The sequence below is a fragment of the Paraconexibacter sp. genome (assembly GCF_059438195.1).
The window spans coordinates 1-56,527 of sequence record NZ_JBLKKY010000015.1 but is presented as its reverse complement, the minus strand read 5'-3'; the positions used below and the strand labels follow the sequence as shown (position 1 = coordinate 56,527).

Annotated in this window: 53 protein-coding genes and 1 pseudogene; 42 read left to right on the top strand and 12 right to left on the bottom strand. The window is 73.8% G+C overall.

What is annotated here, in order from left to right:
* The first annotated feature begins 87 nt into the window (after positions 1–87).
* From pyrR to ACME2J_RS07495, 15 genes are all read left to right on the top strand, one after another.
* A complete protein-coding gene (pyrR, locus tag ACME2J_RS07565) occupies positions 88–609 on the top strand; it encodes a bifunctional pyr operon transcriptional regulator/uracil phosphoribosyltransferase PyrR (RefSeq protein WP_495544296.1) in 522 nt (173 codons plus the stop codon).
* The gene (locus ACME2J_RS07560) at positions 606–1,583 is read left to right on the top strand and encodes an aspartate carbamoyltransferase catalytic subunit (RefSeq protein ID WP_495544280.1); all 978 of its coding nucleotides are present in this window, start codon (positions 606–608) and stop codon (positions 1,581–1,583) included. Before pyrR ends, ACME2J_RS07560 begins: the two co-directional genes overlap by 4 nt.
* On the top strand, positions 1,584–2,933 hold the full coding sequence (locus ACME2J_RS07555; protein WP_495544279.1) for a dihydroorotase: 1,350 nt from the start codon (positions 1,584–1,586) through the stop codon (positions 2,931–2,933).
* On the top strand, positions 2,930–4,072 hold the full coding sequence (carA, locus tag ACME2J_RS07550) for a glutamine-hydrolyzing carbamoyl-phosphate synthase small subunit (protein WP_495544278.1): 1,143 nt from the start codon (positions 2,930–2,932) through the stop codon (positions 4,070–4,072). Before ACME2J_RS07555 ends, carA begins: the two co-directional genes overlap by 4 nt.
* Positions 4,073–4,075: 3 nt before the next feature.
* Positions 4,076–7,252 (top strand): carbamoyl-phosphate synthase large subunit, encoded by a 3,177-nt coding sequence (gene carB, locus ACME2J_RS07545; RefSeq protein ID WP_495544277.1) that lies wholly within the window; start codon positions 4,076–4,078, stop codon positions 7,250–7,252.
* On the top strand, positions 7,249–8,034 hold the full coding sequence (locus ACME2J_RS07540) for an iron-sulfur cluster-binding protein (RefSeq protein ID WP_495544276.1): 786 nt from the start codon (positions 7,249–7,251) through the stop codon (positions 8,032–8,034). The genes carB and ACME2J_RS07540 overlap by 4 nt, the downstream gene beginning before the upstream one ends.
* A complete protein-coding gene (locus tag ACME2J_RS07535; protein WP_495544275.1) occupies positions 8,031–8,903 on the top strand; it encodes a dihydroorotate dehydrogenase in 873 nt (290 codons plus the stop codon). Before ACME2J_RS07540 ends, ACME2J_RS07535 begins: the two co-directional genes overlap by 4 nt.
* Before the next feature lie 239 nt (positions 8,904–9,142).
* Positions 9,143–9,481, top strand: a complete 339-nt coding sequence (gene mihF / locus ACME2J_RS07530; RefSeq protein ID WP_495544274.1) for an integration host factor, actinobacterial type — start codon at positions 9,143–9,145, stop codon at positions 9,479–9,481.
* Between the two features lie 62 nt (positions 9,482–9,543).
* Entirely contained in the window at positions 9,544–10,107 is a 564-nt protein-coding gene (gmk, locus tag ACME2J_RS07525) for a guanylate kinase (RefSeq protein ID WP_495544273.1), read from the top strand.
* A gap of 51 nt (positions 10,108–10,158) precedes the next feature.
* Positions 10,159–10,386 (top strand): DNA-directed RNA polymerase subunit omega, encoded by a 228-nt coding sequence (rpoZ, locus tag ACME2J_RS07520; RefSeq protein ID WP_495544272.1) that lies wholly within the window; start codon positions 10,159–10,161, stop codon positions 10,384–10,386.
* Between the two features lie 36 nt (positions 10,387–10,422).
* The gene (gene coaBC / locus ACME2J_RS07515; RefSeq protein WP_495544271.1) at positions 10,423–11,688 is read left to right on the top strand and encodes a bifunctional phosphopantothenoylcysteine decarboxylase/phosphopantothenate--cysteine ligase CoaBC; all 1,266 of its coding nucleotides are present in this window, start codon (positions 10,423–10,425) and stop codon (positions 11,686–11,688) included.
* Positions 11,689–11,725: 37 nt separating this feature from the next.
* On the top strand, positions 11,726–12,709 hold the full coding sequence (locus tag ACME2J_RS07510; RefSeq protein WP_495544270.1) for an AAA family ATPase: 984 nt from the start codon (positions 11,726–11,728) through the stop codon (positions 12,707–12,709).
* A 6-nt stretch (positions 12,710–12,715) separates the two neighbouring features.
* Positions 12,716–13,855, top strand: a complete 1,140-nt coding sequence (locus tag ACME2J_RS07505; RefSeq protein WP_495544269.1) for a DUF58 domain-containing protein — start codon at positions 12,716–12,718, stop codon at positions 13,853–13,855.
* Positions 13,852–16,095, top strand: a complete 2,244-nt coding sequence (locus tag ACME2J_RS07500) for a transglutaminase TgpA family protein (protein WP_495544268.1) — start codon at positions 13,852–13,854, stop codon at positions 16,093–16,095. The genes ACME2J_RS07505 and ACME2J_RS07500 overlap by 4 nt, the downstream gene beginning before the upstream one ends.
* Positions 16,096–16,106: 11 nt before the next feature.
* A complete protein-coding gene (locus ACME2J_RS07495) occupies positions 16,107–16,469 on the top strand; it encodes a tetratricopeptide repeat protein (protein WP_495544267.1) in 363 nt (120 codons plus the stop codon).
* On the opposite strand, the gene ACME2J_RS07490 is transcribed toward ACME2J_RS07495, so the two are convergent.
* Positions 16,466–16,861, bottom strand: a complete 396-nt coding sequence (locus ACME2J_RS07490; protein ID WP_495544266.1) for a hypothetical protein — start codon at positions 16,859–16,861, stop codon at positions 16,466–16,468. The genes ACME2J_RS07495 and ACME2J_RS07490 overlap by 4 nt on opposite strands.
* A gap of 104 nt (positions 16,862–16,965) precedes the next feature.
* Between ACME2J_RS07490 and rimP the strand changes: the two genes are divergently transcribed.
* The 11 genes and pseudogenes from rimP (at position 16,966) to ACME2J_RS07435 (ending at position 26,311) form a co-directional block, all read left to right on the top strand.
* Entirely contained in the window at positions 16,966–17,388 is a 423-nt protein-coding gene (gene rimP / locus ACME2J_RS07485) for a ribosome maturation factor RimP (RefSeq protein WP_495544265.1), read from the top strand.
* 2 nt (positions 17,389–17,390) lie between these two features.
* Positions 17,391–18,974, top strand: a complete 1,584-nt coding sequence (gene nusA, locus ACME2J_RS07480; RefSeq protein WP_495544264.1) for a transcription termination factor NusA — start codon at positions 17,391–17,393, stop codon at positions 18,972–18,974.
* A 29-nt stretch (positions 18,975–19,003) separates the two neighbouring features.
* A pseudogene (locus tag ACME2J_RS07475) lies at positions 19,004–19,216 on the top strand (YlxR family protein); the annotation flags it as partial.
* The gene (gene infB / locus ACME2J_RS07470) at positions 19,216–22,104 is read left to right on the top strand and encodes a translation initiation factor IF-2 (RefSeq protein ID WP_495544263.1); all 2,889 of its coding nucleotides are present in this window, start codon (positions 19,216–19,218) and stop codon (positions 22,102–22,104) included. The pseudogene ACME2J_RS07475 and the gene infB, both read left to right, overlap by 1 nt.
* Before the next feature lie 26 nt (positions 22,105–22,130).
* A complete protein-coding gene (locus tag ACME2J_RS07465) occupies positions 22,131–22,448 on the top strand; it encodes a DUF503 domain-containing protein (RefSeq protein ID WP_495544262.1) in 318 nt (105 codons plus the stop codon).
* 11 nt (positions 22,449–22,459) lie between these two features.
* The gene (gene rbfA, locus ACME2J_RS07460; protein WP_495544261.1) at positions 22,460–22,807 is read left to right on the top strand and encodes a 30S ribosome-binding factor RbfA; all 348 of its coding nucleotides are present in this window, start codon (positions 22,460–22,462) and stop codon (positions 22,805–22,807) included.
* Positions 22,804–23,805, top strand: coding sequence for a DHH family phosphoesterase (locus ACME2J_RS07455; protein ID WP_495544260.1), 1,002 nt, complete (start codon positions 22,804–22,806; stop codon positions 23,803–23,805). Before rbfA ends, ACME2J_RS07455 begins: the two co-directional genes overlap by 4 nt.
* Before the next feature lie 8 nt (positions 23,806–23,813).
* A complete protein-coding gene (truB, locus tag ACME2J_RS07450) occupies positions 23,814–24,635 on the top strand; it encodes a tRNA pseudouridine(55) synthase TruB (protein ID WP_495544259.1) in 822 nt (273 codons plus the stop codon).
* Positions 24,632–25,528, top strand: a complete 897-nt coding sequence (locus ACME2J_RS07445) for a bifunctional riboflavin kinase/FAD synthetase (RefSeq protein WP_495544258.1) — start codon at positions 24,632–24,634, stop codon at positions 25,526–25,528. Before truB ends, ACME2J_RS07445 begins: the two co-directional genes overlap by 4 nt.
* Positions 25,525–25,797 carry a 30S ribosomal protein S15 gene (gene rpsO, locus ACME2J_RS07440; RefSeq protein WP_495544257.1) on the top strand — a complete coding sequence of 91 codons (273 nt, stop codon included), beginning with the start codon at positions 25,525–25,527 and terminating at the stop codon, positions 25,795–25,797. The genes ACME2J_RS07445 and rpsO overlap by 4 nt, the downstream gene beginning before the upstream one ends.
* A gap of 43 nt (positions 25,798–25,840) precedes the next feature.
* Positions 25,841–26,311: a redoxin domain-containing protein gene (locus ACME2J_RS07435; RefSeq protein WP_495544256.1), complete on the top strand. Its 471-nt coding sequence runs from the start codon at positions 25,841–25,843 to the stop codon at positions 26,309–26,311.
* Between the two features lie 37 nt (positions 26,312–26,348).
* Here ACME2J_RS07435 and ACME2J_RS07430 read toward each other — a convergent pair whose 3' ends face one another.
* Complete coding sequence (locus ACME2J_RS07430) at positions 26,349–26,867, bottom strand: SRPBCC family protein (protein ID WP_495544255.1); 519 nt, start codon at positions 26,865–26,867, stop codon at positions 26,349–26,351.
* Positions 26,868–26,899: 32 nt separating this feature from the next.
* Between ACME2J_RS07430 and ACME2J_RS07425 the strand changes: the two genes are divergently transcribed.
* From ACME2J_RS07425 to ACME2J_RS07395, 7 genes are all read left to right on the top strand, one after another.
* Positions 26,900–27,406 (top strand): DsbA family protein, encoded by a 507-nt coding sequence (locus tag ACME2J_RS07425; protein ID WP_495544254.1) that lies wholly within the window; start codon positions 26,900–26,902, stop codon positions 27,404–27,406.
* A gap of 120 nt (positions 27,407–27,526) precedes the next feature.
* The gene (locus ACME2J_RS07420) at positions 27,527–29,857 is read left to right on the top strand and encodes a polyribonucleotide nucleotidyltransferase (protein WP_495544253.1); all 2,331 of its coding nucleotides are present in this window, start codon (positions 27,527–27,529) and stop codon (positions 29,855–29,857) included.
* 24 nt (positions 29,858–29,881) lie between these two features.
* Complete coding sequence (locus tag ACME2J_RS07415) at positions 29,882–31,174, top strand: M16 family metallopeptidase (protein WP_495544252.1); 1,293 nt, start codon at positions 29,882–29,884, stop codon at positions 31,172–31,174.
* Positions 31,171–31,872, top strand: a complete 702-nt coding sequence (locus ACME2J_RS07410) for a 4-hydroxy-tetrahydrodipicolinate reductase (protein WP_495544251.1) — start codon at positions 31,171–31,173, stop codon at positions 31,870–31,872. The genes ACME2J_RS07415 and ACME2J_RS07410 overlap by 4 nt, the downstream gene beginning before the upstream one ends.
* Positions 31,869–32,375, top strand: coding sequence for a GNAT family N-acetyltransferase (locus ACME2J_RS07405; RefSeq protein WP_495544250.1), 507 nt, complete (start codon positions 31,869–31,871; stop codon positions 32,373–32,375). The genes ACME2J_RS07410 and ACME2J_RS07405 overlap by 4 nt, the downstream gene beginning before the upstream one ends.
* Positions 32,372–32,749 carry a hypothetical protein gene (locus tag ACME2J_RS07400; RefSeq protein WP_495544249.1) on the top strand — a complete coding sequence of 126 codons (378 nt, stop codon included), beginning with the start codon at positions 32,372–32,374 and terminating at the stop codon, positions 32,747–32,749. Before ACME2J_RS07405 ends, ACME2J_RS07400 begins: the two co-directional genes overlap by 4 nt.
* Positions 32,750–32,805: 56 nt before the next feature.
* The gene (locus tag ACME2J_RS07395; protein WP_495544248.1) at positions 32,806–33,237 is read left to right on the top strand and encodes a hypothetical protein; all 432 of its coding nucleotides are present in this window, start codon (positions 32,806–32,808) and stop codon (positions 33,235–33,237) included.
* A 6-nt stretch (positions 33,238–33,243) separates the two neighbouring features.
* Here ACME2J_RS07395 and ACME2J_RS07390 read toward each other — a convergent pair whose 3' ends face one another.
* From ACME2J_RS07390 to ACME2J_RS07380, 3 genes are read right to left on the bottom strand one after another with little or no spacing between them, the layout of a single operon-like run.
* Complete coding sequence (locus tag ACME2J_RS07390; RefSeq protein ID WP_495544247.1) at positions 33,244–34,167, bottom strand: ferredoxin family protein; 924 nt, start codon at positions 34,165–34,167, stop codon at positions 33,244–33,246.
* 41 nt (positions 34,168–34,208) lie between these two features.
* Positions 34,209–36,332 carry an SF1B family DNA helicase RecD2 gene (recD2, locus tag ACME2J_RS07385; RefSeq protein WP_495544246.1) on the bottom strand — a complete coding sequence of 708 codons (2,124 nt, stop codon included), beginning with the start codon at positions 36,330–36,332 and terminating at the stop codon, positions 34,209–34,211.
* Positions 36,329–37,087 (bottom strand): NUDIX hydrolase, encoded by a 759-nt coding sequence (locus ACME2J_RS07380; protein WP_495544245.1) that lies wholly within the window; start codon positions 37,085–37,087, stop codon positions 36,329–36,331. The genes recD2 and ACME2J_RS07380 overlap by 4 nt, the downstream gene beginning before the upstream one ends.
* Positions 37,088–37,139: 52 nt before the next feature.
* Between ACME2J_RS07380 and dapA the strand changes: the two genes are divergently transcribed.
* Together dapA and ACME2J_RS07370 are read left to right on the top strand one after the other, a co-directional pair.
* On the top strand, positions 37,140–38,000 hold the full coding sequence (dapA, locus tag ACME2J_RS07375; RefSeq protein ID WP_495544244.1) for a 4-hydroxy-tetrahydrodipicolinate synthase: 861 nt from the start codon (positions 37,140–37,142) through the stop codon (positions 37,998–38,000).
* On the top strand, positions 37,997–39,664 hold the full coding sequence (locus tag ACME2J_RS07370; RefSeq protein ID WP_495544243.1) for a ribonuclease J: 1,668 nt from the start codon (positions 37,997–37,999) through the stop codon (positions 39,662–39,664). Before dapA ends, ACME2J_RS07370 begins: the two co-directional genes overlap by 4 nt.
* Positions 39,665–39,680: 16 nt before the next feature.
* On the opposite strand, the gene ACME2J_RS07365 is transcribed toward ACME2J_RS07370, so the two are convergent.
* The 7 genes from ACME2J_RS07365 to ACME2J_RS07335 form a co-directional block, all read right to left on the bottom strand.
* Complete coding sequence (locus tag ACME2J_RS07365) at positions 39,681–40,526, bottom strand: ABC transporter ATP-binding protein (protein WP_495544242.1); 846 nt, start codon at positions 40,524–40,526, stop codon at positions 39,681–39,683.
* Positions 40,523–41,263, bottom strand: coding sequence for a hypothetical protein (locus ACME2J_RS07360; protein WP_495544241.1), 741 nt, complete (start codon positions 41,261–41,263; stop codon positions 40,523–40,525). Before ACME2J_RS07360 ends, ACME2J_RS07365 begins: the two co-directional genes overlap by 4 nt.
* A 119-nt stretch (positions 41,264–41,382) precedes the next feature.
* Positions 41,383–42,375, bottom strand: a complete 993-nt coding sequence (locus ACME2J_RS07355) for a FecCD family ABC transporter permease (RefSeq protein ID WP_495544240.1) — start codon at positions 42,373–42,375, stop codon at positions 41,383–41,385.
* Entirely contained in the window at positions 42,372–43,400 is a 1,029-nt protein-coding gene (locus ACME2J_RS07350) for a FecCD family ABC transporter permease (protein WP_495544239.1), read from the bottom strand. The genes ACME2J_RS07355 and ACME2J_RS07350 overlap by 4 nt, the downstream gene beginning before the upstream one ends.
* Positions 43,397–44,380: an ABC transporter substrate-binding protein gene (locus ACME2J_RS07345; protein ID WP_495544238.1), complete on the bottom strand. Its 984-nt coding sequence runs from the start codon at positions 44,378–44,380 to the stop codon at positions 43,397–43,399. The genes ACME2J_RS07350 and ACME2J_RS07345 overlap by 4 nt, the downstream gene beginning before the upstream one ends.
* Positions 44,381–44,514: 134 nt before the next feature.
* Positions 44,515–45,915, bottom strand: a complete 1,401-nt coding sequence (locus tag ACME2J_RS07340; RefSeq protein WP_495544237.1) for a HAMP domain-containing sensor histidine kinase — start codon at positions 45,913–45,915, stop codon at positions 44,515–44,517.
* 27 nt (positions 45,916–45,942) lie between these two features.
* Positions 45,943–46,632, bottom strand: coding sequence for a response regulator transcription factor (locus ACME2J_RS07335; protein ID WP_495544236.1), 690 nt, complete (start codon positions 46,630–46,632; stop codon positions 45,943–45,945).
* 68 nt (positions 46,633–46,700) lie between these two features.
* Between ACME2J_RS07335 and ACME2J_RS07330 the strand changes: the two genes are divergently transcribed.
* The 7 genes from ACME2J_RS07330 to miaB all read left to right on the top strand — a co-directional run.
* Positions 46,701–49,352, top strand: a complete 2,652-nt coding sequence (locus ACME2J_RS07330) for an FtsK/SpoIIIE family DNA translocase (protein ID WP_495544235.1) — start codon at positions 46,701–46,703, stop codon at positions 49,350–49,352.
* A 28-nt stretch (positions 49,353–49,380) separates the two neighbouring features.
* The gene (locus ACME2J_RS07325; protein WP_495544234.1) at positions 49,381–50,244 is read left to right on the top strand and encodes a helix-turn-helix domain-containing protein; all 864 of its coding nucleotides are present in this window, start codon (positions 49,381–49,383) and stop codon (positions 50,242–50,244) included.
* Positions 50,241–51,527: a competence/damage-inducible protein A gene (locus ACME2J_RS07320; protein ID WP_495544233.1), complete on the top strand. Its 1,287-nt coding sequence runs from the start codon at positions 50,241–50,243 to the stop codon at positions 51,525–51,527. The genes ACME2J_RS07325 and ACME2J_RS07320 overlap by 4 nt, the downstream gene beginning before the upstream one ends.
* Positions 51,528–51,867: 340 nt before the next feature.
* Positions 51,868–52,977, top strand: coding sequence for a recombinase RecA (recA, locus tag ACME2J_RS07315; protein ID WP_495544232.1), 1,110 nt, complete (start codon positions 51,868–51,870; stop codon positions 52,975–52,977).
* Complete coding sequence (locus ACME2J_RS07310; RefSeq protein ID WP_495544231.1) at positions 52,974–53,498, top strand: regulatory protein RecX; 525 nt, start codon at positions 52,974–52,976, stop codon at positions 53,496–53,498. The genes recA and ACME2J_RS07310 overlap by 4 nt, the downstream gene beginning before the upstream one ends.
* 449 nt (positions 53,499–53,947) lie before the next feature.
* A complete protein-coding gene (rny, locus tag ACME2J_RS07305) occupies positions 53,948–55,480 on the top strand; it encodes a ribonuclease Y (RefSeq protein ID WP_495544230.1) in 1,533 nt (510 codons plus the stop codon).
* Positions 55,481–55,530: 50 nt separating this feature from the next.
* A partial coding sequence (gene miaB, locus ACME2J_RS07300; protein ID WP_495544229.1) for a tRNA (N6-isopentenyl adenosine(37)-C2)-methylthiotransferase MiaB occupies positions 55,531–56,527 on the top strand: 997 nt, incomplete at its 3' end.

Below are 56,527 nucleotides of genomic sequence, written 5' to 3'. Positions count from 1 at the left end.
CCGCCACACGTCCTTTAACCCGGTCCCGTGAGGCCAGGAAGGAGCAGAGTGAGCGCTGACGAGAAGGTCGTCCTCGACGAGGACGGGATGCGGCGGACCCTCGTGCGGATCGCGCACGAGATCGTCGAGAAGAACGGCGGTCCCGACGAGCTCGCCATCGTCGGCATCCACCGCCGCGGCGCGATCCTCGCGAACCGGCTCCACCGTCTCCTCACCGATCTCGTCGGCACCGACGTCCCGCTCGGGAGCCTCGACATCTCGTTCTACCGCGACGACGTCGCGACGCGGACCGACGCGCCCGTCGTCCACGCCTCGCAGGTCGACTTCGCCCTCGAGGGCCGCACGGTCGTCGTGGTGGACGACGTCCTCTTCACCGGCCGGACCGTCCGGGCCGCGATCGAGGCGCTGTTCGACTACGGCCGGCCCGGCCGCGTCCAGCTCGCGGTCCTCGCCGACCGCGGGCACCGCGAGCTGCCGATCCGGCCCGACTACGTCGGCAAGAACCTCCCGACCGCGCGCGCGGAGCGCGTGAACGTCCGCGTCCAGGAGCTCGACGGCGACGACCGGGTGACCATCTCGGAGAACGTCGCGGAGGCCCAGCGCTCGTGAACCACCTCCTCTCCATCGACGACCTCGACCGCGCCGCGATCGAGCGGATCTGCGACAGGGCGGCCTCGTTCACCGAGGTGAGCGACCGCGAGATCAAGAAGGTCCCCGCGCTCCGCGGCCGCACCGTCCTCACGCTCTTCTACGAGGCGTCGACGCGCACCCGCAGCTCGTTCGAGCTCGCCGCGAAGCGACTGAGCGCCGACGTCGTCACCTTCGCGTCGAGCGGGTCGAGCGTCGAGAAGGGCGAGTCGCTCAAGGACACCGTCCTCACCCTCTCGGCGCACAAGCCCGACGCGATCGTCATCCGCACTCCGTGGGCGGGGGCCGCCGAGCTCGTGAGCCGCTGGACGCCGGCGGCGATCGTCAACGCCGGCGACGGCAAGCACGAGCACCCGACGCAGGCGCTCCTCGACGTCTACACGCTGCGCCAGCGCCTCGGCGCGCTCGACGGCGCGAACGTCTGGATCATCGGCGACGTCCTCCACAGCCGCGTCGCGCGATCGAACATCGTCGCGTTCGCGAAGATGGGCGCGCGCGTCACCGTCTGCGGTCCGCCGACGCTCCTCCCGCGCGGGATCGAGGAGGCCTTCCCGTGCGAGGTGCGGCACTCGCTCGACGACCTCCCGCAGGCCGACGTCATCTACGCCCTCCGCATGCAGAACGAGCGCATGCGGGACAGCTACATCCCGTCGCTGCGCGAGTACGCCGCACGCTTCCAGATCGACGGGCGCCGCCTCGCCCCGCACCAGATCGTCATGCACCCCGGCCCCGTGAACCGCGGGGTCGAGCTGAGCGGCGAGGTCGTCGACTCGCCGCAGGCCGTCATCACGATGCAGGTCGAGGCCGGCGTCGTCGTCCGCATGGCCGTCCTCTACGAGGTCCTCGCCGGCGCCCGCGCCGGCGAGCCCACCGTCCCGCCCTCCGACTCCGACGCGGCCCGCCGCGCGGCGTCCTCGACCCACCCGACCGCCTAGATGCCCGCAGATCCGCTCGTCCGCGCCCCGGCGCCCGACGCGACGCTCCTCGTGCGCGCCGCGCACGTCCTCGACCCCCGCACCGGCCTCGACCGCCCGCACGACGTCCTCGTGCGCGGCGGGGAGATCGCCGAGCTCGGGGCGCCCGGCTCGCTCTCCCCGCCGGACGCAGCCGAGGTCGTCGACGCCGAGGGCCTCCACCTCTTCCCGGCCTTCGTCGACCCGCACGTGCACCTCCGCACGCCGGGGCAGGAGCACAAGGAGGACCTCGCGAGCGGCACCCACTCGGCCGCCGCGGGCGGCTACTGCGTCGTCGTCGCGATGCCGAACACCGACCCCGTCCTCGACTCGGCACCGCTGCTGCGCTCGGTCCGGGACGCCGCCGCGCGCGACGCGCGGATCCCGGTCGGGTTCATGCCCTCGATCACGCGCGGCCTCGCCGGGGAGGACCTCACCGAGATGGCCGAGCTGCGGGACCTCGGCGCGCTCGGCTTCACCGACGACGGCAAGCCGGTCGTCAGCGCCGGCATGCTCCGCAAGGCGCTGCGCTACCAGCGGCTCTGCGGCGGCGTCCTCGCGCTCCACGAGGAGGACCCGACGCTCTCGGCCGGCGGCGCGATGCACGAGGGGGCGGTGAGCGCGCTCCTCGGCGTCGGCGGGATCCCGTCGATCTCCGAGTCGACGATGGTCGCGCGCGACTGCCTCATCGCCGAGCACGAGGACGGCGCGATCCACCTCCAGCACCTCAGCTCGATCGCCTCCGTCGAGGCGATCGCGGCGGCGAAGGCGCGCGGCGCCCGCGTGACGTGCGAGGCCTCACCGCACCACCTCTGTCTCACCGACGAGGACGTCCGAGACCTCGACACGCGCAAGAAGATGAACCCGCCCGTGCGCACCGAGCGCGACCGTCAGTCGCTCATCGCCGGCCTGCGCGACGGGACCATCGACTGCATCGCGACCGACCACGCGCCCCATGCGCGCGACGAGAAGGAGGTCCCGTTCGAGGAGGCGCCGATGGGCACGACCGGCCTGGAGACCGCCTTCGCCGCGGTCCACACCGAGCTCGTCGTCCCGGGGACGCTCCCGCTCGCCCTCGTCGTCGAGAAGCTGACGAGCGGCGTGGAGCCGCTCGGCCTGCCGGCCCCGCGGATCGAGCCCGGCGCCCCGGCGAACGTCACGCTCGTCGATCTCTCCCGCGAGTGGGAGGTCGGCGAGGACGGCTACCGCTCGCGCTCGACGAACTGCTGCTTCGCGGGCCGCCGGCTCCGCGGCCGGGTCCTCCTCACCGTCGCGGCGGGCGCGCTCGTCCATCGCGAGCCCGTGCTCGAGACGACGGGAGGTGCGGCATGAGCGCGCCCACGGCCTACGTCCTCCTCGAGGACGGGACGCGATTCGACGGTCTCGCCGTCGGCGCCGCCGGCCATGCCGTCGGCGAGGTCGTCTTCACGACCGGCATGTCGGGCTACCAGGAGTCGGTCACCGACCCGTCCTTCGCGGGTCAGCTCATCACGTTCACGTACCCGCACATCGGGAACTACGGCGTGAGCCAGGCCGCGATGGAGTCGGACCGCATCCACGCGCGCGCGGTCATCATGCGCGCCGCGACGAACAGCGAGGACGCGCCGACCGCCGAGCGCGGCTGGCTCGACTGGCTCGAGGACTGCGGCGTCCCGGCCATCACGGACGTCGACACCCGCGCGCTCGTGCGGCACATCCGCGACGCCGGCTCGATGCGCGGGGGCGTCTTCCCGGCGTCGATGCCGGAGGGCGAGGCGCGGGAGCGCATCGCCGCCGAGCCCCCGATGGCCGGCCGCGACCTCGCGAAGGAGGTGACGCCGGCAGAGGCGACGGTCCACCGCGACCCGTCGGCGGCGCCCGGCTCGCTCGTCCGCGTCCACGCGATCGACTGCGGCATCAAGGGGTCGATCGTCCGCAACCTCGTCGCCCGCGGCGCCGAGGTGACCCTCCATCCGTGCAGCGTGAGCGCCGACGAGCTCCTCGCGACCGACGCCGACGCGTTCTTCCTCGCGAACGGCCCCGGCGATCCCGCCGCCCTCGACCACGTCGTCGACACCGTGCGGGAGCTCATCGGGAAGCGTCCGGTGTGGGGCATCTGCCTCGGCCACCAGCTCCTCTGTCGCGCGGTCGGCCTCGGCACGACGAAGCTGCCGTTCGGCCATCGCGGCGCGAACCATCCGGTGAAGGACCTCAGGACAGGGAGGATCGAGATCACCTCGCAGAACCACGGCTTCGCGGTCACGGCGCCTCAGGGCGGGCTGCGCATCGAGGCCGACGAGCCGGTCCGCTGGTCCACCGACTTCGGTGAGGCGGCGCTCACGCACGTCAACCTCTACGACCGCACCGTCGAGGGGCTCGAGCTCCTCGACGTCGAGAGCGCGACGGTCCAGTACCACCCGGAGGCGGGCCCCGGCCCCCACGACGCCCTCTACCAGTTCGACCGATTCCTCGCCGCCGTCCGGAACGCCTGACCCATGCCCAAGCGCACCGATCTCAACCGCATCCTCATCATCGGCTCCGGGCCGATCGTCATCGGCCAGGCCGCCGAGTTCGACTACTCCGGCGTGCAGGCCTGCAAGGTCCTCAAGGAGGAGGGCTACGAGGTCGTCCTCGTCAACTCGAACCCGGCGACGATCATGACCGACCCGGAGTTCGCGGACGCGACGTACGTCGAGCCGCTGCTCCCCGACGCCGTGACGCGCATCATCGAGAAGGAGCGGCCGGACGCGCTGCTGCCGACGCTCGGCGGGCAGACCGCCCTCAACCTCGCGAAGTCGCTCTACGAGGACGGGACGCTCAACCGGCTCGGCGTCGAGCTCATCGGCGCGAACTACGACGCGATCTGCTGCGCAGAGGACCGCGACCTCTTCCGCGCCGCGATGGAGAAGGCCGGGCTCACGATGCCGGTCTCGGCGATCGCGACGACCCTCGAGCAGGCGATGGCCGAGCTCGAGCGCATCGGGCTGCCGGCGATCGTGCGCCCGGCGTTCACGCTCGGGGGCAGGGGCGGCGGCATCGCCCGCACCGAGGCGCAGTACAAGGAGATCGTCGCGCGCGGCCTCGACGCCTCGCCGATCTCGCAGGTGCTGCTCGACCAGTCGGTGCTCGGCTGGGGCGAGTTCGAGCTCGAGCTGATGCGCGACCACAACGACAACGTCGTCATCGTCTGCTCGATCGAGAACATCGACCCGATGGGCGTCCACACCGGCGACTCCGTGACGGTCGCCCCGCAGCAGACGCTCACCGACGCGCTCTACCAGCAGCTCCGGGACCAGGCGATCACGGTCATCCGCGCCGTCGGCGTGGAGACGGGCGGCTCGAACGTGCAGTTCGCGGTCAACCCGGAGACCGAGGAGATCCACGTCATCGAGATGAACCCGCGCGTGTCGCGATCCTCGGCGCTCGCGTCGAAGGCGACCGGGTTCCCGATCGCCAAGATCGCGGCGCGGCTCGCGGTGGGCTACGCGCTGGAGGAGATCGACAACGACATCACGCGACTCACCCCGGCGAGCTTCGAGCCGACGATCGACTACGTCGTCGTGAAGTGGCCGCGCTTCGCGTTCGAGAAGTTCACCGGGGCGAACGCCGAGCTCTCGACGCACATGAAGAGCGTGGGGGAGGCCATGGCCATCGGCCGCACCTTCCGGCAGGCCTTCGGGAAGGCGATGCGGTCGCGCGAGCTCGACACGCGCCCGCAGCTCGACGGCGTGCCGACCGACGAGCTCGTCGAGTCGATGCGCACCCCGACGTCCGACCGCTTCGACGTGCTCGTCGAGGCGTTCCGTCGCGGCGCCACGATCGACGCCGTCCACGAGGCGACGTCGATCGACCCCTGGTACCTCGAGGAGCTCCAGGCGCTCGCGACGGACGAGGACGCGGCGTTCGCCGGCGCGCGGACGTTCAAGTCGGTCGACACGTGCGCGGCGGAGTTCGCCGCCACGACGCCGTACTTCTACTCGGGCTGGGAGCGCCCGGGTCCCGACGGCCCGCGGCACGAGATCGACCGCGGGACGAACCCGAGCGTCGTCATCCTCGGCTCCGGCCCGAACCGCATCGGGCAGGGGATCGAGTTCGACTACTGCTGCGTCCACGCGGCGATGACCGTGCGCGCCTCCGGCCGGGACGCGGTGATGGTCAACTGCAACCCCGAGACGGTGTCCACGGACTACGACACCTCCGACCGCCTCTACTTCGAGCCGCTCACGCTCGAGGACGTCCTCGGCGTCATCGAGGTCGAGAAGCCGGAGGGCGTCATCGTCCAGTTCGGCGGTCAGACGCCGCTCAAGCTCGCGGCCGGTCTCCTCGAGGCGGGCGTCCCCATCCTCGGGACGAGCGTCGACGCGATCGACCTCGCCGAGGACCGCGGCCGCTTCGGGTCCCTCCTCGAGCGCCTCGGCTACGAGGCGCCGCCGTACGCCACGGCCCACTCGGTCGACGAGGCGCTCGCCAAGGCCGAGCAGGTCGGCTTCCCGCTCCTGGTCCGCCCGAGCTACGTCCTCGGCGGGCGCGCGATGGAGATCGTCTACTCCCTCGACGGCCTCCGCGACTACCTCGAGCGTCACGCGCCCGATTACGGTGGTTTCGCCGACGGTCGTGGACAGGCCACGACCTCTGGCGACGAGTCCCGAGAGATCTTCCTCGACCGCTTCCTCGAGAACGCGATCGAGGTCGACGTCGACGCGCTCTGCGACGGCGAGGACGTGTGGATCGGCGGCATCATGCAGCACGTCGAGGAGGCCGGCATCCACTCCGGCGACTCCGCGTCGGTCCTGCCGCCGCACTCGCTCGGCCCGGACATGCTCGAGGAGATCCGCGAGCAGACCCGCGGCATCGCGCTCGGCCTCGGCGTCGTCGGGCTCCTCAACGTCCAGTACGCGGTGCACGCCGGCCGTCTCTACGTCATCGAGGCGAACCCGCGCGCCTCGCGCACGGTCCCGTTCGTGAGCAAGGCGGTCGGCGTCCCGCTCGCGAAGATGGCCTGCCGGCTCATGCTCGGCGAGAAGATCGGCGACCTCGGGCTTCCCGCCGGACCCCAGGGCATCGGCTCGGGTGAGCACATCAGCGTGAAGGAGGCGGTGCTCCCGTTCGACCGCTTCGAGGGCTCCGACGCGCTGCTCGGCCCCGAGATGCGATCGACGGGCGAGGTGATGGGCGTCGCGCGCGACTTCCCGACGGCGTTCGCGAAGGCGCAGGCCGCCGCCGGCGCCTCCCTGCCCACCGAGGGCACGGTCTTCATCACCGTCTGCGACGCCGACAAGGCCGCCGCCGTCGCGATCGCGCAGACGCTCCACGACCAGGGGTTCCGGATCATCGCGACGGGCGGGACCGCCGCCGCGATCGAGCGCATGGGGATCCCGGCGACGACGATCAACAAGATCGGCGAGGGGTCGCCGCACGTCGTCGACTGGATCGAGCGCGGCGACGTCCAGATGGTCGTCAACACGCCGACCGGGTCGGGCGCGCGGACCGACGGGTGGGAGATCCGCCGCGCCGCGATCGCGCGCGGCGTGCCGTGCCTCACGACGCTCTCGGGCGGGCTCGCCGCCGCGCGGGCGATCTCGGCCGCCCGCGCCCGAGGGCCCGAGCCGCTCTCCCTCCAGGAGATCCACGCCGCGGTCGGTGACGCCGCCGCGCCAGGAGCCGCGACGTGACGCCGGCGTACGGCCGGCGCGCCGTCCGCGTCGCGCGCCGCTCGGCGGTCGGCCCGTACCTGCGGCTTCTCGTCGAGGACCCGGACGGCGAGGAGCCGGCGCCGGGCCGCTTCTACATGCTCGCGGCCCGCGACCGGTGGGGCGGGGGAGAGGACGAGCGGCCGTTCCTCACGCGCGCGCTCGCTCCGCTCGGCTGGGTGGAGGGCACGGGACCGGAGTTCGTCCTCGACGTCGTCGGGCCGGGGACGGCGCGGCTCGCCGAGCTCGGCGAGGGCGACGGCGCATGGCTGCTCGGCCCGCTCGGCGAGGGCTTCCGTCCCGCCGAGGACCGGACGCGTCCGGTCCTCGTCGCCGGCGGCATCGGCGTGCCGCCTCTCGTGCATCTCGCGGAGTCTCTCGACGAGGCGCCGGTCGTCCTCGCCGGCTTCCGCGACGCGGCGCACGCCGAGTCGGCGGCGCTCTTCGGGGGCGCGGCGCGCGTCGCGACGGACGACGGGTCGGCGGGCCATCACGGCCGCGTCACCGATCTCCTCGTCGCCGAGCTCGACGCCGACCCGGCGGCGACCGTCTTCGCCTGTGGGCCGGGCCCGATGCTCGAGGCCGTGCGGGCGCTGTGCGCGTCGCGAGGCGTCGCGGCCCAGCTCGCCCTCGAGTCGCCGATGGCCTGCGGGTTCGGGGCCTGCTTCGGCTGCGTCGTCCCGCTCGTCGGGGGCGGGTACGCCCGCGTCTGCGTCGACGGGCCGGTCCTCGACGCGGACCGACTCGCGGAGGTGCCGGCATGACCGTGGAGCTCGCGGGCCTGCGGCTCGCGCACCCGGTCCTCAACGGCTCGGGGACGTTCGACGCGATCGCCGCTCGGCGGGCGTTCGGCGACGCGCTCCTCGCGGACTTCCCGTTCAGCGCCTACGTGTCGAAGACGATCACGCTCGCGCCGCGCGCCGGCAACCCGCCGCCGCGGCTGTGGGAGACCGCGGCGGGGATGATCAACTCGATCGGCCTGCCGAACAAGGGCCTCGAGGGCTACCTCGCCGAGGACCTCCCGCTCCTCGCGGAGCTGCCGGTCCCGCTCATCACGAACGTCATGGGCAGCTCGGCCGACGAGCTCGCCGAGCTGGTCGAAGCAGTCGACCCGCGGCCCGAGATCGCCGCGGTCGAGCTCAACGTCTCGTGCCCGAACGTGAAGACCGGCCTCGACATCGGGGCGGACCCGCGCTCGCTCGCCCAGGTCCTCGAGGCGGTGCGGCCGCGCACGCGCAAGCCCCTCATCGTCAAGCTCACGCCGAACACGGCGAGCGTCGCCGACGTCGCCGCCGCGGCCGAGTCGACGGGCGCCGATGCGGTGTCGCTCATCAACACGCTGCGGGCGATGGCGCTCCGCCCGGGCGGCGGGGCCGAGCCGTGGCTCGGCGGCCGGACGGGCGGTCTCAGCGGCCCTGCGATCCGGCACGTCGCGCTCGCGCAGGTCACCGCCGTCGCCGCGCGCGTCGGCATCCCGGTCATCGGGATGGGCGGGATCCAGACCGCGGCTCACGCACGCCAGTTCCTCGACGCCGGGGCGACCGCGGTCGCGATCGGGACCGAGAGCTTCCGGGACCCTGCGGCCGGGGCGCGGATCGCCGCCGACCTCGCGCCCGCGCCGGGCGTCCGCTGACACCCCCGAGAGGGGTCGCCCGGGCCGCCCGCGGGCGCGTTCGACCGAAAACCTTCGCGTCGTGCGGAACGTGCGCGTTCATCAAGCCTCGACCTCATGTGCGAGACGGCACGAAGCCCCTGCAAAAACCAGTAAAGCCGTCGGGAACCATCCAGAAACCTCAAGCTGAGGTCGAGGTCGAGCCGAATGTGGCCCGTGAGCCTGCCACGAGGCGACTCACGATGTATGCTCGCGAACCCGTGCCGCCCGCTCCCCACACCGCCACGAAGACCACGACGCCGGAGCGTTCGCTCAACCAGCGCATGGACGCGCTGCAGAGGGCGAACGAGATCCGCAGCCGGCGCGCGCAGCTCAAGAAGGACCTCAAGGGCGGGAGGGTGACGATCGACGCGCTCCTGGCCGACCCGCCGGACTACCTGCAGACGGCGAAGGTCTTCGACATGCTCCTCGCCGTCCCGAAGTACGGACGCGTGAAGGCGAACCGCGTCCTCACGCAGTGCCGCATCTCGCCGAGCAAGACGATCGGCGGCCTCTCCGAGCGGCAGCGGAACGAGCTCGTCCAGCTCCTCCGTCGCTGAGGTCGCCGGCACGCCTCTCGGCGGCCGCGTCGTCCGCGTCGGTCACTAGGGTCCGCCCGCCCATGTCGCTCGTCTTCGTCATCACCGGACCGTCGGGCGTCGGGAAGGGGACGCTGATCCGCCAGCTGCTCGCACGCGTGCCGAACCTCGAGCTGAGCGTCTCGGCGACGACGCGCTCGCCGCGGGCCGGCGAGAGCGAGGGCGTCGACTACCACTTCCTCGGTGACGACGAGTTCGCCCGGCGCGTGGAGGAAGGCGACTTCGTCGAGTGGGCGGAGTACTCGGGCCGGCGCTACGGCACCCTGCGCTCCGAGCTCGACAAGCGGACCGCCGCCGGGATCCCCGTCGTCCTCGAGATCGAGGTCCAGGGCGCGCGCCAGGTGCGCGACACGCTCCCCGATGCGGTGCGCATCTTCATCGCGCCGCCGTCCGCCGAGGTGCTGCGCAACCGGCTCGTCGGTCGCGGGACGGATCCCGACGAGGAGATCGAGCGCCGCCTCCGCGTCGCGGACGAAGAGCTCGCGGCGCAGTCGGAGTTCGCGCACGTCGTCGAGAACGACCGCCTCGAGGACGCGATCGCGCGCCTCGAGGAGATCATCCGCGCCGAGTTGTCGGCGACCACCTGACGCGGCGCGCGGGCCGCTGGGCGCGCGACCCCGCACCGCTACACTGACGGGATGATCAACCCCCGGATCGACGAGCTGCTCGACAACGTGGACTCGAACTACGCCTCGGTGATCGTCGCGGCGAAGCGCGCTCGTCAGATCAACTCGTACTACCACAACCTCGGTGAGGGGACCTTCGACGAGTTCCCGCCGCCGATGGTCGACAGCCAGTCGAAGAACTACCTCACGATCGCGCTCGAAGAGGTGGCCGGCGGCAAGGTCAAGTACCACTACCGCTAGCCGCCACCCGCGCGCCGAGGACGGAGCGCCGCGACGATGGCCCGCATCCTGCTCGGTGTCACCGGCTCCGTCGCCGCCTACAAGGCGCTCGAGGTCGTCCGGCTCGCGACGAAGGCGGGCCACGCGGTCCGGGTCATCCAGACGCCGAGCGCCCAGCGCTTCGTGGGCGCGGCGTCGTTCGCCGGGCTCACCGGCGCGCCCGTCCTCACCGACGAGTTCGAGCGCGACCCGGCGCGCGGCGCGTTCCCCGACCAGCCGGCGCCCGCGCACGATCCGCTGAGTCACCTCGAGCTCGTCCGCAACGCCGACGCCTTCCTCGTCGCACCGGCGGGCGCGAACACGATCGCGAAGCTCGCCCACGGGCTCGCCGACAACCTCCTCACCTCCGCAGCGCTCGCCGCGCGCTGCCCGCTGCTCGTCGCTCCGGCGATGAACGACGCGATGTACGAGCACCCGGCGACGCAGGCGAACCTCGCGACGATCCGCGATCGCGGCGTGCACGTCGTCGACCCCGGGACCGGGGCTCTCGGGAGCCGGCACGAGTGGGGCGTCGGCCGCCTCGCCGAGCCCGACGCCCTCCTCGCCGCCGTCGAGGCGGTCATCCCGGTGGCCTCCGGATCCGCCCGGCCGTGGGAGGGCGTGAAGGTCCTCGTCACCGCCGGCGGGACGCGAGAGCCGATCGACAGCGTCCGCTACGTGGGCAACCGCTCGTCGGGCCGGATGGGCTTCGCGCTCGCCGACGAGGCGGCGGCGCTCGGCGCCGACGTCACCGTCGTCGCCGCGAACGTCACCCTCCCTCGCAACCCGCGCGTCGACTACGTCGACGTGACGACCGCCGACGAGCTCCTCGTCGCCTCCGAGGCCGCGTTCGCGCGGGCGGACGTGCTCCTCATGTCGGCCGCGGTCGCCGACTTCCGGCCCGCCGCCGCGCGCGAGGGCAAGATCAAGAAGGACGGCCGCGACGACCTCACCGTGGAGATGGAGCCGACGACCGACGTGCTCGCCCGCCTCTCCGGCGCGCGGCGGCCCGGCCAGGTCCTCGTCGGCTTCGCCGCCGAGCACGGCGACGGCGCCGTCGAGTACGGCCGCGGCAAGCTCGAGCGGAAGGGTCTCGACGCCGTCGTCGTCAACGACGTCTCGCAGCCCGGCATCGGCTTCGACACCTCCGAGAACGAGGTGACGATCGTGACGGGCGCCGGCGACCGTCACGTCGAGCGCGCCTCGAAGGCCGAGGTCGCCCGCGCGATCCTCGAGGCGGTCGACGACCTGCGGGCACCCACGAGGCCGCTCGGCACGCGATGAGGACGGATCCCTCGCACGCGGCAGGAGGTCCCGCGTCGTGAGGGAGCCCGACCGGATGAGCGGTGCGGGGGCGGCGAGGGCGTCGCCCGCAGAGGTGGCGGCGACCGCCGACCTCGCGGCGCGCGTCCGCGCGGCGGTCCGCGCGGTCGCGGAGATCCGCGACGACGTCCTCGACGATCTCGTCGTGTGCCTCCTCGCCGAAGGTCACTGCCTCATCGAGGACCTGCCCGGCGTGGGCAAGACGACGGTCGCGCGCGCGCTCGCGCGCGCGGTCGACCTGCAGTTCGCGCGCATCCAGTGCACGGCCGACCTCCTCCCGGCCGACGTCATCGGGACGAACGTCTTCCTCCAGCGCGAGGACCGCTTCGAGTTCCGCCCCGGGCCGATCTTCGCGAACGTCGTCCTCGTCGACGAGATCAACCGGGCGAGCCCGAAGACCCAGTCCGGGCTCCTCGAGTGCATGCAGGAGCGGCGCGTCACGGTCGACGCGCAGAGCCACGAGCTCGCGCGGCCGTTCGTCGTCCTCGCGACGCAGAACCCCGTCGAGTTCGAGGGCACCTATCCGCTTCCCGAGGCGCAGGTCGACCGCTTCACGATGCGCCTCTCGCTCGGCTACCCCGAGGCGGACGCGGAGGCGGCGATGCTCCGCGCCCACGAGGGCGGCGACCGGCTCGACTCCGTGCGCCCCGCGGCGACGTCCGCCGACGTCCTCGCCGCCCAGGACGTCGTCCGCCGCGTCCACGTGTCCGAGGCGCTGCGCTCGTACGTCGTCGCGCTCCTCCATGCGACCCGTGACGATCCCCGCGTCGAGCTCGGCGCGAGCCCGCGGGCCGGCCTCCTCCTCCTGCGCGCCGCGAAGGCGCGGGCGGCCTCCTCATCGCGCGACCACGTCCTTCCCGACGACATCCAGGCCCTCGCGGACGTCGTCCTCGCGCACCGCGTCCTCGTGACGCCGGGCGCGAGCGGCGCGACCGGGAGCCACGTCGTCGCCGACGCCGTCGCCCGGACGGCGGCCCTCTGAGGGGCGATGGCGCGCGGCGCGACACCGGACGGGCTCCGCGGCGCGGCCGGCGCGGTCGCGACGGGTCTCGCGCTCGCTGCGACGGGTGTCGCGTTCGACATCGCCCCTCTCGTCGTCGCGGGTCTCGCCGTCGCCTCCGCAGCGCTCCTCTCGGTCGCGTGGAGCCGGCTCGCGGCCCGCGCGCTGCGGGTCGAGCGCCGCCTCTCCGCGCGCCGCGTCGTCGAGGGGGCGCCGCTCGGAGTCGAGATCGTCCTGCGGGCGGGGCGACTCCGCCTCCCTCCGGGCACGATCGACGATCCGCTGCTCCGCGCGCCGGTCGCCGTCCCCGCCGGCCGCCGGGTCGCGCGGGTGCGGACGGAGGCGCGCTTCTCGCGCCGCGGCCGGCGCACGCTCGCCGCGCCGCGGATCGTCGCGTGTGATCCGCTCGGGCTCGCCGCCCTCGCGATGACGCGCGGGGATCGCGCGGAGGTCCTCGTCCTCCCCTCGGTGCATCCGGTCGACGAGGCGGCGCCGACCGGTGATGCGCTGGGTCTCGGGCTCCCGCGTCATCGCGGCCTGAGCGGCGCCGAGACCGAGCTCGACGGGCTCCGAGCGCTGCGCGACGGGACATCGGCCTCGCGGATCCACTGGCCGTCGATCGCGCGCGGCGCCGATCCGCAGGAGCGCGTCCTCACGGCTGATGGGGACGGCGCCCCGCTCGTCGTCCTCGACCCCGGTCCCGCGGAGGGCGGCGAGGCGTCCGACCTCGACGCGGCGGTGCGGGCGACCGCCTCCCTCGTCGTCCACCTCGCGGGGCGGGGCGGGTGCGAGGTGCTGCTCCCCGGCGACCGCCGGCCGGTGCCCGTGGACGGAGGCTTCCTCGCCTGGCCCGAGCTCCATGCGCGGCTCGCGCTCGTCGCTCTCGGTGAGGAGGTCTCGACGACCGGGATCGGGTCGCGGCGCGGCCCGGTCGTGTACGTGAGCGGCCGTCCGATCTCCGACCTCCCGCGGGCGCTCCGGGGCAGCGGGGGGCTCCGCATCCTCGTCGCGCCGGGCGCCGGGCCGGCCGGTCCGACGCTCTTCTCCGTCGCGGGCTGCCACGGCGTCGCCGTCGGCGGCCGAGCGGCGCGTCGGGCTCTCCCGGCGGACCGGGAGGTCGCCTCGTGAGCCCGGCGGAGCGGACGACGGCCCTCGTGCGTCTCGTCGCGTGGACGGGTCTCGCCGCGCTCTGCGCGCTCGAGTGGTCCGCGCAGCTCGAGCCCGCCTCGCGGCTGCCGTCGCTCGCGGCGGTCGCAGCCGGCGTCGCGGCGGGCGCCGGGCTCGTCGCGCTTCGCGCCCGTCGGCCTGCGCGCAGCGGCGCGCGAGCGCTCATGTCGTCGGTGGGCCTCGCCGCGGGCGCGGTCCTCCTCGCGGTCGCCGCGAGCGGCGTGGAGCTCCGGCTCCTGCTCCCGTGGGAGTGGGGTGCGCTCGTGCGCGAGCTCCGCCCGGGAGTCGAGGCGCTGCCGAGCGTCGCCGTCCCCTACGACGGCTCGTCGGACCCGGTCCGGCTCGCGATGGTCCTCGCGGGCAGCCTCGCGACCGTGCTCTCGGCGCTCCTCGCGTTCGGCCCCCGCGGCGGCGGTCCGCGGCTCCTCGCGGCGGCCCCGCTCGTCGCGCTCTACGCCATCCACGCCGCCGAGCAGCCGTCCGGCTCGCCCGCGGTCTCCGGGGCCCTCCTCGGCGCGCTCCTCCTCGTCTTCCTGTGGGCGGACCGCGTCCGCGGCGCGCAGGTCCCGGTCGCGGGTGCGCTCGCGAGCGCCGCGGTGCTCGTCGCGGTCGTCGCGCTGCCGGCCGTCGATCGCGACCGGCCGCTCCTCGACTACCAGCAGCTCGTCGCCGGCGCGCCCGAGGAGGGCAGCAGCGCGTTCGACTGGTCGCATCGCTACGAGCCCCTCGACTGGCCGCGCACGGGACGCGTCGTGCTCCGCGTCGCCGCGCGGCGCGCCGCCTACTGGAAGGCGACGGTGCTCGAGGAGTTCGACGGGACGGCCTGGGTCGAGGACCCGGCCGCCGACCCGCGGATCCCCGACACGGAGTACGCAGGGGGCCGGCGCGTCACCGACGTCGTGAGCGTCGAGGTCGGTGACATGGTGTCCGACGAGTACGTCGCCGCCGGGACGGCGACGAGCATCGTCGGCTCCCCGCGCGTCTCGCTCCCATCCGGCGCCGGGACGTTCCGGACCGGGAGCCGGCCGCTCGAGCGGGGGGACGCGTACCGGGCCGCGGTCTACGTCCCGCGCCCGAGCGCGGCGACGCTCCGTGCGGCGGGCACCGCCTATCCCGAGTTCACGCTCCGCGACCTGACGATGCGGCTGCCCGGCGGGGACGAGGTCCTCTTCACGCCGTGGGGGGCGGGTCTCGACCCCGTCGTCGCGCTCAACATCGCCGGGCTCCCGGCCCCCGGGGGACTCGACCGCGTCGAGCGCTCGTCCTACGCGCGCATGTACCGGCTCGCGCGCTCCCTCCGCGCCAGCTCGGCGACGCCGCATCACTTCGTCCTCCGCGTGCGCGCGCGCGTGCAGGGCGGCGCCACGTACTCGGAGCAGCCCCCGCGGCGACGCAACCCGCTCGACGCGTTCCTCTTCGAGACACGCGAGGGGTACTGCCAGCAGTTCTCGGGGGCGATGGCGCTCCTCCTGCGGATGGGCGGGGTCCCGGCCCGCGTCGCGAGCGGCTTCTCGCCCGGACAGCGCGAGGCCGGCAGCGGCACGTGGGTCGTCCGCGACACCGACGCGCACTCGTGGGTCGAGGCGTACTTCCCCGGCGAGGGCTGGGTGACGTTCGACCCGACGCCCGAGGACGCGCCCGCGCTCACGCCCGACGAGGTCGAAGCGCCCGCGCTGCCCTCCCCGGCGGAGGAGGAGCGCACGACGGAGACCGAGGAGGACGAGCCCGAGGAGCCCGTCGAGGCGGAGGACGCGGCCGCCGTCGCCCCCGCCGACGAGGACGGCGGCGGGGGCCGCCCGCTCGCGGCGGCGGCGCTCCTCGTGCTCGCGCTCCTCCTCGTCGGCGGCGCCGCTCGTCGCGGACGCCGCGACGAGGCCGACGACGCGGCGATCGCCGAGCTGCGTCGCGCGCTCGCCCGGATGGGCGAGGACCCCGGCCCGGCGACGACGCTGGACGCGCTCGCGCGCCGGTTTGCGGACGACCCTCGCGCCGCCGCCTACCTCGCCGCGCTGCGTGACCGCCGCTACGCCGCGGATGCCGGCGACGACGACCCCCGCGGCCGGCCGGCGCTCCGCCGGGCGCTCGCGCGCGGCCGGGGCGTCCGGGGCCGCCTGCGGTCGTGGTGGGCGCTCCCGCCGCGTCTCGCCGGGAGGCGGCGAATCCGCCGGCAGCCGTCCGTAGACTGGGTGGAGGTCCGCTGACGGACCCCCGCATGAGCGACGTCTACGCCCTCTTCCGCAAAGGGACCCGCCTCCTCGAGAGGGGCGATCACCATGCCGCGGTCGTGCCACTCACCCGGGCACGGGACATCGCCCCGGAGCACGACTCGATCCGCGAGGCGCTCGGGCGCGCGCTCTTCGGCGCCCACCGCTTCCGCGAGGCGGCCGACGAGTTCGCCGCGGTCGCCCGTCACGCGCCGACGAACGACTACGCGCTCTTCTGCCTCGGCCGGTCCCTCCAGCTGTGCGGTCGTCACGCGGAGGCGCGACGGCCGCTCGCCCTCGCCGCGACGCTCCGGCCCGACCGCCAGGACTACCGTCGCTACCGCGAGCAGGCGCGTCGCCGCGCCGGCTAGACGCGGTCTTCGCCCGCGCGGGCCCGCTCGGCCGCCTCGACGAGTCGCCCGAGGAGCTCGTCGACGCGCGCGGGCGTGACCGCCTCGACGGGGAGATCGGCGTGGACCCACACCGCCCCGGCGCGTGTCGTCCCGTAGCGCACGACGGGGGAGAGGCGGTGGCGATGGAGGAGGACGAGAGGGTCGTACGCGCCGGGCCAGGTCGCCTCGGCCTGCGCCGTGAGGTAGCCGCCGTCGAGCCGCAGGCCGACGTCGAGGTCGCGTCCGGCGGCGTCGAGGCGGACGCCCCACTCGCCGTCGGCGACCGCTCGCCACGGCGCCCCGAGGTCGGCGAGGACGTGCTGCACGACCGCGTGCGGACCGTCGTCGGGCTGTGCGGGCTGGGGAGGCACGGTGGTATGGTGACCGCACAGCTTTCGTGCCGTCGGGCGACCGACGGCGGCCGTTCCGGAAGTGGGCGCTCGCCCACTTTCGTCGTTTCGGGAAGGAGATCGAGGTGAGCAGCACGGACATCCAGACCCAGGTGGAGGAGACGCTCGCGTCGGCAGAGCCCGACGTCGAGGTGCTGCTCGCCGAGGTTCTCGGCGGTCACACCGTGCGCCTCTTCATCGACCACCCCGACGGCGTGAGCCTCGACCTCTGCGAGCGCGTCACGCATGCGCTCGGCGAGGTGCGCGAGAGCTACGCGCTCGAGGTGAGCTCACCCGGCACCGAGCGGCCGCTCACGAAGCCCGATCACTTCCGTCGCTTCCTCGGCCGGCGGGCCCGCGTGCGGACCCGCGAGGCCCGCGAGGGCCACAAGAGCTTCACCGGCGAGCTCGTCGGCGCCGACGACCGCGAGGTCACCATCGCCGCCGAGACGGGGGTCCTCGCGATCCCCTACGCCGAGATCCAGCGTTCGAACCTCGTGGAGGACTAGGTATGTCGAAGGACATCATCGACGCGATGCGCGCCCTCGCCGCCGAGAAGGGCATCTCCGACGAGAAGCTCATGTCGGCGCTCGAGGACGCGCTCCTCTCGGCGTACAAGAAGCTCCCGGGCGCCGCACGGTACGCACGCGTCGACGTCGACCCCGACTCGGGCGACTTCATCGTCATGCGCTACCGGATCCCGCGCGACCTCGAGCAGGAGCTCCTCGTCCAGACCGTCGAGGAGGAGAGCTACATCGATCCGGAGACCGGCGAGAAGGTCGAGCCTGCCGACCCGGAGATCGACCCGGCGAAGCTCGACCAGTACCGGGACCGGATCGAGGAGATCGACGACACCCCGGAGGACTTCGGCCGCATCGCGGCCCAGACCGCGAAGCAGGTCATCCTCCAGCGCATCCGCGAGGCGGAGCGCGACATGATGTTCGAGGAGTACCGCGACCGGGTCGGCGAGCTCATCACCGGCGTCGTCCAGCAGAAGGACTCCCGGTACACGCTCATCCAGCTCCGCGAGCGCGTCGAGGCGCTGCTCCCGAAGTCCGAGCAGGTCGAGGGCGAGCGCTACGAGCACAACCAGCGGGTGAAGGCGGTCATCAAGGAGGTCTCGAACTCCACGAAGGGGCCGTCCATCATCGTCTCGCGCCGCGACCCGGACCTCATCAAGGCGCTGTTCGAGCTCGAGGTGCCGGAGATCGCCGACGGCCTCGTCGAGATCGCGGGCGTCGCTCGCGAGCCCGGGTACCGGTCGAAGATCGCCGTCGTCTCCTACGCCGACGGCGTCGACCCCGTCGGCGCCTGCGTCGGGCCTCGCGGCTCGCGCGTCCGCATGGTCGTCTCCGAGCTGCGCGGCGAGAAGATCGACATCATCCCCTACAACGACGAGCCCGCCCGCTTCGTCGCGAAGGCGCTCTCGCCCGCCCGCGTCCGCGAGGTGCTCGTCGACGACGAGGCCCGTCAGGCGACCGTCATCGTCCCGGACGATCAGCTCTCGCTCGCGATCGGCCGCGAGGGCCAGAACGCGCGGCTCGCCGCGCGCCTCACCGGCTGGCGGATCGACATCAAGTCCGAGACCGACTTCGCGCAGGCCTCGCAGGACGACACCTACGAGGAGCAGCAGGAGACCGGCGGCCGCTGCGCCGCTGTCCTCACCAACGGCCGTCGCTGCCCGAACGCCGCGCTCGCCGGCTCCCCGTACTGCGGTCTCTCGGTCCACCAGGCGCTCAGCCGCTTCACGACCTCGTCGGTCGGCGTGCTCGTCCCGCTCGGCGAGGACGAGATCGCGGCCCTCTCCGACCCCGACCGCACGCAGGAAGACGTCGCGGACATCGTCGCGCGCGCCGAGGCCGCCTTCGCGGAGGCCGCAGAGGCGGCCGTCGTCGAAGAGGCCGCCGCCGAGGACGAGGAGGTCCCGGCTCTCGACGGCGACATCGCCGACGAGGTCCAGGCGACGCCCGTGGAGGACGACGCGGCCGCCGGCGACGGCGACGCGGCTCCCGCGGCGAGCTCCGACGAGGGCGGCGACGACGCGCTCTCCGGCGAGAGCGCCGTCGGCGAGCGAGAGGGCGAGGCGTCGTCGTAGCGGCCCACGAGCCGCATCGCACCTGCGTCGGCTGCCGGGCGGTCCGCCCGCAGTCGGAGCTGATCCGTCTCGCAGCGTCCGGGACGGATCTCGTCGTCGGTCCAGGACGCACCCACCCCGGCCGGGGCGCATACGTCTGCGGTCCCGCCTGCTACCGCGAAGCGGTACGGCGGCGCGCCATCCCGCGCGCCCTGCGTCAGGCGGTGTCCCTCCCCCCGGACCTCGTAGAATCGGAAAGCTGATGGCAAAGCGACGCGTATTCGAGATCGCGAAAGAGCGCGGCATGACCTCCAAGGAGGTCATCGAGAAGCTCTCCGGCGGCGGCATTCCCGTGCGCGCGGCCCAATCGACCGTTGAGGATCGGCACGTCAACCGCATCCTCGGGCCGCCCCCTGAGAAGCCCGCCGAGACCGAGACGGAGGCCAACGGCGCCGCGGAGGCCGAGGCCGCCGAGCGCGCGAAGGCCGAGGCGGAGGCGGCGAAGCGCGCCGAGATCGCCGCGAAGGCGCGGGCCCGTCACGACGCCGAGGCGAAGGCGAAGGCCGAGGCCGACGCCGAGGAGACGCAGCGGCGGGAGCAGGCCGAGGCCGCCCGCCTCGCGCACGAGGAGCGCGAGGCCGCCGAGCGCGCCCGCGCCGAGAAGGAGGCCGCCGCCCGCGTGGAGGCCGAGGCCGCCGCTCGCGAGCAGGCCGCCGCCCGCGCCCGCGAGGTCGCCGAGAAGGAGGCGCAGCGCGCCGCCGAGGACGAGGAGGCGCGTGCCGCTCAGGAGCGCGCCGACGAGGCCGCGCGCGCGCAGCAGCAAGCCGCGGAGGATCGTGCCCGCGCCGAGGCCGAGGCCGCGGCGAAGGCGAAGGCCGAGCAGGAGGCGCTCGCGAAGGCCCAGGCCGATCTCGCCGAGCGTCGTCGCGCCGCCGCCGAGCGCGCGCTCGCCGAGCGCTCCGGCCAGGCCCCCACGCAGCCGGTCCGCGCGGCCGACGGCGAGGCGAAGGGCCAGGCCGACGGCAAGGAGAAGGACGAGGACAAGGAGAAGGAGGACGGCAAGCCGACCGTCGGCGAGAAGCCGAAGCCCGGCGCCGGTCCGAAGATCCTCGCTCTCCCCGAGCCCCCGAAGAAGCCCAAGCGCGACGAGTCGCAGAACCTCCCCGCGAACCGCGGCGGGCGGGGCGCCGCCGCTGGTCCCGGCGGCCCCGGCCGGCGGCGCGTCGTCATCGACTCGCAGGCCTCACGCCGCGGTCCCGGTGGACCCGGCGGTCCCGGTGGGCCCGGCGGCCCCGGTGGCGGTCCGCCGCGCCGTCAGCGCCGCGGTCGCCGTCGGCGGGGGACCTACGACGACACGGTGCGTCCGCTCGACGAGGCGGCGCAGAGCGCGACCGACCTCATCAAGGTCAACAGCGGCTCGACCGTGAAGGACGTCGCCGAGTACCTCGGCGTCCCCGTCCCCGAGGTCATCAAGAAGCTGATGACGCTCGGCGAGATGGCGACGCTCACGCAGACGCTCACCGACGACGCGATCCAGGTCATCGCCGACGAGTTCGACAAGAAGATCGAGATCGTCCACGTCGGCGACGAGGCCGACGACGAGCCGGCCTTCGACGACCTCGAGGAGGACCTCGTCGACCGCCCGCCGGTCGTCACGATCATGGGGCACGTCGACCACGGCAAGACGTCGCTGCTCGACGCGATCCGCGAGGCGGACGTCGTCGGCGGCGAGGCCGGAGGCATCACGCAGCACATCGGCGCCTACCAGGTCCACCACGGCGAGAAGATCGTCACGTTCCTCGACACGCCGGGCCACGAGGCCTTCACGGCGATGCGCGCCCGTGGCGCGAAGGTGACCGACATCGCGGTCATCGTCGTCGCCGCCGACGACGGCGTGAAGCCGCAGACGATCGAGGCGATCGACCACGCGAAGGCGGCCGACGTGCCGATCCTCGTCGCGGTGAACAAGATCGACCTCGAGGGCGCCGACCCGACCCGGGTCCGGACGGAGATGACCCAGCGTCAGCTCCAGCCGGCCGAGTGGGGCGGCGAGACCGAGTTCGTCGACGTCTCCGCGAAGACGCGGCAGGGCCTCGAGGACCTCCTCGACACGATCCTCGTCGTCGCCGAGCTCGAGGACCTCAAGGCGAACCCCGAGACCGAGGCCTCCGGCATCGTCATCGAGTCGAAGCTCGATCCGGGGCGCGGCCCCGTCGTGACCCTCCTGCTCCAGCGCGGGACGCTCGAGGTCGGGGACGCGATCGTCGCGGGCCCGAGCTGGGGCAAGGTCCGCGCGATGACCGACTACCACGGGGACCGCATGGAGGACGCGGGCCCCGGCGATCCGGTCGAGGTGCTCGGCTTCGACGGCGTCCCCGACGCCGGCGAGCTCTTCCGCGTCGTCGAGCACGAGCGCGAGGCGCGCCGGATGGCCAACGACCGCGCGGTCCGCCTCAAGACCGAGGCGCTCGCGCGGCGCTCCGGCCGCAAGGTGAGCCTCGAGGACGTCTTCAAGCGGGCGCAGTCCGACGAGCTCAAGGAGCTCAACCTCCTCCTCAAGGCGGACGTGTCGGGCTCGATCGAGGCCTTCGAGGACGAGATCGCGAAGCTGCCGCACGAGGACGTCCAGGTGAACGTCATCCGCTCGGGCGTCGGCGGCATCAACGAGTCCGACGTCATGCTCGCGGCGGCCTCCGACGCCGTCATCCTCGGCTTCAACGTCCGGCCGGTCGGCGACGCCCGGCAGGCCGCGGACCGCGAGGGCGTGGAGATCCGGACCTACTCGGTCATCTACAAGGCGCTCGACGACGTCCGCGACGCGATGTCCGGTCTCCTCGAGCCCGAGGAGGTCGAGGAGACCGTCGGCACGGTCGAGGTGCGTCAGACGTTCCGCGCGTCGCGGATCGGCACGATCGCGGGCTGCTACGTCACCGACGGCAAGGTGACCCGCGGCGCGCAGGTGCGCGTCGTGCGCGATGGCACGGTGGTCTACGACACGCGGATCGAGACGCTGCGGCGGTTCAACGACGACGTCCGCGAGGTCGCCTCCGGCTACGAGTGCGGCATCGTCCTGCAGAACTTCCAGGACGTGAAGGAGGGCGACGAGCTCGAGGTGTACGAGACGCGTCAGGTCGAGCGGGAGCTCGCCTGACGCGACCGGCCCTGGGGGGTCGGCTCGTGTCCACTTCGTCGTACGTCGCCCTCCTCGAGGTGCACCTCCACTTCCCGGACGCGGGAAGCCTCAAGGCGAAGCGCAAGGACCTGCAATCCGTGAAGGCCCAGCTCCACGGCCGTCACGGATGCACGGTCGCCGAGGTCGAGCACCACGACCTCTGGCAGCGCGCGACGCTCGCGGCGGCCCTCACCGGGTCGTCGCCGACGCGGCTCGACGAGGCGGTCGACCGCGTCGAGCGCTGGCTCCACGAGCGCTTTCCCGAGGGCGTCCGCGTCGAGCGGATGGTCGTCTCGTTCGACGACGTGAGGGGTGTAGGGTGAGCGGCGATCGCATGAGACGCGTCGACGAGGCGGTCCGCGAGGTCCTCTCCGATGCGCTCACGGGGGACATCAAGGACCCGCGCGTCGGCTTCGTGACCGTGACCGATGTGCACACCAGCCCCGACCTCCGCCACGCCCGTGTCTACGTGAGCGTCCTCGGCGACGAGCCGACGCGAGCCGCGTCGCTCGACGGGCTGCGGTCCGCGCACGGCTACCTCCAGCGGCGCGTCGCCTCGCAGCTCCGGCTGAAGCACACGCCGCAGCTCACCTTCCATCACGACGACACGCTCGACCGCGTCGCGAGGCTCGACGAGCTGCTCGCCGACGAGGCCCGCGCGCGGGAGGACGACCGCGAGTGAGGAGAGAGGCGGACATCAGCGCACTCGACGCCGCCCTCGACGTCATCCGCAGCTCGCACCGGTTCATCCTCGTCACGCACGAGAACCCCGACGGCGACGCCCTCGGGTCGCTCGTCGGCATGCACCGCGTGCTGCGTGCTCTCGGCAAGGACTCGGTGATGTTCATGAGCGCGGACGAGTTCCCGCTCCCGTACGAGTACCGCTTCGTCTCGCTCGAGGGGCTCGTCTCGACGGTCCCCGAGGACCTCGACGAGCGCGTCGTCATCTTCCTCGACTGCGGCAACATCGACCGCAACCCGGCCGAGGACGTCCGCCGCGAGGGCGCGGTCATCGTCAACATCGACCATCACCACGACAACACGCGGTTCGGCACGGTCGACTGCGTCGTCGAGAGCGCCTCGTGCACGGCCGAGATCGTGTGGGACATCATGCGGGCCCTCGGCGTCTCGCCGACGGCCGACATCGCCGACGCGCTCTACGTCGGGCTCGTCACCGACACGGGCCGCTTCATGTACGAGAACACCGGCGTGCGCGCCCACGAGATGGCCGCCGAGCTCATCGCCGCCGGCGTCGACGTCAACGGCATCTACCGCCGGCTCTACGAGGAGATGCCGCTCGCGAAGCTCATGCTCCTCGCCCGCGGCCTCGCCGACACGCGCCGCTACGACGACGGCGCGCTCACCTACGCGCGTCTGCGCAGGGCCGACTACGAGGCGGTCGGAGCCGAGGAGAGCTACTCGGAGGGGATCATCGACCACCTCCGCTCCGTCCAGGGGACGAGGGTCGCCGCCGTCGCGCGCGACGTGCTCGCGCCCGGGACCCCGGAGGGCACGAAGAAGGTCTCGCTGCGCTCGACCGACGGCCTCGTCGACGTGTCGGCGATCGCCCGCGCGGGTGGGGGCGGGGGGCACCGCCAGGCGGCCGGCTTCACCACGACCTCGACGGACGAGGAGCTCGTCGCGTTCCTCCGCGCCGAGGTCGCTCGGCAGCTCGGCTGACCCCGGCCATGGATGAGCCGGTGGACGGGGTCCTCCTCATCGACAAGCCCGCGGGGCGGACGAGCCACGACGTCGTCGCGGCGGTGCGCCGCGAGCACGGCCGCGTCCGGACCGGCCACGCGGGGACGCTCGATCCGTTCGCGACCGGGCTCCTCCTCGTCCTCCTGGGCCGGGCGACCCGGATCCAGCGCTGGCTCATGGGGCTCGACAAGTCCTACCTCGCGGTCGCGCGGCTCGGTGCGCTCTCGACGACCGGGGATCCCGAGGGGGAGGTCGTCGAGACGGGGCGGATCCCTCCGGACCCGCCGGATCTCCCCACCGGGCGCATCCGCCAGCGGCCGCCGGCCTACAGCGCGGTGAAGATCGCGGGAGAGCGGGCGTACGCGCGCGCCCGGCGCGGCGAGACGGTCGAGATGCCGGAGCGCGAGGTGACCGTCCACCGGTTCGAGCAGCTCGAGCGGTCGGGCGACCGGGCGACCTTCGCGATCGAGTGCTCGTCGGGGACCTACGTCCGCTCGCTCATCGCGGACCTCGGCGACGCGTACTGCCTCGAGCTGCGCCGGACGGCGATCGGGCCGTTCGACGTCCGCGACGCGGACCCCACGCGCGTCCTGCCGCTGGGAGACGTCCTCGCGCGGGTGATGCCCGCGATCGACCTCGCCGGCGAGGACGCGCGGCGGGCCGGCCACGGGGTCGCGGTCCCCGCGCCCGACGGCGCCGAGATCCCCACGGACGGGGTCGTCCTCCTCCGCGCGGACGACGGCCCGGTCGCCGTCGCGGAGCCCCGTGAGGGCGGCCGCCTCAAGCCCGTCGTAGGCTTCCGCGCATGAAGGTGACGTACCTCCCCGACGCCGAGCGCCGCCCGCGGCGCGTCGCCGTCGGCACGTTCGACGGCGTCCACCGCGGCCATCGCGAGGTGATCGCGGGTGCGGACACCGTCCTCACCTTCGATCCACACCCCTCGTCGGTCGTCGCGCCGCAGGCCGCTCCCCGCCTCCTCACGACGCTCGAGCGCAAGGCGGAGCTCGTCGCCTCTCTCGGCGTCGAAGAGCTCGTCGTCATCCCGTTCGACGGCGACTTCGCCGCCCAGACCGCGGAGGAGTTCGTCGACGACGTCCTCGTGCGCCGGCTCGCGGCGACGCACGTCTCCGTCGGCGAGAACTTCCGGTTCGGGCACCGCGCGAAGGGCGACACCGCGCTGCTCGAGGCCGACACGCGCTTCGAGACCCGGGTGGTCCGGCTCCTCGAGGTCGACGGGGAGGTCGTGAGCTCGAGCCACATCCGCGGCCTCATCCTCGGCGGCGCGGTCCGCTACGCCGACGAGCTCCTCGGCGAGCCGTTCGTCATCGACGGCGAGGTGGCGCACGGGGACAAGCGGGGGAGGACGCTCGGCTACCCGACGGCGAACCTCGTGCCCCAGGACGGCTTCGTCATCCCGGGGCACGGCGTGTACGCCTGCCGGGTCCGCACGCCGGACGGCTCGTGGTACGCGGCGGCGACGAACGTCGGCGTCCGGCCGCAGTTCGTCACCGGCCGCGGCGAGCTCATCGAGGCCTACCTCATCGACTTCGAGGGCGACCTCTACGGGCAGACGGTCCGGATCGAGTTCCTCGAGCGGCTCCGGGGCGAGAAGCGGTTCGACACGGTCGAGGATCTCGTCGCGCAGATGGACCGGGATGTCGAGGAGGCACAGCGGTCTGCTACGGTTCCGCGTCGCACATGAGCACTGTCACGCCAGAGCGCAAGCAGCAGATCGTCGAGCAGTTCGGCACGAACCCGCAGGACACCGGGAACACCCGTGTCCAGGTCGCTCTGCTGACCGAGCGCATCAACGGCCTCACGGAGCACCTCCGTGAGCACAAGCACGATCATCACTCCCGCCGGGGTCTGCTCATGCTCGTCGGCCAGCGCCGTCGCCTTCTCAACTACCTCGAGAAGACCGACCTCGAGGGCTACCGCGCCCTCATCAAGGAGCTCGGCCTCCGCAAGTAGGATGAGCGGGGTCCGTCCCCGCCCATCTCCGCAGGAGGTCCCCTTGAGCATCATCGCCCCCGGTACGCCCATGCCCGAGTTCTCGCTGAAGCGCGAGGACGGGAGCGACTTCACGCGCGAGGACCTCATGGGGAAGACGACCGTGCTCGTCTTCTACCCGTTCGCGTTCAGCCCGGTCTGCACCGACCAGTTCCAGGTCTACGAGGAGGTCCTCGGCGAGTTCGCCTCGCGCGGCGCGACCCTCTACGGCGTCTCGACCGACGCGACGTGGTCGCAGACCGCGTTCAAGGACAAGCTCGGGATCTCCATCGAGCAGCTCTCGGACTTCGAGCCGAAGGGCGAGACCGCGAAGAAGCTCGGCGCGTACTTCGAGCCGGCCGGGATGACGAACCGGGCGATCATCATCGTCGGTCCCGACGGCGTCGTCGCCTGGTCGCACCTCGCCGACTCGCCGGGGGACCTGCCGGGCGCGAACCTCATCTTCGACGGCCTCGACGCCGTCCCCGCCTCGTAGCGGCCGCTCACGCGACCGGCCGCGGGGGCGGGGGGCGTCAGCCGACGCGCGCGGCCTCGCGGCGGCGCGCGATGTCCTCGGCGACGAGGCGCGGCACGACCTCGGCGCGGTGGTCGAAGATCGCCTCGACGTCGCGCCGGACGAGGAGCCGGTGGGCGAGCTCGCCGAGCGGCCCGAAGCCGATCCCGTAGCGGACGGTGTCGGTCATGATCGTCCCGTCCTCGCCGTCGGGCTCGAACTCGTGCGTGTGGTGCCAGAGCCCGTAGGGCCCGCGGATCTGGACGTCGACGAAGCGCGGCGTCTCGGAGTCCGGCTCCCACGCCTGGATGAGCGTCTGCCACCGGATCGGGATGCCGTGGACCCGGAGGCGGTACTCGATGAGCGTCCCGACGCTCATCGAGATGAGCCCCTCGCGGCCGAGGCCCGGCGTGATGACCCGGAAGCGCAGAAGCGGCGGCGTGATCGCCTCGAGGTTGCGCGCGTCGGCGAAGAACGGGAAGACGTCGGCCGGCCGGCCGGGGAGGCGCTGCCGGCGCTCGAGGGTGTGGATGCGCATCAACCGTGGCTACGACGGATACCCTGGAGAGGATGACGGACCTCCGCAGCGCGCCTGCGCCCGGGCTGCGCGACGCCGACCACGTCCGCGGTCCGCAGGACGGCCCCCTCGTCGTCGTCTACGCCGACTTCACCTGCCCGCGCTGCGCCGTCGCCGCGCAGCGGCTGACGGACGCGGACGTACGCGTGGCGTTCCGCCATCTCGCGCTGGAGACGCGTCACCCGAGGGCGCTCGTGCTCGCGCGGGCGGCGGAGGCCGCGGGCGCCCAAGGCGCCTTCTGGCGCTTCCACGACTCGCTCTACGCCGACCAGGGGCGCACGGACGACCCGCACCTCTGGTCGCGCGTCGAGGAGCTCGGGCTCGACCTCGACCGGTTCGAGGAGGACCGGCGGGCGGACTGGACGCTCGAGCGCGTCAAGCGCGACGTCCACGATGCGGTCCGCGCGGGGGCGACGACGACGCCGACGGTCTTCGGCGGCGGCGAGATGGTCCAGGGCGCTCCGGAGCCCTCCTGGCTCGACGCGCTCGCCACCCGCTGAGCCGCCTGCCGGACTCACCCTCGCGGCCGGACCCCGCCCCGGCTAGAATCACTCCGTTCGCATCCAGTGAGATGAAAGACGCAGGCCGCCACCGAAGGGCGAGCCAGAAGGAGCAGACACATGAGCAGTGACGCCGTGACCACGGTCACCGTCGAGATCGCCGGCAGCGAGATCTCGTTCGAGACCGGGCGGATGGCCAAGCAGGCCTCCGGCGCCGTCGTCGTCCGCCAGGGCGACACCCAGGTCCTCGCGACCGCCACCGCGGGCGGAGAGCGGGACGTCGACTTCCTCCCGCTCACCGTCGAGGTCGAGGAGCGGATGTACGCCGCGGGGAAGATCCCGGGCTCGTTCTTCAAGCGCGAGGGCCGCGCGAGCGAGAAGGGCATCCTCACCTGCCGCATGATCGACCGGCCGATCCGCCCGCTCTTCCCCAAGGGCTGGCGCCGCGAGACGCAGCTCGTCGTCATGCCGCAGTCGATCGACTACGTCCACCCGTTCGACATCCTCGGCATGAACGGCACGTCGGCGGCCCTGATGATCTCCGACATCCCGATCCCGTTCCCCGTCGGCGCGGTGCGCATCGGGAAGATCGACGGCAACTTCGTCGTCAACCCCAGCGAGCAGGCCCTCGAGGACGGCGAGTCCGACCTCGATCTCATCGTCTCCGGCTCCGAGGAGGCGATCCTCATGGTCGAGGCGGGGGCGAACGAGATCCCCGAGGCGGAGATCCTCGACGCGCTCGACATCGCCCACGACGCGATCAAGAAGCTCTGCGCCGCGCAGCGCGAGCTCGCCGAGAAGGCGGGCAAGGCGAAGATCGCCGTCGAGTCCAAGGAGCTCCCGCAGGACCTCTACGAGGAGATCAAGGGCTCGCACGGCGCGAAGCTCGACGAGGCGACCCAGGTCTTCGACAAGATCGAGCGCCAGGACGCGACGAAGGCCGTCATCGACGAGATCGTCGCTCAGTACGCGCCGGAGTCCGACGCCGAGAACGAGGGCTACGCCGAGCGGCTCGCCGACGTGAAGGCCGCCGCCGCGAAGCTCGAGAAGGCGATCATCCGCGAGCGCATCGCGGTCCACAAGAAGCGCCCGGACGGTCGCGCGGAGGCCGAGATCCGGCCGATCGAGATCGAGGCGGGTCTCCTGCCGCGCACGCACGGCTCGGCGCTCTTCACCCGCGGTCAGACGCAGGCGCTCAGCGTCGTCGCGCTCGGGACGCTCAAGGAGGAGATGCGCATCGACACGCTCGGCCTCCAGAAGCAGAAGTTCTACTGGCACCACTACAACTTCCCGCCCTTCTCGGTCGGTGAGGCGGGCCGGATGGGCGGCCCGAAGCGGCGCGACATCGGCCACGGCGCGCTCGCCGAGCGCGCTCTCCTCGCGGTCGTCCCGTCGACCGAGGACTTCCCGTACACGGTCCGCGTCGTCTCGGACATCCTCGAGAGCAACGGCTCCTCGTCGATGGCGTCGGTGTGCGGCAGCTCGCTGTGCCTCATGGACGCTGGCGTGCCGATCAAGGCGCCGGTCGCCGGCATCGCGATGGGCCTGATCAAGGAGGGCGACGACTACACCGTCCTCACCGACATCGCCGGCGTCGAGGACCACCTCGGCGACATGGACTTCAAGGTCGCCGGGACCGAGAAGGGCATCACCGCCCTCCAGATGGACATCAAGATCACCGGCGTCACCTTCGAGATCCTGCGCGACGCCCTCGCCCAGGCGAAGACCGCCCGCGAGGACATCCTCGGGCAGATGGCGCAGGTCATCGAGGCGCCCCGCGACGAGCTCTCCCAGCACGCTCCCCGGATCGAGTCGATCAAGATCGACCCGAGCCAGATCGGCCTGCTCATCGGCAAGGGCGGCGAGACGATCCGCGGGCTCTCCGATGAGTTCGAGTCGCAGATCAACGTCGACGACGACGGCCAGGTCCTCATCTACTCCGCCAACGGCGAGCTCGCCGACGCGCTCGTCGACCGCATCCGGTCGATGACGAAGGAGGTCGAGGTCGGCGACGAGTTCCCGGCGGCGAAGGTCGTGAAGACGACGACGTTCGGCGCCTTCGTCGAGCTCGCGAAGGGCACGGACGGCCTCCTCCACATCTCGAACGTCTCGCCGGGCGAGCGCGTCGACACGGTGGAGGACGTCCTCAACCGCGGCGACGAGATCAGCGTCCGGGTCGTCGAGGTCGACCGTGAGCGCGGCCGCATCGGCCTGCGCCTGACGGCCGATCCGGAGATCGAGGGCAAGACCGTCGAGGAGCTCGCGGCGCTCGGGGCCGGCGGCAACGGCGGTGGTGGCGGCGGCGGTGGTCGCCGCGGCGGCGGCGGCGGGCGCGGCGGCGATCGCGAGCGCGGCGGCGGCGATCGCGGCGGCGACCGCGAGCGCGGCGGCCGCGGATCCGGCCGTCCGCGGCATCGCAGCCGCGCCGACCGCGATCCGGACCGCGACTAGGCGCGGTCCGGGCGGTCCCGCGGCGTGACGCTGCAGCACCGGCTCACCGAGCTCGACTCGGGCGTGCGGGTCGTGACCGAGGCGCTGTCCTCGGTCCGATCCGCCGCGCTCGGGTTCTGGATCGGGACGGGGTCGGCGGCCGAGTCCCACGACGAGGCCGGTCTCTCGCACCTCATCGAGCACATGCTCTTCCGCGGGACCGCTCGCTACGGGTCCCTCGAGATCGATCAGCTCTTCGACGGCTTCGGCGCCGAGCTCAACGCGTTCACGGGCAAGGAGACGACGTCGGTCTACAGCCGGGTCCTCGACGAGCACCTCGACGCCGCGTTCGACGTCATGGCCGACATGGTGTGGCGGCCGCGCTTCGACGCCGAGGAGCTCGACGCCGAGCGCGACATCGTCCTCGAGGAGATCGCGATGTACGAGGACGATCCGCAGGACAAGGTCTTCGACGTCCTCGGCGAGGCGATCTTCGGGGACCACCCGCTCGGCCGGCCCGTCATCGGGCGGGCGGAGGTCGTCTCCGGCACGCCGGCGACCGGGCTCGCCGACTTCCACCGCGTCCGCTACACGCCGGGGCGCCTCGTCGTCGCGGCGGCGGGCGCCGTCGACCACGACCATCTCGTCGACCTCGTCCGCTCGGTCGAGGGGGCGGCGCCCGAGGGCGGGGCGACCGAGCCGGTCGTCGCCCCCGCCGTCGATCCCGTCCCTCGGCTGCGCTTCCACCGCAAGGACACCGAGCAGTACCACCTCTGCCTCGGCGGCCCCGGGATCGCCCGGGACGACGAGCGCCGGTTCGCGCTGCGGATCCTCGACACGATCCTCGGTGGCAGCTCTTCGTCCCGGCTCTTCGTCGAGGTCCGCGAGAAGCGGGGTCTCGCCTACGCGGTCTCGACCTTCCAGGCCAACTACGCGACGACCGGGCAGTTCGGGCTGTACGTCGGCACCCGTCCCGACAACGTCGAGAAGGCGATGCGCGTCATCGGCGACGAGATCTCCCGCGCGGTCGAGGACCCCGCGAGCGCCGCCGAGCTCACTCGGGCGAAGGAGAACGTGAAGGGCCGGATCGGCCTCTCGCTCGAGTCGACGACCGCGCGCATGAACCGCCTCGGGTCGTCCGTGCTCGCGGACATGCCGCTGCTCGACCTCGACGAGGTCATCGAGCGGATCGACGCGGTCACCGTCGACGACGTCCGCGAGCTCGCCGTCGAGCTCCTCGATCCCGCGCGCCTCAGCGCCGCGGGCGTCGGCGCCGACGAGGCGACGTTCCGGGCCGGCCTCCAGCCGGTCGCCCCGACCCTCGCGGAGGCGGCATGAGCGCCGAGCTCCTCCGCGTCGGCGTCGCCGGGGCCGCGGGCCGGATGGGCGCGACCGTCTGCGGCGCCGTCGAGGGCGCGGACGACATGGTCCTCGCCGGCCGCGCCGACCCGGCGCTCGAGGTGCCTCTCGAGGCGATCCTCGGCGACGTCGACGTCGTCGTCGACTTCACGCGCCCGGACACCGCGACGGAGAACGCGCTCGCCTGTCTGCGCGCCGGGGTGCACGTCGTCATCGGGACGAGCGGCTTCGACCTCGACCCGCTGAGGGAGCACGGCCGTCGCCAGGCGCCCAACGGGGTGACGCCGAACGCCCTCTTCTGCCCGAACTTCGCCATCGGCGCCGTCCTCATGATGCGCTTCGCGCAGGAGGCGGTGCGGCACATGCCGCGCGCGGAGATCGTCGAGCTGCACCACGACAAGAAGCTCGACAAGCCCTCGGGGACCGCGGCGCGGACGGCCGCGATGATGGCGGAGGCGACCGGGGAGGAGGCGCCGCCCATCCACTCGGTGCGCCTGCCCGGCCTCGTCGCGCACCAGGAGGTCATCCTCGGCGGCGTCGGCGAGACCCTCACGATCCGCCACGACTCGCTCGACCGCTCGTCGTTCATGCCGGGCGTCCTCGCGGCCGTCCGTGCGGTCGGCGATCTCGAGGAGAGCCCGGTGGTCGGCCTCGAGCACGTCCTCTTCCCGGCGTGATCCGGGCGGCGTCCGCCGGCGACGCCGCCGCTGCCGGCGAGCTCGTCGTCCGCGCCTGGCGATGGGCGCTCACCGAGACGGCCGCGCCGGAGGCGCTCGCCGCGCTGAGCGCCGAGGCGCACGAGGCGGTGCTCGGCGCGGCGATCGCCGACCCCGGCGCGGACGTCCTCGTCGAGGAGGTGGGAGGTCGCGTCGCGGCGATCGCCGTCGTCGGGGACTGCCGGGAGCCGGACGTCCCGCCCGCGGTCGGCGCGCTCGGGCTCCTCGCGGTCGATCCGCCCGCGCAGGGAGCCGGCGTCGGGACCGCGCTGCACGCGGCGGCGCTCGAGACGGCCGGCCGCCGCGGCGCCCGGTCGGTCGCCGTGCGGGTCCCGGGCATCCACGCCCATGGGCGTGCGTTCCTCGAGCGCTCCGGGTGGCGTCTCGACGCCGCTGCGCCGGAGAGGCCGGAGCCGCTGCTCGGGGACCTCGTCACCGTGCGCTACCGGCGGGAGCTCCCGTGAGCCCGCTTCCGCAGCCCGGCGCGGGCGCTCCGCTCGTGGGGGTCACCGACCACGCGTGTGAGCGCTTCCGCCAGCGCGTCGGCGGCCGGCGCGGGGCGGTCGACGTGCGGCCCGAGGTCGTCGCGCGCGTCGCCCGCGCGTGGGAGGCCGGACGGGTGGAGAGGCGCGCGCCCGACGGCTCGACGGCGGTGCGCGGGACCGTCTACGTCCGCGATCTCGTCGATCGCGGCGTCGTCTTCGTGTGCCGGCCCGACCGGCACGAGATCGTCGTCGTCACGCTGTGGGAGGAGGAGCGCGCCGTCGGAGAGGTGCGGGTCCCGCGCGCCTTCACCGACGCGCTGCGTCATGACGACGAGCGCCGCGACGACAGCTGACCGCGGCTGTGCGGGCCCTCACAGACGCCCGGTCACCGGGCGGGAACCCTTCTGAGGTGCCTGCCACGGCCTCGTCGGCATCCGTCCGCGTCGTCGTCGGAGCTCTCGCCGACGACTCGCTCGCTCCCTCCGTCCTCGCCCTCGTGCGCGCAGGCGCGGTGCGCGACCCCGCTCTCGCGGCGGAGATCCGCGGGCGGGTCGCCTTGCGCTTCCCCGGCGGACACCCACCCGTCGTCATCGAGTTCCGTGGCGAGGAGATCGTCGTGAGCGACGACGACGACCCCGACCGCGCGTACGACCTGGAGGTGATCGGCCGCCTCGCCGACGTCCTCCTCGTCGTCTCCTCCCCCCTCGCGGGCGGGCTGCCGAAGCCGACGCACCCGCGGGGTCGCCAGGCGCTCGCGCGCCTCGCCGACGGGCGCGTCGAGCTCGACGGGCCCCTGCGCCTCGGCCGCAAGCTCGTGCGGCTCCTGCAGATCGAGCTGTAGGCGCCCTCAGCGCGGGGCGGCGACCGGCTCCTCGTCGAGCGAGACGAGCTCGGCGCGGCCGGGGTCGGACGTCTCGTCGTCGCCGCAGGAGAGCGCGCGCAGGGCGCCCGTCGGGCGGCGGCGGACGTGCGCGCGGAGCCTGCCGTGACCGTCGACGTCGAGCGTCACCCAGCCCTCGTCGTCGGTGTCCGCCTGGACCTCGAGGACGTCGAGGTCGTCGATCCCCCTCACGTCGAGGCGCGTCCGGGTGAAGACCTCGGCGCACTGCGCGTGCCAGCCGTCGCCGACGCGGCCGCGGAGGAGCTCGGGCACGACCTCGCCCCGGCAGTGGGCCGCGACGAGCTCGTCGGCGCGGCCGGGCGGCACGCGGCCGTAGCAGTAGCCGTGGGGGAGGACGAGGCACGTCGCCGCGAACCGGTGGCCGCCGAGATGCGTCGTCGCCCACGCCTCGCCGGGCAGGAGCTCCCGGACGGCACGCAGGAGCGGACGGCCGCGCAGCGCGCAGCAGGCGTCGCGGCGGCTGTGGGTGCAGACGGCGACGAGGGGGCCGTCGACGGGCGTCGCGTCCGCGGGGCGACGGCCCTCCCCGATCGCCGCGAGATCGAGGTCGAGGACCTGGCGCGGATCGTCGAGGTCGTAGCGCGCGAGCCAGCTGTCGCCGCGCTCGGTCGAGGCGACGAGGCAGGTCGCGGGGCCGCCGGCGCCGGCCGCGCGGCTCGAGGTCCTCTGGATGAGGCCGGGGCGGAGGCCGGCCGCCTCGGCGCGCTCCTCGAGGACCCTGCCGAGGTCGCCGGGGAGGTCGTTGACGGCGAACGGGTCGGAGCCCCAGGGGCCAGGTGCCTCGAGCAGCAGCCACCGGCGCGCCTTCGCGGCGGAGCCGGCGAGCGGCTCGTCGAGGGCCTCGGCGGTCGTCGCGCAGCGATCGTCCATGGCGTGAGGATCGTAGAGGTCGGTCGGCGCGGTCGCTCGGGTCAGCCGGTCCGGACGAGCTCGGCGAGGCGCGTGCCGCGGGCCGTCCCGTCACGGCGGCGTGAGGCGAGGTCGAACGCGGACTCCTCGCCGACGACGACGCAGACCCGCTCTGCACGCGTGATCGCCGTGTAGAGGAGGTTGCGCGAGAGCATCACGGCCTGGCTGCGGTGGAGCGGGAGCACGATCGCGGGCGCCTGGCTGCCCTGGCTCTTGTGGACGCTGATCGCGTAGGCGAGCCGCCACGTCTGGGTCGCGGCGACCGGGACCGAGAGGCGGCGGCCGTCGTCGGTCGCGAGGAGGACGCGGCCCGCCTCGGCGTCGTGGCCGACGACGACGCCGAGCTCGCCGTTCATGAGCTCGTGCTCGTGGTCGTTGCGCGTCTGGATGACGCGGTCCTGGTGGCGCAGCGGCGTGCCCGGCACGGCGGCGCCGTCCGGGTTGAGCCGCGCGCGCAGCGCGTCGTTGAACGCGTCGATCCCGACGGGGCCCCGGTGCATCGGGGCGAGGACCTGCACGCCGCCGACGGGGTCGAGGTCGTAGTGCGACGGGAGTCGCTGCGCGGCGAGGTCGCACACCTCGCGGAAGATCGCCGCGGGGTCGGACCGGCGGATGAGGAAGAAGTCGCGGACGTCGTCGTCGCCGGCGACCGTCGGCGGGCGCTCGCCCGCGTTGACGGCGTGGGCCGCGCGCACGATGAGCGACCGCGCCGCCTGCCGGAAGATCGCGGTGAGCCGGGTGGTCGGGACGACATCCGAGGCGATGAGGTCCTCGAGCACGCGGCCGGGGCCGACCGGGGCCAGCTGGTCGACGTCCCCGACGAGGAGGACGTGCGTCGACGGGCCGACCGCGCGCACGAGCGCGTCGGCGAGCCGCACGTCGAGCATCGACGCCTCGTCGACGATGAGGACGTCGGCGCCAGGGATGGGGTCCTCCTCGTCGCGGGCGAACCCCTCGCCGGGCACCCACTCGAGGAGCCGGTGGATCGTCGTCGCCTCCGCGCCGGCGACCTCCGCGAGCCGGCGGGCCGCCTTGCCGGTCGGCGCGCAGAGGCGCACGGTCGCGCGGCCGTGCCGCAGGACGTCGACGAGCGCCCGCATCGCCGACGACTTGCCGGTGCCGGGACCTCCGGTGAGGATCGAGAGCCGGTGGCCGAGCACCTTCTCGACCGCCGACCACTGCTCGTCGGTCGGCACGAGCGCTCCGCTCGTCGGCCGCTCGGGCGCGCGCCCCCGGAGGCGGAGCACGGGCTCGTCGCCGGCGAGCTCGGCGGCGCGTCGCGCGAGGCGCCGCTCGATCGCGGCGAGGCGGGCGTCCGCGATGCGGTCCTGCCCGTCGATCTCGATCGTCCCGCGGGCCGCCAGCGCGTCGATGCGCCCCGAGACGTCGTGGTCGAGGAGCTCGCGGGTCCGCGTGGCGAGGTCGGCGCGGGTGAGGAAGCAGTGCCCGTCGGACTCGGCGAGCGCGAGCGCGTGGACGATCCCGGCGTCGAGCCGGCCCGGGTCGTCGGCCGGCGTGCCGAGCGCCCGGGCGAGGTCGTCCGCGGTGCGGAACCCGATGCCCTCGACCTCCGTGAGCGCGTAGGGGTCGGCCTGCAGGGCGTCGATCGCGCCGGAGCCGTACGCACGCTGGATCCGCGACGCCGCCGCCGCGGGCACGCCGTGCGTCTCGAGGAAGAGCCGGATCGCCCGGACCGCGGTCTGCTCCTCCCACGACCGCACGGCGGCGGCGAGCCGGCGCTTCCCGATCCCGGGGACCTCGGAGAGGCGGGCCCGGGGGTCCTCGTCGACGACGCCGATCACCTCGTCGCCGTGCGTCTCGTGGAGCCAGCGGGCGCCCGCCGGGCCGACGTGCTTCACGGCGGCGAGGTAGCTGCGGATCGCGCGGTCGCTCACCGGCTCCTTCACGAGCACCTGGCCGGCGTGGAACTGCCGCCCGTGCCGCGGGTGCTCGCGCCACTCGCCCGTCACCTCGACGTGGTCGCCCTCGTTCACGTGGGCGAGAGGACCGGTGAGCGTCACCTCCTCGCCGCTCTCGTCGAGGGCGACGAGGACCGCGAAGTCGCCGTCGTCCGCGCGCCAGCGAGTGTCCATCACCTCGAGCGCGAGGCGCGACGGCTCGCTCATCCCGCCTCCGCGGCGAGGGCCAGCGAGGCGCGGAGGATCGGGGAGGCGCCCGCGGGCGGGGTCGTGAGCGGCAGCCACTCGAGGCGCTCGTGCTCGCCGCAGTGGTCCCCGACGTCGAGGTCGCCGGCGTCGATGAGCAGGACGGCCTCGGGGCGCAGCGTCGGCAGGTCCCACGCCCATCCGAGAGGCGCCATCTCGGAGGCGTCGACCTCGAGCCCGAGCTCCTCGCGCGCCTCGAGGACGGCGGTCGCGCGGATCGGCTCCTCGCCGCTGCGCGCCGTCCCCGCGTCGACCGTGCCGGCCGGGACCGTGTGCCAGACGCCGGGGTTGACGACCTCGGCGCTGCGCAGGCCCGCGAGGACGCGTCGCCGGGGCCCGCGGCCGCGGACGAGGAGGAGGGACACGCCGAGCGCCGCCGCGCGACCCGCCCCCGAGCGCAGCGGATCGCCGTCCGCGAGCGCGGTGACGACCTCGCGGGCGCTCGGGTCGAGCGCCGCGCCGTCGCTGCGCAGCACGTCGAAGAACGAGCCGACGGCGAGCGTCGCGCCCTCGGGCGCGAGCGAGGCGAGGCAGCCGACGGCACCGTCGTAGAACGCCGGCCAGCGCTCGAGCGACCGGACGAGATGATCCTCGCCCGCCGCGCGGACGCGCGGGTCGAGCGCCGCCTCCCCGGGGGCCCAGACGGCGGTGAGGCGGGACGTGGGGAGGATCGCGGTGTCGGAGTCGAGGGCGCGGGGCGCGGCGTCGTCGCTCATCTCCGATCAGTGTCGCCGTCGGGACGGACGCGTGCCTGGGATACTGGCTCGGATGCCGGGCCTCGGAGCGATCATCACCGCAATCGTCACGCCCTTCGACGCGGATCTGCGCGTCGACGAGGAGGCGTTCGTCGACCTCATGCGCCACCTCGCGACGCAGGGGTCGGACGGGATCGTCGTCGCAGGGACGACGGGCGAGTCGCCCACCCTCGAGGACGACGAGCACCTCGCGCTCATCGAGCTGGCGGTGCGGGAGCGCCCCGAGGGGCTCACGGTCATCGGCGGCGTCGGCTCCAACGACACGCGCCACGCCGTCAAGCTCACGGAGCGGGCGTGCGAGATCGGCGCCGACGCGCTGCTCTCCGTGAACCCGTACTACAACCGGCCGAACCGCCGTGGCATCGTCGCCCACTACCGCGAGGTGGCGGCGGCCGCCGACCGGCCGATCGTCCTCTACAACATCCCGCAGAGGACGGGCTCGGACATGCCCAACGACCTGCTCGCCGAGCTCGCGCAGCTCGACCACATCTCCGCCGTGAAGCAGGCGAACAACGCGAACCTCGCACCGGTCGACGGGCTCGAGCTCTACGCCGGCAACGACGACGTCCTCGCGCGCACCCTCGATCTCGGCGGCGCCGGCGGGATCCTCGTCGCGAGCCACGTCGTCGGCCCGCAGATGCGCCGCATGGTCGACGAGCCGGAGAGCCGCGCGGCGATCCACGAGGACCTCACACCGGTCTTCGAGGCGCTCAGCGTCGCTCCCGCCGCCGTCTGCACGAAGGCGGCCCTCGCCCTCCTCGGGCGGCCCGTCGGCGATCCGCGGCTCCCGTACGTCCCGGCCGACGAGGCGGAGACGGCGACGATCCGCGCGATGCTCGAGGCGCGGGGGCTGCTCGACCGCGCCGCCGGATGAGCGGCCTCCTGCGGGTCCTGCCGCTCGGCGGGCTCGGCGAGATCGGCAAGAACATGATGGTCGTCGAGTACGACGACCGCATCGTCGTCGTCGACACCGGACTGCGGTTCCCGACCGCCGAGATGGTCGGCATCGACCTCGTCCTCCCGGACTTCCACTACCTCCGCGATCGCGTGCAGGACATCGAGGCGATCCTCATCACCCACGGCCACGAGGACCACCTCGGCGCCCTCCCGTGGCTGCTGCGCGAGCTCGGCGTCGAGGACGCCCCGCCCGTGTTCGGCGGCCCGCTCACGATGGCGATGGCCCGCTCGAAGCTCGACGAGCACAAGATCGGCAAGGACGTCGAGTGCGTCGACCTCGCTGCGGGCGCCAAGGTCGAGGCCGGGCCGTTCGAGATCGAGACGATCCACATGACGCACTCGATCCCCGACGCGCGCGCCGTCGCCCTCACGACGCCGCTCGGCACGGTGCTCGTCACCGGGGACTACAAGTTCGACCAGACCCCGGTCGACGGGCGTCCGGCCGACCTCCAGCGGCTCGCCGAGCTCGGCCGCGAGGGCCTGCTCCTCCTCTGCGGCGACTCGACGAACGCCGATCGCCCCGGCTCGTCGCTCTCGGAGTCGGTCGCCGGGCCGCACCTCATCGAGACGTTCGCCCGCTGCGAGGGGCGCATCATCGTCACCTGCTTCGCCTCGAACATCCACCGCGTCCAGCAGGTCGTCGACGCCGCGGCGGCCACGGGCCGGAAGATCTCGCTCGTCGGCCGCTCGATGCGCAAGAACGTCAACATCGGCCGCTCGCTCGGCCACATCCGCATCCCCGAGGGCATGCAGGTCCAGCCGCGCGAGATCGGCGACTTCCCCGACGAGAAGATCGTCGTCATCTCGACCGGGTCGCAGGGGGAGCCGCTCAGCGCGGTGCGCCGGATGGCCTACCGGGACCACCACCAGATCGAGCTGCACGACGGCGACACGGTCGTCTTCTCCGCGACCCCGATCCCGGGGAACGAGCGCGCGGTGAACGACACGATCGACCGGCTGTACCACATCGGCTGCGACGTCATCACGACCGCCGACGCGCCGATCCACGCGTCCGGCCACGGCTACCGCGAGGAGCTCGCGCTCATGCTCAACCTCACGCGGCCGCGCTACGTCTTCCCGGTCCACGGCGACCACAAGCGGATCACCCTGCACGCCGAGATCGCCGAGCGCGTCGGCGTCGACCCCGAGCGCATCTTCAAGGGGGAGAACGGGCTGCCGCTCGAGATCGACGCGGACGGCGCGCGCTTCGCCGACCGCGAGCGCAGCGGGGTCATCTTCGTCGACGGCGTCGATCTGGGGGAGCCCGCCGACGCGGCGCTCCGCGATCGCCGCATGCTCAGCGCCGACGGGATCTTCGTCGTCGTCGCGACGATCAGCGAGCAGGACGGCTCCTCCGTGGCCGATCCGGAGGTCATCCTCCGCGGCGTCCCGTTCGCCGCCGACCAGGAGCTCCTCGACGAGCTGCGCGACGTCGTCGACGAGTCGCTCGACCGCGCGGCGAAGGAGGAGGTCCGCGAGATCGACCTCCTCCAGCAGTTCCTCCACGACGACCTCGCGGAGTTCCTCTACCGGCGCCTCAAGCGCCGGCCGATGGTCCTGCCGGTCGTCGTCGAGGTGTAGGCGCGAGGAGGGGCGCTCAGGTCGCCGTGCGCGCCCGCCGGTCGAGCGGCACGCACAGAGGCGTGCCGGTGACCGGGCACGGGTCGACGCGGCAGCGGACCCCGAAGACCTCCTCGACGAAGCGGGCGTCGACGACCTCGTCCGGCGCGCCGGCCGCGTGGACCCGTCCCTCTCGCAGGGCGACGACGTGGTGGGCGTAGCGGCACGCCTGGCCGAGGTCGTGGAGGACCATGACGACCGTCCGGCCCTCGCGGGCGTTGAGATCCTCGAGGAGGTCGAGCACCTCGAGCTGGTGGGCGAGGTCGAGGTAGGTCGTCGGCTCGTCGAGGAGGAGGAGCTCCGTGTCCTGGGCGAGCGTCATCGCGATCCAGGCCCGCTGGCGCTGGCCGCCGGAGAGCTCGTCCACCGGCCGCCGTCGCAGGTCGGCGAGCCCGGTGCGCTCGAGCGCCTCCGCGACGCACGCGCGGTCCTCGCCGCTCCAGCGGCCGAGGAGCCCGCGATGAGGGTGGCGCCCTCGGGCGACGAGCTCCTCGACCGTGAGGCCCTCGGGCGCCGTCGGCCCCTGCGGCAGCAGCCCGATGCGACGGGCGAGGTCACGCGTCGGCACCGATCTGATCTCGGTGCCGTCGAGGAGGACCGAGCCGCGGTCCGGGCGCATGAGCCGGCCGAGGGCACGCAGGACGGTCGACTTCCCGCACCCGTTCGCGCCGACGATCGCGGTGATGCGCCCGGCCGGCAGGTCGAGGTCGAGGTCCTCGACGACGATCCGCCCGTCGTAGGCGAGCGTGAGCCCGTCGGCGTGCAGCCGGCCGGCCGTCGCGCGGACGGACGCCGGTGCGGACGCGGTGGTCGTGGGTGTCATGTGGCCTCCGTGACGGTCTCTGCGAGGCGCGCGAGCCGATGCTCGTCGCCCGTGAGGGGACAGGAGAAGCAGTGCGCGGCCGCGTCGGTGCGGTAGTACAGGCAGCATTGCGCGCGGACCCGTCCGGGATGGCGGACGTCGCCGAAGAGCCGGTAGCCGGCGTGGGTGCGCAGCCGCGCGGGCGCGCGCCCGACGGCGAGGGCTCCCCGCTCCCAGGCCTCGTCGCGCCGGCCGAGCGCCTCGCCGGCGTGGAGGAACGACTCCGCGACGACGTCGCCGGCCTGTCGCCAGAGCGCCGCCCGCGGGCGGCGGCACCGGCCGTTCACCGCGGCGATGAGCGGCTCGAGCCAGCCGGCGTACGCCGCGAGGAGGGCGTCGAGGAGCGCCGTCGGGTCGGTGACGGCCGTCGCGGCGGGGTGCCCGGAGGCCGGGTCGTCCGCCACGCACGCGAACCGCGGGCCGAACGCGACTCCCGTGACCTCGTGGCCACCGCAGACGCGGACGGCGACCTCGGCGTCGAGGAGCGGTGCGCGCCGCGCGACGAGGATCGCCCCCGCCGCCCTCGTCATGACGGCCAGCGCCGTGTCCCGCAGCCAGAAGCCGCCGGCGATGTCCTTCCGGCGGGTGCCCCAGCCCGCGCCGAAGGCGTCGATCGCCGACGAGAAGCCCCCGGCGTCCTCGACGAGGGCCGACGGCGCGACCCATCCGCGGCCCGCCGGGGGCGACGGGGAGGACACGAGCGGCTCCGGGTCCCGCGCGCATCTGACCGCAGCGTCGAGCGCGTCGTGGAGCGGGCCGCGACGAAGGCCCCGAGCGGGGGTGCCCGAGCCGGCCGGGATCGGTGCGAGTCGCCGAGTCATCGTGCCGAGCGCGCGAGGAGCCAGAGGAGGGCGGGCGCCCCGACGACCGCCGTGACCACGCCCACGGGGATGTCGACCGGGGCGAACGCCGTCCGCGCGACGGCGTCGGCGACGAGGACGACCGTGCCCCCGAGGAGCGCCGAGGCCGGGATCACGCTGCGGTGGTCGACGCCGACGAGACGACGCGCGATGTGCGGCGCGGTGAGCCCGACGAAGCCGACCGGACCGGCGATCGCGACCGCCGCGCCCGCGAGGCCGGCCGCGACCGCGACGAGGACGAGGCGGCTGCGCTCGAGCCGGACCCCGAGGCCGGCGGCGACGTCGTCGCCGAGCGCGAGCGCGTCGATGCGCCGAGCGAGGAGGAGGGCGAGCGTCCCGAGGGCGAGGAGCCACGGCAGCAGCGCGGCGAGCTCCGACCAGCCCCGCCCGTACACCGTGCCGGCGAGGAAGACGACGAGCTGGCTCGCCTGGATGAGGTCGTCGACCGTCGCGAGCACGGCGATGACGACGGCGTAGCCGACCGTCGTCACGGCGACGCCGACGAGGAGGAGGCGCGTCGCGCCGAGGCCGTCGCGCCAGGCGAGCGCGTACACCGCGAGGCTCGCGAGGAGCGCGCCCGCGAAGGCGAGCGGCGGCAGCGCGCCGACCGGGAGGCCGGGCACCGCGACGATCACGGTCACCGCCGCCGCGTTCGCGCCGGCCGATGCGCCGATGAGCTCCGGGGCGGCGAGCGGGTTGCGCGTCACGCCCTGGAGGACCGCGCCGGACATCCCGAGCGCCGCGCCGACGGCGAGCGCGACGAGGGCACGCGGGAGGCGGAGGTCCGTGACGACGAACGAGGACGAGGCGTCCCCCGCACCCGTGAGCGCGCGGAGGACCTCCACGGGTCCGAGCGGGTACTCGCCGACGCCGATCGTGACGACGAGCGTCGCGGCCGCGAGCAGCGCGACCCCGCCGAGCGAGGCCCACGTCCTCACCGGGACGGTCATGCGCGCCGAGCGCCGCGACGCGCGACGCGGATGAGGACGGGCGCGCCGACGAGCGCCGTCACCGCCCCGACGGGGAGCTCCTCGGGGGCCACGACGACGCGCGCGGCGATGTCGCCGAGGACGACGAGCGTCGCGCCGAGCACGGCGCACGCCGCGAGACCGGCGCCGACGTCCTCGCCCACGAGCCGGCGCGCCGCGTGCGGCACGGCGAGCCCGACGAGCGCGACGGGGCCTGCGAGGGCGACGGAGGTGCCGGCGAGTGCGACGACCCCGAGCGCGGCGGCGACCTTGAGCCGGACGACCCGGACGCCGAGTCCCGCGGCGACGTCGTCGCCGAGCGAGAGCGTCGAGAGCGGGCGTGCGAGGACGGTCGCGAGCACGGCGCCGAGGAGGAGCACGGGCGAGGCCGCGACGAGGCCGTCGAACCCTGCGCCGGTGAGCGACCCCGCGAGCCAGCGGCGGGCGACCTCGAGGCTCTCGCGGTCGACGACGAGGAGGCCCTGGACGATCGCGGCGAGGAGCCCGCTCACCGCGGCTCCCGCGACGATGAGCCGCTCGTCGCCGCGCGGCCCGCGGTCGCCGAGGCTGAAGAGGAGGATGCCGACCGCCGCGACCGCCGCGCCGGGCAGCGCGAGCGCGACGATGCCGGCCGTGGAGGAGACGCCGAGGACGACCTGGCCGCCGACGGCGGCGAGCGCGGCGCCCCACGAGATCCCGAGGATCGAGGGATCCGCGAGGGGGTTGCGCGTGATCGCCTGCGTCATGGCGCCGGCGACCGCGAGCGTCGCGCCGACGACGGCGGCGACGACGACGCGGGGGAGCCGCACCTCGGCGACCGCGACGTGCGTCGCCGAGCCGTCGAACGCGACGAGCGCGTCGACGACGTCGGCGGGCGCGATCGTCGAGGCGCCGAGCGAGAGGCCGGCCCCGGCGCTCGCGAGCAGCGCGAGGACGCCGAGGCCGGCGAGGGCCGGGGCCGGCAGGTGCCGGCCCCGGCCCTCGGACGGCGTGACGGCGGCGCTCACGCCGTCGTCGGATCCCCGTCGTCCGCGGGCAGGCGCTCCCCGTCGATGAGGACCGTGCGGAGGTCGTCGAGGACCTTCCGCGCGGCGAAGTTGCCGATGCCCAGGAACCACAGATCGTCGGGCACCTCGTAGACCTCGCCGTCCTTCACGACGCCCAGGCGGCCCCAGAGGCGGTTCTCCTGCAGCCGCGACAGCAGCCGGTGGTCGTCGCCGTAGCGGGAGAGCACCATGATGTCGCCGTCGAGGTCGGGGATCGTCTCGGGCGTCGCGGTCGCCGAGAAGTCGTCGACGTCCTGCACGTCCGGGCGGCGCACGCCGGCGTCCTGGAGGATCGTGCCGAGGAAGTTGGCGTTGAGATAGATGCGCACCTCGTCGCCGACCGAGCGGACGACCGACATCGCGGGCGCGTCCGCGCCGAGCTCGTCGGCGAGCGCGGCGGCCGCCGTCTCGTACTCCTCCTGGAGCGCCGCCGCCTCGTCGGTGAGGCCGAGGGCCTCGGCGTGGAGCGCGAAGTTCTCCTTCCAGGTCACGCCGACCGCCTCGGTGAAGACGGTCGGCGCGATCCGCGCGAGCTCGTCGTAGATCGCCTCGTGGCGGGTCTTGCTCGAGAGGATGAGATCGGGGCGCAGAGCGGCGATCGCCTCGATGCTCGGCTGCTCGATGGTGCCGACGAGCTCGATGCCGTCGACGGCGTCGCCGAGGTACGCGGGCAGCCCCTCGCCGGCGATCGCCTCGACGGCGCCGACCGGCGTCACGCCGAGGGCGACGGCGCTGTCGAGCTCGCCGGTGTCGAGGACGACGACGCGCTGGGGGGAGCCCTCGATCGTCGTCGTGCCCATCGCGTGCTCGACGACGCGCGAGCCTGCGCTCTCGGACGAGGGGGCGGCGGTCGCGGTCGTGTCGTCCCCGCAGGCGGCGAGGGCGGTGGCGAGCACGAGCGCGCTCAGGATCGCGAGGAGACCTCGCAGTCGGTGGGCCATGTGTTCAGCTCCTTTAGGTAAGCCTAAATTAGGGTGGCCGAATTCTTAACACAGACCGCGTGGGTCGGGATTGCCGCTCGCGCGCGCGGGCGCGCCGATGCTTCAGAGGGTCCGAGCGCGCGGTCGGGCCGCGCTCAGCTCGTCGCGCCGACCGGCGTCGGCACGTCGTCCTGCACCGCGGTCGTCGCGGGGAGCGTGACGACGAAGCGGGTCCCGTGGGGCTCGACGTCCTCGAGTCGCACGCTCCCGCCGTGGGCCTCGGCGACCGCGCGGACGATCGCGAGCCCGAGGCCCGTCGAGCCGCCTCGGTCGCCGGCTCCGCGGACGAAGCGCTCGAAGAGGCGGGGGCGCAGCTCCTCCGGGACGCCGGGGCCGTCGTCCTCGACGACGAGCCGCACCTGCCGACCGTCCTCGCGCACCGACGCGCGGACGTGCGTCCCCGCCGGCGTGTGCGCGACGGCGTTCTCGAGGAGGTTGAGGACGAGCCGGTGGAGCTCGTCGCGGGCGCCGCACACGGGCGCCGAGCCGGGGACGTCGACGGCGATCTCGTGGCCCTCGGCGACGGGCTCCAGCTCGGCAGCGGCCTCGACGACGATCCGCGCGACGTCGGTGGGGGAGTGGACGACCTGGCGGTTCGCGTCGGCGCGTGCGAGGAGGAGGAGGTCGGCGACGAGCCGGCGCATCCGCTGCGAAGAGCGCAGCGCGGAGCTCGCCGCCTCGCCGCGCTCGCCGTCGAGGACGTCCGCGAGCAGCTCGAGGTTCGCGAGCACGCTCGTCAGCGGGGTGCGCAGCTCGTGCGACGCATCGGCGACGAAGGCCCGCTGGCGCTCGAGCGTCGCGGCGGTCTCCGCCCGGCTCGACTCGAGCGCGATGAGCATCTCGTCGAGCGTGCGGGCGAGCTCGGCGACCTCGTCGGTCGCGTCGGGGACCGGGAGACGGCGGTTCGGATCGCGCGTGCGCGCGATCTCGCGGGCGGCGTCCGTGAGCCAGGCGACCGGCCGCATCGCGCGGTTGGCGATGAGCAGGCCGGCGACGAGCGCGAGCGCGGCGCCGCCGAGGACGCCGATCGACAGGAAGAAGCGGACGCGCGCGGTCGTCTCCTCGAGCGACTCGACCGGGCGCGCGTACTGGACGAGGACCGACCCGATGGTGAGCGGGACCGTGCGCGTCTCGACGCGGTAGCCCCGGGTCACGGTGCTCCCGTCGGGGAGGAGCCCGAAGTCCGGGGCGCGCTGCGGGAACGACCTGAGCTCGACGTTGTCCTGGGTCGTCACCCGGATGACGGCGTCGTCGGCGCTCGCGTACGCCTCGAGGCTCGGGCGCACGTAGACGAAGACGTTGTTCTCGAGGTCGAAGCGCGCCTCGACGTTCGCCGCGAGCTCGTTCGCGGCGCTCGCGGTCTCGTCGGCGAAGTCGTCGCGGATCCGGTTCGTCGTGAGCGCCCCGACGATGAGCGCGAAGCCGAGGAGGATGACGAGCGTGAGAAGCGCGGAGCCGCCGGCGAGCTTCCAGCGGATGGGGACGCGGCGCAGCATTCCGTCGCTCCTCGCCGTGCCGCGGGCTCAGGCCCGCAGGACGTACCCCGCGCCCCGGATCGTGTGGAGGAGCCGCGGCTCGCCGCCGCTCTCGAGCTTGCGCCGCAGGTTCGAGACGAAGACCTCGATGGTGTTCGTCGTCGCGAACGGGTCGTAGCCCCACACCTCTTCGAGGAGGCGCTGGCGCGGGACGACGATGCGCTCGTTGCGCATGAGGTACTCGAGGAGCTCGAACTCGCGCTGGGTGAGCTCGACGACGCGCTCGCCGCGGCGCACCTCGTGCGTGTCGGGGTTGAGCGAGAGGTCGGCGACGACGAGCGACGCCGAGCCGCGCGGCGGCCGTCGGCGCAGCAGCGCCCGCAGCCGCGCGAGGAGCTCCTGGCGCTCGAACGGCTTCACGAGGTAGTCGTCGGCGCCCGCGTCGAGGCCCTCGACGCGCGACTCGAGCGCGTCCCGCGCGGTGAGCATGAGGATCGGGACGTCGTCCGCGCCGCGCAGCCGCCGTGCGACCTCGATGCCGTCGAGCTTCGGGAGGCCGAGGTCGAGGATCACGAGATCCGGGACGTACGAGGCGGCGGTGTCGAGCGCGCCTTCGCCGTCCCCGGCGACCCGCACGTCGTAGCCCTCCATGCGCAGTGAGCGCTGGAGCACCTGGGCGATCTCGTCGTCGTCCTCGACGACGAGCACGCGCGGGGGACGGTCGGCGTCGACGCTCATGTCCTCAGATGGTACGACGCCGACCGGGAGGTCCCGGGCGCTCGGCGTCGAAGAGCGCGCGGACGACCATGCCCACGACGAAGACCCGTCCTCCAGCCAAGAAGGGCCGCGGCGGCGCCGCATCGCGCTCGCGGCCCGCCGCGAAGCGCCCCGCCGCCCGGGCGCGGCGCTCGCAGGGAGCGCTCCCGCGCCTCCCCGTCCTCGAGCAGCGCCACCTCGACCTCATCGGCCTCGGGCTCGTCGCCTGCGGCGTCTTCCTCGCGTTCCCGCTCTACCTCGAGTGGTACGGGGGCGCGGCGGGCGAGGCGATCGTCGACGGGCTCGAGCGTCTCGGCGGTCACCTCGCCTACGCCGCGCCGGTCGCGACCGCGGCGGCGGGCGTCGTCCTCGTCCTGCGACCCGTCCTCCCGACGGGGATGCGGCCCTTCAAGGCCGGCGCGACCTGCCTCGTCCTCGCCTCGGCGCTCATGTTCGCCGCGGGGACGTTCGGCCTCGGCGCCGACGGCCCGCGCGACCTCTACTGGGAGCCCGCGCTGATGGACGAGCGCGGCGGCCTCCTCGGCGACGCCCTCCTGTGGGGAGCGTCGGGGGCCTTCTCGATCGTCGGGGCGCACATCATCGCCGTCTTCCTCCTCGTCGCGGGGACGCTCCTCCTCACCGGAGCCTCGGTCGCCGGCGTCGTCCAGGCGACGGCGAGCGGAGTCGCGGACACGACGCGGGCGCTGCGGCCGGAGCCCCGGCAGGACGACGAGGGCGACGGCGAGCACGGCTCGGACGCGGCCGGCGAGCAGCCGGAGGAGTCGCCGTTCGGCTTCGGCGAGGGACGGCCGGCCGTCCCGGTCGTCCCGCCCGAGCCCGAGGACTCGGAGCCCGTCGTCCGCTCCGCGCGCCGGCCGGAGCTCGACGGCTCGGTGCGCTACCCCGATCTCTTCGGCGACGAGACCGCAGCGCCGGTCGTCGAGCCGACCGTCCGCGAGGAGCCGCCCGTCGAGCCGGAGGACGTCGATCCGGAGCCCGAGGACGAGCCGACGGCGATCGCGCCGCTGCCGCGCGAGGAGCCGCCGGCCCCGCGTCCCGCCGAGGTCGAGCCGGCCGAGACAGACGACGCCGTCGCCGGCGCCGACGACGAGCGCCTCCCGCTCGCCGGAGACGTCGAGTGGCGACGCCCCCGAGCCGGGAAGCTGCTCGAGCGGTCCCCGGCCGAGAACCAGCGTCCCGACACGCAGGGCATGGAGGAGACGGCGGCGCGGCTCGTCGAGGCCCTCCAGCACTTCGGCATCGACGCGAAGGTCATCGGGACGGTCTCCGGGCCCCACATCACGCGCTACGAGCTGCGGCTCGCCCCCGGCGTGAAGATGAGCAAGGTCTCGAACCTCAAGGACGACCTCGCCTACGCGCTCGCGGCGACCGAGATCCGCATCCTCGCGCCGATCCCGGGCAAGACCGCCGTCGGCGTCGAGGTGCCGAACATCCGGCGGCGCATCGTCACGCTCGGCGACGTCTATGCGGCGCCGCCGAAGGGCCACAGCCCGCTCACCGTGTGGCTCGGCAAGGACGTCTCGGGGAAGGCGATCGCCGCCGACCTCGCGAAGATGCCGCACCTCCTCGTCGCCGGCACGACGGGCGCCGGCAAGTCGGGATGCGTCAACGCGATGCTCTCGTCGATCCTCCTCCACGCGACGCCGGACGAGGTCCGCCTCGTCCTCGTCGATCCCAAGCAGGTCGAGCTCAACCACTACGAGGAGATCCCGCACCTCCTCACGCCGGTCATCACGAGCCCGCGCAAGGCGGCCAACGCGCTCCAGAACCTCGTCAAGGAGATGGAGTGGCGCTACGGGATCATGTCGATGGCCCGCACCCGCTCGCTGCCCGAGCTCAACAAGCACCGGGTCGACAAGGGGGAGGAGCCGCTCCCCTACATCCTCTGCGTCATCGACGAGCTCGCCGACCTCATGATGGTCGCCCCCGGGGACGTCGAGGACTCGATCATCCGCATCGCGCAGAAGGCCCGCGCGGTCGGCATCCATCTCGTCCTCGCGACGCAGAGCCCGCGGGTCGACGTCATCACGGGCATGATCAAGGCGAACGTCCCCTCGCGGATCGCCTTCTCGGTCTCCTCGCAGACGGACTCGCGCGTCATCCTCGACCAGAACGGCGCGGAGTCGCTCCTCGGGCAGGGCGACATGCTCTTCAACCCGGTCGGCTCGAGCCGCCTCCAGCGCATCCAGGGCGCCTACATCGACGAGGAGCAGATCGCCGGGCTCACGGAGTGGTGGGCGACGCAGGGCGAGCCGGAGATCCGCGAGGACCTCCTCGACGAGATCGAGGAAGAGGGGGCGGCCGACGAGGGCTCCTCCGACGACGGCCTCGACCCCGACGAGGACCCGCTGCTCGCCGACGCGGTCACGCTGGTCGTGGAGATGGGCACGGCCTCGACGTCGATGCTGCAGCGGAGGATGCGGCTCGGCTACACGAGGGCGGGCCGGCTCATGGACATGCTCGAGCGCCGCGGCGTCATCAGCGGCTACGAGGGCTCGAAGCCGCGTCAGGTCCTCGTCTCGCAGGCGGACCTCCCGCGGGTGCTCGCCGCGCTCGCGGAGCGCTCCGGCGGCGTCGCCCCGGAGGCGGATGCCGTGGCAGAGCCCGACGTGCCGCAGGAGCCCTCGCTCCCCGACGCCGGGGAGATCCTCGACGCCGGCGATCCGCCCACGGAGACCTGAGGCGGGGGTCGGTACCCTCTCTCGCTCGATGACGGAGATCGGCGCCACCCTCCGAGAGGCACGGATGCGCGCCCGGATCGACATCTCGGAGATCGAGGCCGAGACGAAGATCCGTGCGAAGTACCTCCGCGCGCTCGAGAACGAGGAGTGGGACCTCCTCCCGGGGCCGACCTTCGTCAAGACGTTCCTGCGGACCTACGCCGAGGCGCTCGGGCTCGACGCGAAGCTCATCGTCGAGGAGTACAAGATGCGCCACGAGCGCCCGGGCGAGGCCGAGCACCTGCGGCCGATCTCCGTCTCCCAGTCCCGGAGCCGGATGCGTCCCGCCGCGACCGAGGGCATCCCGCGCGGCTACGTCATCGGGCTCATCGTCGCGCTGCTCGTCGGCGGCCTCTACCTCCTCGGGAGCGGCGGGGACGACGAGGGCACGCGGTCCGCGGACGACGAGACGGCGGTCCCGGCGGCGACCGAGACCACGCCGGAGGAGGACGGCGGCGCCTCGTCGTCGGGGGCCGGCGACGCCGAGGACGAAGGGGAGGACGCCGGCGGAGGCGACGCCGAGCGCGCGCCCGCCGAGTCGGACGACGAGGAGGAGGGGGAGGGCGCGCGCTTCGCCGAGGTGAAGATCGTGCCGACGGGGCCCGTGTACGTCTGCCTGCGGGCCGCCGGCAACCGGACGCTCGTCGACGGGGTCATCCTCGAGCCGGGCGACGACACCGAGACCTTCCGGTCCTCGGAGTTCAAGGTCACCCTCGGGAACGGCAACGTCGAGCTGCGCGTCAACGGCGAGCGCCGTGAGGTGCCGGCCGTGGCCGAGGGCGTCGGCTATCTCATCGACCGCGAGGGGCGTCGCACGCGCCTCGATCCCGACGAGCGGCCCACCTGCGCATGAGCGTCCGCGCCGCTGTCGTCGTCACGGGGACGGAGGTCCTCACCGGCCGGGTGACGGACCGCAACGGGCCGTGGCTCGCCGAGCGCCTCCGCGAGCTCGGCGTCGAGATCGCGCACATCGCGGTCGTCGGCGACCGTCCGGAGGACATCACGGGCGCGCTGCGCTTCTTCGCGGCGGAGGGGATCGACCTCGTCTGCACGACCGGCGGTCTCGGGCCGACGGAGGACGACCTCACCGCGCAGGTCGTCGCCGACTTCCAGGAGCGCGAGATGGCGCACGACGCGGCGCTGGAGGAGCGCATCTGGGACGTCGTCGCGCCGCTGCTGGAGCGCTGGCCCGATCTCGACGAGGAGGCGCTGCGCGTCTCGGCCCGCAAGCAGGCGTTCGTGCCCGACGGCGCGGCCGTCCTCGAGCCCGTCGGCACGGCCCCGGGGCTCGTCGTCCCGCCGTCCGGCGACGGCGGCGGGCCGACGATCGTCGTGCTCCCAGGGCCCCCGCGCGAGCTGCAGCCGATGTGGAGGGACGCCGTCGAGGGCGGGTCCCTCGACGCCGTGCTCGCCGCGAGGACGGAGTACCGGCAGGAGATGATGCGGCTCTTCGGCATCCCCGAGTCGGAGATCGCCGAGACGATGCGGCTGGCGCGCACGGCGGGCATCGACCTCGACGCGCTCGAGATCACCACGTGCCTGCGACGCGGCGAGGTCGAGATCGTGACGCGCTACGAGCCGTCCGCGCGCGAGGCGCACGACGCGTTCGCGGCGTTCGTCGCCGACCGCCACGCCGACACGCTCTTCTCGGTCGACGGGACGTCGGTCGACGAGCAGGTCGCCGCGCTGCTGCGCGAGAGCGGGCGGACGATCGCGGTCGCCGAGTCCTGCACCGGAGGGCTCGTCTTGGGGAGGCTCACGGACCTCGCGGGGAGCTCCGAGTACGTGCGCGGCGGCGTCGTCGCGTACGCGAACGAGGCGAAGACGGACGTCGTCGGCGTCGACGTCCGGCTCATCGAGGAGCACGGAGCGGTGAGCGAGGAGGTCGCGCTGGGCCTCGCCGACGGGGCCCGCGAGCGGCTCGGAGCGGACGTGGGCGTCGGGGTCACCGGGGTCGCGGGACCGGGCGGCGGGACGGACGAGAAGCCGGTGGGCCTCGTGTGGTTCGCGGTGACGACCGGGGCCGGGGCGCGGCGGACGCTGAGCTTCACGCTCCCGGGCGCCCGCTCGGACGTGCGCGACCGCGCGACGACCGTCGTCCTGCACCTCGTGCGGCAGGTGCTGCGGGGGGAGTAGGAGCGGGGGTCGCGGGCGGTTCGGGCCGCTTGTGCGGCGCGGCGCGGGGGCGGGCGCCCCGTCGAACGTCGATCTGCACCCCGTGGCCGCCACGAACGTCGATCTGCACCCCGTGGCCGCCACGAACGTCGATCTGCACCCCCTGGGGAGGGTGGCGATCGACGTTCGTGACCGGCCGGGGGGAGCGCCGCGCCGACGCGCGGTTCCGTCCGCCTTCCTCCGCACAATCTCTGCGAACGCGTGTTCCCTTTGCGCGGGGGCCGGCGTAGCGTCCGTTCCGTCCGATGCGGGGCGGAACATCCCTCGCGACCCACAGCGACGAGAGGCAGAACGGAACCACATGTCCACGACCGACGAGAAGGCCGCGAAGGCCCGCGACGAGGCCCTCAAGGGGGCACTCACCCAGATCGAGCGCCAGTTCGGGAAGGGGTCGGTCATGAAGATGGGGGACGAGGACGCGCGGGTGCGCATCCAGGCCATCCCGACCGGCGCGCTCTCGCTCGACCTCGCGCTCGGGATCGGCGGCGTCCCGCGCGGGCGGATCGTCGAGGTCTTCGGGCCGGAGTCCTCCGGCAAGACGACGCTCATGTACCACGTCATCGCCGAGGCGCAGCGCCTCGGGGGCGTGTGCGCGTTCATCGACGCCGAGCACGCGATGGACCCGCTCTACGCCGAGAAGATCGGCGTCGACATCGACGAGCTGCTCGTCTCGCAGCCGGACTACGGCGAGCAGGCGCTCGAGATCGCCGACATGCTCGTCCGCTCGGGTGCCGTCGACCTCATCGCGATCGACTCCGTCGCGGCGCTCACGCCGCGGGCCGAGCTCGAGGGGCAGATGGGCGACACGACCGTCGGCCTCCAGGCGCGGATGATGAGCCAGGCGATGCGCAAGCTCGCCGGCAACCTCAACCGGACCGGCACGGTCTGCGTCTTCACGAACCAGATCCGCGAGAAGGTCGGGGTCATGTTCGGCTCGCCGGAGACGCAGCCGGGCGGCCGGGCGCTCAAGTTCTACTCGTCCCAGCGCCTCGACATCCGCCGGATCGAGACGCTCAAGGAGGGCACGGAGGCCGTCGGCAACCGGGTCCGCGTGAAGGTCGTGAAGAACAAGGTCGCTCCGCCGTTCCGCCAGGCGGAGTTCGACATCGAGTTCGGGAAGGGCATCTCGACGTCGGGCTGCATCCTCGATCTCGGGATCGAGAACGACATCGTCCAGAAGTCGGGCTCCTTCTTCTCCTACGACGGCGAGCGTCTCGGGCAGGGCCGGGCGAACGCGAAGGCCTACCTCGACGAGAACCTCGAGGTCGCGCGCGAGATCGAGGCCAAGATCTACACGGCGCTCGGCGTCGAGCGCGACGGCGTGGCGGATCTCGACACGCCGATCGACGAGGGGCTGGCCGGCGAGGAGTCCGGGGTCATCGAGGGCCTCGAGGCGACGACGGGCTCGTGAGGCGGCGCGCGGAGCCGGACGCGACGACGGAGGCCGCCGGGGTGCAGGACGACCCCGAGCTGCGCCTCCAGCACGCGCTCGACCTCGCGTACCGCTACCTCTCGCGACGGGACAGGACCGCTGCGGAGGTGCGCCGTCACCTCGAGAGCAAGCGCGTCGAGCCCGACACGGTGCTCGACGCGATCGCCGATCTCGAGCGCGCCGGGTACGTCGACGACGAGCGGTACGCGCGGCAGTTCACGGAGGACCGGCGCTCGCTCGACGACTGGGGTCCTGAGCGGATCGAGCGGCGCCTCGTGCAGGCGGGCATCGATCCGGCGCTCGCCGCGTCGACGGTCGCCGACCGCGACGCGGAGGACGAGCTCGACGCGGCGGTCGGCCTCCTGCGGCGGCGGCTGCGCGGCGTCCCGGAGAGCGACAAGGAGCGCGAGAAAGCGCTCGGGATGCTCGTGCGCAAGGGCTACGCGCTCGAGCTCGCCTACGACGCCGTGCGCGCCTTCGAGCGCGAGGCGGCGGCGTAGCGGGGCGCCGCCCCGCCGGCCGCCCGCCCCGCTCCGCCGAGAACTCAGGACCGGTCCCCAGGCGTCACGGTCCGAGTTCTCGCCGCGTGGTCCGCGGCGTCGCCCCGCCCCGCTCCGCCGAGAACTCAGGACCGGCCCCCAGGCGTCACGGTCCGAGTTCTCGCCCCGCGGGGCCGCGCGTCGCGCTGCGACCCGCGTCCTCGCCCCGCCATCCGCGTCCTCGCGCTCGTGCGGGCGCCCGCCAACCTGCCGAAAGCCGTCCGGGACTCTCCGCCGGTGCATTAGAGTCGGGACGGCGAAGGACCGACCGTCCGCCCGACCGAACCACCTGCACGAGCACCCTTCCTGACCACCACGACCGGCGCCTCGATCGGCCGCGTCTTCGCCCCAACGTCACACCGGAGACCGCACGCGCGCACCATGGCGCCGGCGGGGAGAGGACACCGACCATGGAGCTCGTACTGGGGGCCGCCGTCATCGCACTCGGCATCGTGGTGGCGGCCGTCGTGCTCGGACGCACGCGTCACTCGCCGCTCACCGCGGGAGCCGCCGGGCCCGCGACGCCGACCGCGCCGGCGGGCCGGCCGCAGCGCGGAGCGCCGGACGTGGCCGACCGACCCGGGGCGGCTCCAGCGCCGCCCGCCGAGGCCGCTCCGGCGCCCGGTCCCGCGACCGCCCCGTCCGCCAGCGCGCCGCCCGCCGCCGCGGCGCCCAGCCCCGTCGAGACGACGCTCGCGCGCCGGCTCGACGAGATCGACGCGCGGATGGCCGAGCTCGCCGCGCGCGAGAAGCAGCTCGACGCCCGCGAGGCCGAGCTCGACGAGCTGCGCGCGCAGCAGGTCGCGGAGCTCGAGCGGATCTCGAGCCTCGGCGCGGGACAGGCGCGCCAGGCGCTCCTCAAGGAGGTCGAGGACGACGCGCGCCACGACCGCGCGAAGCTCCTGCGCCAGATCGAGGAGGAGACGAAGCGCGACGCCGAGCGGCGCGTCCGGTCGATCCTCTCCGTCGCCATGCAGCGCCTCGCCGCCTCGCACGCCGCGGAGACGACGGTCACCGTCGTGCAGCTCCCCAGCGACGACATGAAGGGGCGCATCATCGGGCGCGAGGGCCGGAACATCCGGGCCCTCGAGAACCTCACCGGGGTGGACTTCATCATCGACGACACCCCGGGAGCGGTCGTCCTCAGCGCGTTCGACGGCGTGCGTCGCGAGCTCGCCCGGCTCACGCTCGAGCGCCTCCTCGCGGACGGCCGGATCCACCCGGCGCGGATCGAGGAGACCTACTACCAGTGCAAGAGCGACCTCGAGAGCCACATCGTCGAGACCGGTGAGCAGGCCGTCATGGAAGCCGGCGTCCAGGGCCTCGACCCCGAGCTCGTCGAGATCCTCGGCCGCCTGCGGTTCCGCACGAGCTACGGGCAGAACGTCCTCGCGCACTCCGTCGAGTGCGCGCAGCTCGCGGCGATGATGGCCGACGAGCTCGGCGCGAGCGCGAAGACCGCGCGCCGCGCCGCGCTGCTCCACGACATCGGCAAGGCGGTGAGCCACGAGATCGAGGGTCCGCACGCGCTCGTCGGCGGCGACCTCGCACGCCGCCACGGCGAGTCGGAGGCCGTCGCGCACGCGATGGAGGCGCACCACAACGAGGTCGAGCCGCAGACGGTCGAAGCGGTCATCGTCCAGGCCGCCGATGCGCTCTCCGGCGCTCGGCCGGGCGCACGCGGGGAGTCGCTCGACATGTACGTCAAGCGCCTGCGCGACCTCGAGCAGCTCGCCTCGCGCCACCGCGGCGTCGAGAAGGTCTACGCGATGCAGGCGGGCCGCGAGATCCGGGTCATCGTCGCGCCCGAGGACGTCCGCGACGAGGACGCCAGTGTCCTCGCGCGCACGATCGCCCGCGAGATCGAGCAGGAGCTCGAGTATCCCGGCCAGATCAAGGTGACGGTCATCCGGGAGTCGCGGGCGACCGACTACGCGAAGTAGCCCCCGGCGCGGCCGACGACAGGAGCGTGTCGCTACCCTGGGCGATGCCGATGAAGCGCTACCACGTCACGACGTTCGGCTGTCAGATGAACGAGCACGACTCCGAGCGGATGAAGGGCATGCTCGAGACGCTCGGCTACGAGGAGTCGGCCGAGGCCGACGACGCCGATCTCATCCTCTTCAACACGTGCTCGATCCGCGAGTCGGCCGACTCGCGGTTCATCGCCCACCTCGGCCGTGCGAAGCGCCTCAAGCGCGAGCGCCCGGACCGCGTCGTCGGGGTCGGCGGCTGCTGGGCGCAGTCCGTGAAGGACGAGGTCTTCGAGCGCTTCCCGTTCGTCGACGTCGCGTTCGGCCCGGGCCAGATCGGCAAGCTCGCCGAGTTCCTCACGTCGGACTCCCTCAGCGCGCAGGGCTACTTCGAGTTCGAGGAGTTCCCCGCGCACCTCCCGACGAAGCGCGCCCGCGACATCCAGGCATGGGTGCAGATCAGCGTCGGCTGCAACATGAAGTGCGCGTACTGCATCGTCCCGTCGACGCGCGGACGGGAGTCGTCACGGCCGTTCGACGACCTCGTCGCCGAGGTCGAGCGCCTCGCCGCCGACGGCGTGCGCGAGGTGACGCTCCTCGGCCAGAACGTCAACGCCTACGGGCGCGATCTCCGGGTGGGCGGGGTTCCCAGTCCTCGGTCCTTCGCCGAGCTGCTCCACGCCGTCGACGCCGTCGAGGGCATCGATCGCATCCGCTACACGAGCCCGCACCCGCAGGACATGAAGGAGGACGTCTGCATCGCGCACGCCGAGCTCGCGAGCGTGTGCCCGCACGTCCACCTCCCGCTCCAGGCCGGCTCCTCGCGGATCCTCAAGGCGATGCGCCGAACCTACGACCGCGGGCGCTTCATGGACCGCGTCGCGCTCATCCGCGAGCACGTGCCGGACGTCGCGCTGACGACCGACGTCATCGTCGGCTTCCCCGGCGAGACCGAGGAGGACTTCGCCGAGACGCTCGAGGTCTGCGAGGAGGTCGGCTTCGACGGCGCCTTCACCT

Coding starts and splice junctions, on each gene's coding strand:
- pyrR (WP_495544296.1), top strand. CDS start 88: ATGCGGCGGACCCTCGTGCGGATCGCGCACGAGATCGTCGAGAAGAAC.
- ACME2J_RS07555 (WP_495544279.1), top strand. CDS start 1,584: ATGCCCGCAGATCCGCTCGTCCGCGCCCCGGCGCCCGACGCGACGCTC.
- carA (WP_495544278.1), top strand. CDS start 2,930: ATGAGCGCGCCCACGGCCTACGTCCTCCTCGAGGACGGGACGCGATTC.
- carB (WP_495544277.1), top strand. CDS start 4,076: ATGCCCAAGCGCACCGATCTCAACCGCATCCTCATCATCGGCTCCGGG.
- ACME2J_RS07535 (WP_495544275.1), top strand. CDS start 8,031: ATGACCGTGGAGCTCGCGGGCCTGCGGCTCGCGCACCCGGTCCTCAAC.
- gmk (WP_495544273.1), top strand. CDS start 9,544: ATGTCGCTCGTCTTCGTCATCACCGGACCGTCGGGCGTCGGGAAGGGG.
- rpoZ (WP_495544272.1), top strand. CDS start 10,159: ATGATCAACCCCCGGATCGACGAGCTGCTCGACAACGTGGACTCGAAC.
- coaBC (WP_495544271.1), top strand. CDS start 10,423: ATGGCCCGCATCCTGCTCGGTGTCACCGGCTCCGTCGCCGCCTACAAG.
- ACME2J_RS07505 (WP_495544269.1), top strand. CDS start 12,716: ATGGCGCGCGGCGCGACACCGGACGGGCTCCGCGGCGCGGCCGGCGCG.
- ACME2J_RS07495 (WP_495544267.1), top strand. CDS start 16,107: ATGAGCGACGTCTACGCCCTCTTCCGCAAAGGGACCCGCCTCCTCGAG.
- nusA (WP_495544264.1), top strand. CDS start 17,391: ATGTCGAAGGACATCATCGACGCGATGCGCGCCCTCGCCGCCGAGAAG.
- infB (WP_495544263.1), top strand. CDS start 19,216: ATGGCAAAGCGACGCGTATTCGAGATCGCGAAAGAGCGCGGCATGACC.
- rbfA (WP_495544261.1), top strand. CDS start 22,460: ATGAGACGCGTCGACGAGGCGGTCCGCGAGGTCCTCTCCGATGCGCTC.
- truB (WP_495544259.1), top strand. CDS start 23,814: ATGGATGAGCCGGTGGACGGGGTCCTCCTCATCGACAAGCCCGCGGGG.
- ACME2J_RS07445 (WP_495544258.1), top strand. CDS start 24,632: ATGAAGGTGACGTACCTCCCCGACGCCGAGCGCCGCCCGCGGCGCGTC.
- rpsO (WP_495544257.1), top strand. CDS start 25,525: ATGAGCACTGTCACGCCAGAGCGCAAGCAGCAGATCGTCGAGCAGTTC.
- ACME2J_RS07430 (WP_495544255.1), bottom strand. CDS start 26,867: ATGCGCATCCACACCCTCGAGCGCCGGCAGCGCCTCCCCGGCCGGCCG.
- ACME2J_RS07425 (WP_495544254.1), top strand. CDS start 26,900: ATGACGGACCTCCGCAGCGCGCCTGCGCCCGGGCTGCGCGACGCCGAC.
- ACME2J_RS07420 (WP_495544253.1), top strand. CDS start 27,527: ATGAGCAGTGACGCCGTGACCACGGTCACCGTCGAGATCGCCGGCAGC.
- ACME2J_RS07410 (WP_495544251.1), top strand. CDS start 31,171: ATGAGCGCCGAGCTCCTCCGCGTCGGCGTCGCCGGGGCCGCGGGCCGG.
- ACME2J_RS07390 (WP_495544247.1), bottom strand. CDS start 34,167: ATGGACGATCGCTGCGCGACGACCGCCGAGGCCCTCGACGAGCCGCTC.
- recD2 (WP_495544246.1), bottom strand. CDS start 36,332: ATGAGCGAGCCGTCGCGCCTCGCGCTCGAGGTGATGGACACTCGCTGG.
- ACME2J_RS07380 (WP_495544245.1), bottom strand. CDS start 37,087: ATGAGCGACGACGCCGCGCCCCGCGCCCTCGACTCCGACACCGCGATC.
- dapA (WP_495544244.1), top strand. CDS start 37,140: ATGCCGGGCCTCGGAGCGATCATCACCGCAATCGTCACGCCCTTCGAC.
- ACME2J_RS07370 (WP_495544243.1), top strand. CDS start 37,997: ATGAGCGGCCTCCTGCGGGTCCTGCCGCTCGGCGGGCTCGGCGAGATC.
- ACME2J_RS07365 (WP_495544242.1), bottom strand. CDS start 40,526: ATGACACCCACGACCACCGCGTCCGCACCGGCGTCCGTCCGCGCGACG.
- ACME2J_RS07355 (WP_495544240.1), bottom strand. CDS start 42,375: ATGACCGTCCCGGTGAGGACGTGGGCCTCGCTCGGCGGGGTCGCGCTG.
- ACME2J_RS07345 (WP_495544238.1), bottom strand. CDS start 44,380: ATGGCCCACCGACTGCGAGGTCTCCTCGCGATCCTGAGCGCGCTCGTG.
- ACME2J_RS07340 (WP_495544237.1), bottom strand. CDS start 45,915: ATGCTGCGCCGCGTCCCCATCCGCTGGAAGCTCGCCGGCGGCTCCGCG.
- ACME2J_RS07335 (WP_495544236.1), bottom strand. CDS start 46,632: ATGAGCGTCGACGCCGACCGTCCCCCGCGCGTGCTCGTCGTCGAGGAC.
- ACME2J_RS07330 (WP_495544235.1), top strand. CDS start 46,701: ATGCCCACGACGAAGACCCGTCCTCCAGCCAAGAAGGGCCGCGGCGGC.
- ACME2J_RS07325 (WP_495544234.1), top strand. CDS start 49,381: ATGACGGAGATCGGCGCCACCCTCCGAGAGGCACGGATGCGCGCCCGG.
- ACME2J_RS07320 (WP_495544233.1), top strand. CDS start 50,241: ATGAGCGTCCGCGCCGCTGTCGTCGTCACGGGGACGGAGGTCCTCACC.
- recA (WP_495544232.1), top strand. CDS start 51,868: ATGTCCACGACCGACGAGAAGGCCGCGAAGGCCCGCGACGAGGCCCTC.
- rny (WP_495544230.1), top strand. CDS start 53,948: ATGGAGCTCGTACTGGGGGCCGCCGTCATCGCACTCGGCATCGTGGTG.